The 56,277-nt window shown below is 72.1% G+C and carries 50 protein-coding genes (2 of these 50 cut by a window edge); 24 read left to right on the top strand and 26 right to left on the bottom strand.

Annotated features, from left to right (window positions below):
* The 3 genes from ACWCRA_RS09425 to ACWCRA_RS09435 form a co-directional block, all read left to right on the top strand.
* Positions 1–280, top strand: partial view of a response regulator transcription factor gene (locus ACWCRA_RS09425; protein ID WP_351549244.1) — the 3' portion only. It extends 458 nt beyond the left edge of the window; 280 of the gene's 738 nt are visible here — the last part of the coding sequence; its start codon lies off the left edge, out of view; the stop codon is at positions 278–280.
* Complete coding sequence (locus tag ACWCRA_RS09430; protein WP_351549241.1) at positions 277–1,365, top strand: HAMP domain-containing sensor histidine kinase; 1,089 nt, start codon at positions 277–279, stop codon at positions 1,363–1,365. The genes ACWCRA_RS09425 and ACWCRA_RS09430 overlap by 4 nt, the downstream gene beginning before the upstream one ends.
* Positions 1,366–1,644: 279 nt before the next feature.
* Positions 1,645–5,514 (top strand): multifunctional oxoglutarate decarboxylase/oxoglutarate dehydrogenase thiamine pyrophosphate-binding subunit/dihydrolipoyllysine-residue succinyltransferase subunit, encoded by a 3,870-nt coding sequence (locus tag ACWCRA_RS09435; protein WP_451067180.1) that lies wholly within the window; start codon positions 1,645–1,647, stop codon positions 5,512–5,514.
* 284 nt (positions 5,515–5,798) lie between these two features.
* On the opposite strand, the gene ACWCRA_RS09440 is transcribed toward ACWCRA_RS09435, so the two are convergent.
* The 4 genes from ACWCRA_RS09440 to ACWCRA_RS09455 all read right to left on the bottom strand — a co-directional run bounded on the left by ACWCRA_RS09440 (position 5,799) and on the right by ACWCRA_RS09455 (position 12,590).
* On the bottom strand, positions 5,799–9,068 hold the full coding sequence (locus ACWCRA_RS09440; RefSeq protein WP_451067181.1) for an SAV_2336 N-terminal domain-related protein: 3,270 nt from the start codon (positions 9,066–9,068) through the stop codon (positions 5,799–5,801).
* A gap of 4 nt (positions 9,069–9,072) precedes the next feature.
* Positions 9,073–10,083 carry an AAA family ATPase gene (locus tag ACWCRA_RS09445; RefSeq protein WP_351549234.1) on the bottom strand — a complete coding sequence of 337 codons (1,011 nt, stop codon included), beginning with the start codon at positions 10,081–10,083 and terminating at the stop codon, positions 9,073–9,075.
* Positions 10,084–10,251: 168 nt separating this feature from the next.
* A complete protein-coding gene (locus ACWCRA_RS09450; protein ID WP_451067182.1) occupies positions 10,252–12,240 on the bottom strand; it encodes a VMAP-C domain-containing protein in 1,989 nt (662 codons plus the stop codon).
* On the bottom strand, positions 12,237–12,590 hold the full coding sequence (locus tag ACWCRA_RS09455; RefSeq protein WP_351549228.1) for a CU044_2847 family protein: 354 nt from the start codon (positions 12,588–12,590) through the stop codon (positions 12,237–12,239). Before ACWCRA_RS09455 ends, ACWCRA_RS09450 begins: the two co-directional genes overlap by 4 nt.
* Before the next feature lie 187 nt (positions 12,591–12,777).
* Between ACWCRA_RS09455 and ACWCRA_RS09460 the strand changes: the two genes are divergently transcribed.
* Entirely contained in the window at positions 12,778–12,963 is a 186-nt protein-coding gene (locus ACWCRA_RS09460; RefSeq protein WP_351549225.1) for a DUF6104 family protein, read from the top strand.
* 389 nt (positions 12,964–13,352) lie between these two features.
* On the opposite strand, the gene ACWCRA_RS09465 is transcribed toward ACWCRA_RS09460, so the two are convergent.
* Complete coding sequence (locus ACWCRA_RS09465) at positions 13,353–14,156, bottom strand: hypothetical protein (RefSeq protein ID WP_351549223.1); 804 nt, start codon at positions 14,154–14,156, stop codon at positions 13,353–13,355.
* Between the two features lie 164 nt (positions 14,157–14,320).
* Here ACWCRA_RS09465 and ACWCRA_RS09470 point away from each other — a divergent pair, with 164 nt between their 5' ends.
* Positions 14,321–15,304 carry a DUF4097 family beta strand repeat-containing protein gene (locus tag ACWCRA_RS09470; RefSeq protein WP_451067183.1) on the top strand — a complete coding sequence of 328 codons (984 nt, stop codon included), beginning with the start codon at positions 14,321–14,323 and terminating at the stop codon, positions 15,302–15,304.
* A 2-nt stretch (positions 15,305–15,306) separates the two neighbouring features.
* Positions 15,307–16,257, top strand: coding sequence for a helix-turn-helix transcriptional regulator (locus ACWCRA_RS09475; protein WP_451067184.1), 951 nt, complete (start codon positions 15,307–15,309; stop codon positions 16,255–16,257).
* 75 nt (positions 16,258–16,332) lie between these two features.
* Here the strand turns inward: ACWCRA_RS09475 and ACWCRA_RS09480 are convergent, their stop codons facing one another.
* The 4 genes from ACWCRA_RS09480 to ACWCRA_RS09495 form a co-directional block, all read right to left on the bottom strand.
* Complete coding sequence (locus ACWCRA_RS09480; RefSeq protein ID WP_351549215.1) at positions 16,333–16,887, bottom strand: Clp protease N-terminal domain-containing protein; 555 nt, start codon at positions 16,885–16,887, stop codon at positions 16,333–16,335.
* Positions 16,887–17,096: a helix-turn-helix domain-containing protein gene (locus ACWCRA_RS09485; RefSeq protein WP_351549212.1), complete on the bottom strand. Its 210-nt coding sequence runs from the start codon at positions 17,094–17,096 to the stop codon at positions 16,887–16,889. The genes ACWCRA_RS09480 and ACWCRA_RS09485 overlap by 1 nt, the downstream gene beginning before the upstream one ends.
* 61 nt (positions 17,097–17,157) lie before the next feature.
* Positions 17,158–18,120, bottom strand: a complete 963-nt coding sequence (locus tag ACWCRA_RS09490) for a zinc-binding dehydrogenase (protein WP_451067185.1) — start codon at positions 18,118–18,120, stop codon at positions 17,158–17,160.
* A 323-nt stretch (positions 18,121–18,443) separates the two neighbouring features.
* Positions 18,444–19,673 carry an NAD(P)-dependent malic enzyme gene (locus tag ACWCRA_RS09495; RefSeq protein ID WP_351549208.1) on the bottom strand — a complete coding sequence of 410 codons (1,230 nt, stop codon included), beginning with the start codon at positions 19,671–19,673 and terminating at the stop codon, positions 18,444–18,446.
* Between the two features lie 529 nt (positions 19,674–20,202).
* Between ACWCRA_RS09495 and ACWCRA_RS09500 the strand changes: the two genes are divergently transcribed.
* The 3 genes from ACWCRA_RS09500 to ACWCRA_RS09510 all read left to right on the top strand — a co-directional run bounded on the left by ACWCRA_RS09500 (position 20,203) and on the right by ACWCRA_RS09510 (position 22,980).
* Complete coding sequence (locus tag ACWCRA_RS09500) at positions 20,203–21,201, top strand: ABC transporter substrate-binding protein (RefSeq protein ID WP_351549207.1); 999 nt, start codon at positions 20,203–20,205, stop codon at positions 21,199–21,201.
* A 70-nt stretch (positions 21,202–21,271) separates the two neighbouring features.
* Positions 21,272–22,216 carry an amino acid ABC transporter permease gene (locus tag ACWCRA_RS09505; protein WP_351549204.1) on the top strand — a complete coding sequence of 315 codons (945 nt, stop codon included), beginning with the start codon at positions 21,272–21,274 and terminating at the stop codon, positions 22,214–22,216.
* Positions 22,213–22,980: an amino acid ABC transporter ATP-binding protein gene (locus ACWCRA_RS09510; RefSeq protein WP_351549201.1), complete on the top strand. Its 768-nt coding sequence runs from the start codon at positions 22,213–22,215 to the stop codon at positions 22,978–22,980. The genes ACWCRA_RS09505 and ACWCRA_RS09510 overlap by 4 nt, the downstream gene beginning before the upstream one ends.
* A 76-nt stretch (positions 22,981–23,056) precedes the next feature.
* Here the strand turns inward: ACWCRA_RS09510 and ACWCRA_RS09515 are convergent, their stop codons facing one another.
* Positions 23,057–23,746 (bottom strand): class I SAM-dependent methyltransferase, encoded by a 690-nt coding sequence (locus ACWCRA_RS09515; protein WP_351554975.1) that lies wholly within the window; start codon positions 23,744–23,746, stop codon positions 23,057–23,059.
* 223 nt (positions 23,747–23,969) lie between these two features.
* On the opposite strand from ACWCRA_RS09515, the gene ACWCRA_RS09520 reads away from it, so the two are divergent.
* Complete coding sequence (locus ACWCRA_RS09520) at positions 23,970–24,599, top strand: CGNR zinc finger domain-containing protein (protein WP_451067186.1); 630 nt, start codon at positions 23,970–23,972, stop codon at positions 24,597–24,599.
* Here ACWCRA_RS09520 and sodX read toward each other — a convergent pair.
* Positions 24,503–24,922: a nickel-type superoxide dismutase maturation protease gene (gene sodX, locus ACWCRA_RS09525; protein WP_451067187.1), complete on the bottom strand. Its 420-nt coding sequence runs from the start codon at positions 24,920–24,922 to the stop codon at positions 24,503–24,505. The two genes, ACWCRA_RS09520 and sodX, sit on opposite strands and share 97 nt — an antisense overlap.
* 151 nt (positions 24,923–25,073) lie before the next feature.
* Between sodX and sodN the strand changes: the two genes are divergently transcribed.
* The 3 genes from sodN (at position 25,074) to ACWCRA_RS09540 (ending at position 27,962) form a co-directional block, all read left to right on the top strand.
* Positions 25,074–25,469 carry a superoxide dismutase, Ni gene (gene sodN / locus ACWCRA_RS09530; protein WP_351554966.1) on the top strand — a complete coding sequence of 132 codons (396 nt, stop codon included), beginning with the start codon at positions 25,074–25,076 and terminating at the stop codon, positions 25,467–25,469.
* Between the two features lie 136 nt (positions 25,470–25,605).
* Entirely contained in the window at positions 25,606–26,784 is a 1,179-nt protein-coding gene (locus tag ACWCRA_RS09535; protein WP_351554963.1) for a DUF1266 domain-containing protein, read from the top strand.
* Positions 26,781–27,962, top strand: a complete 1,182-nt coding sequence (locus ACWCRA_RS09540; RefSeq protein WP_451067188.1) for a DUF1266 domain-containing protein — start codon at positions 26,781–26,783, stop codon at positions 27,960–27,962. Before ACWCRA_RS09535 ends, ACWCRA_RS09540 begins: the two co-directional genes overlap by 4 nt.
* A 112-nt stretch (positions 27,963–28,074) precedes the next feature.
* Here the strand turns inward: ACWCRA_RS09540 and ACWCRA_RS09545 are convergent, their stop codons facing one another.
* Entirely contained in the window at positions 28,075–30,117 is a 2,043-nt protein-coding gene (locus tag ACWCRA_RS09545) for a glycosyltransferase (protein WP_451067189.1), read from the bottom strand.
* Between the two features lie 488 nt (positions 30,118–30,605).
* Between ACWCRA_RS09545 and ACWCRA_RS09550 the strand changes: the two genes are divergently transcribed.
* Together ACWCRA_RS09550 and ACWCRA_RS09555 are read left to right on the top strand one after the other, a co-directional pair.
* Positions 30,606–31,214 (top strand): NUDIX hydrolase, encoded by a 609-nt coding sequence (locus ACWCRA_RS09550; protein ID WP_351554954.1) that lies wholly within the window; start codon positions 30,606–30,608, stop codon positions 31,212–31,214.
* 293 nt (positions 31,215–31,507) lie between these two features.
* Positions 31,508–33,823 carry a peptidoglycan recognition protein family protein gene (locus ACWCRA_RS09555; RefSeq protein WP_451067190.1) on the top strand — a complete coding sequence of 772 codons (2,316 nt, stop codon included), beginning with the start codon at positions 31,508–31,510 and terminating at the stop codon, positions 33,821–33,823.
* Between the two features lie 94 nt (positions 33,824–33,917).
* Here ACWCRA_RS09555 and ACWCRA_RS09560 read toward each other — a convergent pair whose 3' ends face one another.
* Positions 33,918–34,877 carry a LysR family transcriptional regulator gene (locus ACWCRA_RS09560; protein WP_451067191.1) on the bottom strand — a complete coding sequence of 320 codons (960 nt, stop codon included), beginning with the start codon at positions 34,875–34,877 and terminating at the stop codon, positions 33,918–33,920.
* A 177-nt stretch (positions 34,878–35,054) separates the two neighbouring features.
* On the opposite strand from ACWCRA_RS09560, the gene snpA reads away from it, so the two are divergent.
* Positions 35,055–35,705, top strand: a complete 651-nt coding sequence (snpA, locus tag ACWCRA_RS09565; protein ID WP_451067192.1) for a snapalysin — start codon at positions 35,055–35,057, stop codon at positions 35,703–35,705.
* 96 nt (positions 35,706–35,801) lie between these two features.
* Here the strand turns inward: snpA and ACWCRA_RS09570 are convergent, their stop codons facing one another.
* From ACWCRA_RS09570 to ACWCRA_RS09585, 4 genes are all read right to left on the bottom strand, one after another.
* Positions 35,802–36,245, bottom strand: coding sequence for a DUF6304 family protein (locus ACWCRA_RS09570; RefSeq protein WP_351554942.1), 444 nt, complete (start codon positions 36,243–36,245; stop codon positions 35,802–35,804).
* A gap of 49 nt (positions 36,246–36,294) precedes the next feature.
* Positions 36,295–36,510, bottom strand: coding sequence for a hypothetical protein (locus ACWCRA_RS09575; RefSeq protein ID WP_351554939.1), 216 nt, complete (start codon positions 36,508–36,510; stop codon positions 36,295–36,297).
* 213 nt (positions 36,511–36,723) lie between these two features.
* On the bottom strand, positions 36,724–37,755 hold the full coding sequence (locus ACWCRA_RS09580; RefSeq protein WP_351554996.1) for a family 2 encapsulin nanocompartment cargo protein polyprenyl transferase: 1,032 nt from the start codon (positions 37,753–37,755) through the stop codon (positions 36,724–36,726).
* A 145-nt stretch (positions 37,756–37,900) separates the two neighbouring features.
* Positions 37,901–39,322, bottom strand: coding sequence for a family 2B encapsulin nanocompartment shell protein (locus tag ACWCRA_RS09585; protein ID WP_351554936.1), 1,422 nt, complete (start codon positions 39,320–39,322; stop codon positions 37,901–37,903).
* A 292-nt stretch (positions 39,323–39,614) separates the two neighbouring features.
* On the opposite strand from ACWCRA_RS09585, the gene ACWCRA_RS09590 reads away from it, so the two are divergent.
* Both ACWCRA_RS09590 and ACWCRA_RS09595 read left to right on the top strand, forming a co-directional pair.
* Positions 39,615–40,205: an N-acetylmuramoyl-L-alanine amidase gene (locus ACWCRA_RS09590; protein ID WP_351554933.1), complete on the top strand. Its 591-nt coding sequence runs from the start codon at positions 39,615–39,617 to the stop codon at positions 40,203–40,205.
* A gap of 103 nt (positions 40,206–40,308) precedes the next feature.
* The gene (locus ACWCRA_RS09595; protein WP_451067193.1) at positions 40,309–41,256 is read left to right on the top strand and encodes a 1-aminocyclopropane-1-carboxylate deaminase/D-cysteine desulfhydrase; all 948 of its coding nucleotides are present in this window, start codon (positions 40,309–40,311) and stop codon (positions 41,254–41,256) included.
* Here the strand turns inward: ACWCRA_RS09595 and ACWCRA_RS09600 are convergent.
* Entirely contained in the window at positions 41,226–42,833 is a 1,608-nt protein-coding gene (locus ACWCRA_RS09600) for a Na+/H+ antiporter (protein ID WP_351554928.1), read from the bottom strand. The genes ACWCRA_RS09595 and ACWCRA_RS09600 overlap by 31 nt on opposite strands.
* A gap of 116 nt (positions 42,834–42,949) precedes the next feature.
* Here ACWCRA_RS09600 and ACWCRA_RS09605 point away from each other — a divergent pair, with 116 nt between their 5' ends.
* The 3 genes from ACWCRA_RS09605 (at position 42,950) to ACWCRA_RS09615 (ending at position 44,933) form a co-directional block, all read left to right on the top strand.
* The gene (locus ACWCRA_RS09605; protein WP_351554926.1) at positions 42,950–43,210 is read left to right on the top strand and encodes a UBP-type zinc finger domain-containing protein; all 261 of its coding nucleotides are present in this window, start codon (positions 42,950–42,952) and stop codon (positions 43,208–43,210) included.
* 305 nt (positions 43,211–43,515) lie between these two features.
* The gene (locus ACWCRA_RS09610; protein WP_351554923.1) at positions 43,516–43,929 is read left to right on the top strand and encodes an ATP-binding protein; all 414 of its coding nucleotides are present in this window, start codon (positions 43,516–43,518) and stop codon (positions 43,927–43,929) included.
* On the top strand, positions 43,818–44,933 hold the full coding sequence (locus ACWCRA_RS09615; RefSeq protein WP_451067229.1) for an RNA polymerase sigma factor SigF: 1,116 nt from the start codon (positions 43,818–43,820) through the stop codon (positions 44,931–44,933). The genes ACWCRA_RS09610 and ACWCRA_RS09615 overlap by 112 nt, the downstream gene beginning before the upstream one ends.
* Positions 44,934–44,964: 31 nt before the next feature.
* Here ACWCRA_RS09615 and ACWCRA_RS09620 read toward each other — a convergent pair whose 3' ends face one another.
* Entirely contained in the window at positions 44,965–45,381 is a 417-nt protein-coding gene (locus ACWCRA_RS09620; RefSeq protein ID WP_351554920.1) for a hypothetical protein, read from the bottom strand.
* 70 nt (positions 45,382–45,451) lie between these two features.
* Between ACWCRA_RS09620 and ACWCRA_RS09625 the strand changes: the two genes are divergently transcribed.
* Both ACWCRA_RS09625 and ACWCRA_RS09630 read left to right on the top strand, forming a co-directional pair.
* Complete coding sequence (locus ACWCRA_RS09625) at positions 45,452–46,420, top strand: diacylglycerol/lipid kinase family protein (RefSeq protein ID WP_351554917.1); 969 nt, start codon at positions 45,452–45,454, stop codon at positions 46,418–46,420.
* 318 nt (positions 46,421–46,738) lie between these two features.
* On the top strand, positions 46,739–46,996 hold the full coding sequence (locus ACWCRA_RS09630; protein ID WP_003953983.1) for a WhiB family transcriptional regulator: 258 nt from the start codon (positions 46,739–46,741) through the stop codon (positions 46,994–46,996).
* A gap of 159 nt (positions 46,997–47,155) precedes the next feature.
* Here the strand turns inward: ACWCRA_RS09630 and ACWCRA_RS09635 are convergent, their stop codons facing one another.
* Together ACWCRA_RS09635 and ACWCRA_RS09640 are read right to left on the bottom strand one after the other, a co-directional pair.
* Entirely contained in the window at positions 47,156–48,637 is a 1,482-nt protein-coding gene (locus tag ACWCRA_RS09635) for a histidine kinase N-terminal domain-containing protein (RefSeq protein ID WP_351554990.1), read from the bottom strand.
* Between the two features lie 311 nt (positions 48,638–48,948).
* On the bottom strand, positions 48,949–49,563 hold the full coding sequence (locus ACWCRA_RS09640; RefSeq protein WP_351554915.1) for a TetR/AcrR family transcriptional regulator: 615 nt from the start codon (positions 49,561–49,563) through the stop codon (positions 48,949–48,951).
* Between the two features lie 79 nt (positions 49,564–49,642).
* Between ACWCRA_RS09640 and ACWCRA_RS09645 the strand changes: the two genes are divergently transcribed.
* On the top strand, positions 49,643–50,422 hold the full coding sequence (locus ACWCRA_RS09645; protein WP_351554912.1) for an SDR family oxidoreductase: 780 nt from the start codon (positions 49,643–49,645) through the stop codon (positions 50,420–50,422).
* A 13-nt stretch (positions 50,423–50,435) separates the two neighbouring features.
* Here the strand turns inward: ACWCRA_RS09645 and ACWCRA_RS09650 are convergent, their stop codons facing one another.
* From ACWCRA_RS09650 to ACWCRA_RS09670, 5 genes are all read right to left on the bottom strand, one after another.
* Positions 50,436–51,506: an SIS domain-containing protein gene (locus ACWCRA_RS09650; protein WP_451067194.1), complete on the bottom strand. Its 1,071-nt coding sequence runs from the start codon at positions 51,504–51,506 to the stop codon at positions 50,436–50,438.
* A gap of 84 nt (positions 51,507–51,590) precedes the next feature.
* Complete coding sequence (locus ACWCRA_RS09655) at positions 51,591–53,117, bottom strand: glycoside hydrolase family 3 protein (protein WP_351554906.1); 1,527 nt, start codon at positions 53,115–53,117, stop codon at positions 51,591–51,593.
* A 9-nt stretch (positions 53,118–53,126) separates the two neighbouring features.
* Positions 53,127–53,909 carry a carbohydrate ABC transporter permease gene (locus ACWCRA_RS09660; RefSeq protein WP_451067230.1) on the bottom strand — a complete coding sequence of 261 codons (783 nt, stop codon included), beginning with the start codon at positions 53,907–53,909 and terminating at the stop codon, positions 53,127–53,129.
* 131 nt (positions 53,910–54,040) lie between these two features.
* A complete protein-coding gene (locus tag ACWCRA_RS09665) occupies positions 54,041–55,057 on the bottom strand; it encodes a carbohydrate ABC transporter permease (protein ID WP_351554903.1) in 1,017 nt (338 codons plus the stop codon).
* Between the two features lie 111 nt (positions 55,058–55,168).
* Positions 55,169–56,277, bottom strand: the 3' portion of a protein-coding gene (locus tag ACWCRA_RS09670; RefSeq protein ID WP_351554900.1) for a sugar ABC transporter substrate-binding protein. Its footprint extends 190 nt past the window's final position; only the last 1,109 of its 1,299 coding nucleotides appear in the window; its start codon lies beyond the right edge, outside the window; it ends in the stop codon at positions 55,169–55,171.

Here is a 56,277-nt window from a genome sequence, read left to right on the forward strand (position 1 = left end):
GGGCGAGCTGGAGATCGACCACGCCCAGCGCCGGGTCAGGGTCCGGGGCGAGGACGTGCATCTGACCCCGACCGAGTTCGATCTGCTGGTCTGCCTGGCCAACACCCCGCGCGCGGTCCTCTCCCGGGAGCAGCTGCTCGCGGAGGTCTGGGACTGGGCGGACGCCTCCGGCACCCGGACCGTGGACAGCCACATCAAGGCCCTGCGCCGCAAGATCGGCGCCGAGCGCATCCGTACCGTCCACGGCGTCGGCTACGCGCTGGAGACGCCGGCGCCATGAGGCGGTGCCAGGAGCAGCAGCCCCGCAGGTCGGTCTCCATCTCGATCAAGACCAAGCTCGGCACCCTGGTCGTCGTCTCGGTCTTCATCACCACCGGCCTGCTGCTCGTCGCCCTGCGCACCTCCACCGAGCTGCGTTTCATCACGGTCTTCTCGGTGATCGCCACCCTGTTGATCACCCAGTTCGTGGCGCACGGCCTGACGGCGCCGCTGGACGAGATGAACCGGGTGGCCAAGGGGATATCGCACGGGGACTTCACCCGGCGGGTGCGGGGCGCGGACCGCCGGGACGAGCTGGGGGACCTGGCGTCCACCATCAATCTGATGGCGGACGACCTGGAGGCGGTCGACCGGCACCGCAAGGAGCTGGTCGCCAATGTCTCGCACGAGCTGCGCACCCCGATCGCCGCGCTCCGGGCCGTCCTGGAGAACGTGGTGGACGGGGTGTCCGCCGCCGACCCGGAGACCATGCGGACCGCGCTGAGGCAGACGGAGAGACTGGGCCGGCTCGTGGAGACCCTGCTCGACCTCTCCCGGCTGGACAACGGGGTCGTACCGCTGCGGGCCCGCCGCTTCGAGGTGTGGCCGTATCTCTCCGGGGTGCTGAAGGAGGCGAACCTGGCGGCGGCCCAGCGGGGGCTGGCCTCCGGGTCGGGCCATCACACCCGTACGGATGTCCATCTGCACCTGGACGTCTCACCGCCCGAGCTGACCGCCCACGCGGACGCCGAGCGGCTGCACCAGGTGGTGGCGAATCTCATCGACAACGCGGTGAAGCACTCCCCGCCGCACGGCCGGGTGACCGTGCGGGCCCGGCGCGGCCCGCTTCCGGAATCGCTGCGGCTGGAAGTGGAGGACGAGGGTCCGGGCATTCCGGAGCCGGAGCGCCACCAGGTCTTCGAGCGGTTCAACCGGGGCGCCGTCAGCTCGCCGCACGGCAAGGGCAGCGACGGCGGCACGGGGCTCGGCCTGGCCATCGCCCGCTGGGCCGTGGATCTCCACGGCGGACAGATAGGGGTGGCCGAATCGGCGCGGGGCTGTCGCATCCAGGTCACCCTGCCGGGGATTCCGGGACAGCGGGGTTGACGTAGGGTTCGAACCGGAAGCAACCCTTCTGTGTCCACCGGGCGAGGCCGGGCCCCCAGCAGGGGCCTCGGGGCCGGACCGCAGATCGCCGCGCGGGTCTCTCTTACCAGCGGCGAGGGCAAACCGTGCTTATTTCCCGCCATACCCAGCCCCGAAACCCGTCTTTCGGTGTGACTTGCGCGACTGTGGCCCGCCCGGCCTGCACCTCTCGGCCGGGGAGGCGTAGCCTTGATTCCCGCTGTCCATCACCTTGTGAAGCGGAAGAGGGCGGTTGCCGCCGTGTCGTCTCAGTCCCCCAGTAACTCCAGTACTCCGACCGACCAAAGCGCGCAGGGCATCGATCCTGCCGCTGCCTTCGGCCCCAATGAGTGGCTCGTCGACGAGATCTACCAGCAGTACCTCCAGGATCCGAATTCGGTCGACCGAGCCTGGTGGGACTTCTTCGCCGACTACAAGCCCGGTGCCAAGAACACCGCCGCCACCGGGGCGGAACCCGCCGAGGGCACCCCCGCGGCGGCTCCCGTGACGCCGCAGGCCACAGCGCCCGCGACGCCCGCCCCCCGGGCGGCCGGCAATGGCGCGGGCCCCGCCGCGCCTCCTGCCGCTCCGGCCGCGGCTGCCCCGGCCGCTCCGGCCAAGGCCGCGCCCGCGCCGCAGGCCGCCGCTCCGGCGAAGCCCGCCGCGAAGGCGGCCCCCGCCCCGGCTGCCGCGCCCGCCGCGCCCGCGCCCAAGCCCGCCGCGAAGGCGGCCCCCGCCGCCGCCCCGGCCAAGGCGAGCGGCGAGGGCCCCGAGCTGGTGACCCTGCGCGGCCCCTCCGCCGCCGTGGCGAAGAACATGAACGCCTCGCTGGAGGTGCCCACGGCGACGTCCGTGCGCGCGGTCCCGGTGAAGCTGCTCTTCGACAACCGCATCGTCATCAACAACCACCTGAAGCGCGCCCGGGGCGGGAAGGTCTCCTTCACCCACCTCATCGGCTACGCCATGGTGCAGGCCCTCAAGGCCATGCCGGCGATGAACTACTCCTTCGCGGAGAAGGACGGCAAGCCGACCCTGGTCAAGCCGGAGCACGTCAACTTCGGCCTCGCCATCGACCTGGTGAAGCCCAACGGCGACCGCCAGCTCGTCGTCGCGGCGATCAAGAAGGCCGAGACGCTCAACTTCTTCGAGTTCTGGCAGGCGTACGAGGACATCGTCCGCCGCGCCCGCGGCAACAAGCTGACGATGGACGACTTCACCGGCGTCACCGTCTCGCTGACCAACCCCGGCGGCCTCGGCACGGTCCACTCCGTGCCCCGGCTGATGCCCGGCCAGTCGGTGATCATGGGCGTCGGCTCCATGGACTACCCCGCCGAGTTCCAGGGCACCTCCCAGGACACCCTGAACAAGCTGGGCATCGCCAAGGTCATGACGCTGACCTCGACCTACGACCACCGGGTCATCCAGGGCGCCGCCTCCGGCGAGTTCCTGCGGGTCGTGGCGAACTTCCTCCTCGGCGAGGAGGGCTTCTACGACGACATCTTCGAGGCGCTGCGGATTCCCTACGAGCCGGTCCGCTGGCTCAAGGACATCGACGCCTCGCACGACGACGACGTCACCAAGGCCGCCCGGGTCTTCGAGCTGATCCACTCCTACCGGGTGCGCGGCCATGTCATGGCCGACACGGACCCGCTGGAGTACCGCCAGCGCAAGCACCCCGACCTGGACATCACCGAGCACGGGCTCACCCTGTGGGATCTGGAGCGCGAGTTCGCCGTCGGCGGTTTCGCCGGCAAGTCGCTGATGAAGCTCCGCGATGTGCTCGGTGTGCTGCGCGACTCGTACTGCCGGACCACCGGTATCGAGTTCATGCACATCCAGGACCCCAAGCAGCGCAAGTGGATTCAGGACCGGGTGGAGCGCCCGCACTCGAAGCCCGAGCGCGAGGAGCAGCTGCGGATTCTGCGCAGGCTCAACGCCGCCGAGGCGTTCGAGACCTTCCTCCAGACGAAGTACGTCGGCCAGAAGCGGTTCTCGCTGGAGGGCGGCGAGTCCGTCATCCCGCTGCTCGACGCGGTCATCGACTCCGCCGCCGAGTCGCGCCTGGACGAGGTCGTCATCGGCATGGCCCACCGCGGCCGGCTCAATGTCCTGGCGAACATCGTCGGCAAGTCGTACGCGCAGATCTTCCGCGAGTTCGAGGGCAACCTCGACCCGAAGTCGATGCACGGCTCCGGCGATGTGAAGTACCACCTGGGCGCCGAGGGCACCTTCACCGGGCTCGACGGCGAGCAGATCAAGGTCTCGCTGGTCGCCAACCCCTCCCACCTGGAGGCGGTCGACCCGGTCCTGGAGGGTGTCTCCCGCGCCAAGCAGGACGTCATCAACAAGGGCGGTACGGACTTCACCGTCCTGCCGGTCGCCCTCCACGGCGACGCGGCCTTCGCCGGCCAGGGTGTCGTCGCCGAGACGCTGAACATGTCGCAGCTCCGGGGCTACCGCACCGGCGGCACCGTGCATGTCGTGATCAACAACCAGGTCGGCTTCACCGCCGCCCCGGAGTCGTCGCGCTCCTCCATGTACGCCACCGATGTGGCCCGCATGATCGAGGCGCCGATCTTCCATGTGAACGGTGACGACCCGGAGGCCTGCGTCCGGGTGGCGCGGCTCGCCTTCGAGTTCCGCCAGACGTTCAACAAGGACGTGGTGATCGACCTCATCTGCTACCGCCGCCGCGGTCACAACGAGGGCGACAACCCGCAGTTCACCAACCCGCAGATGGTCGCGCTGATCGACAAGAAGCGCTCGGTGCGCAAGCTGTACACCGAGTCGCTGATCGGCCGCGGCGACATCACCCTGGAAGAGGCGGAGCAGGCGCTCCAGGACTTCCAGGGGCAGCTGGAGAAGGTCTTCGCGGAGGTCCGCGAGGCCACCAGCCACCCGGCCCCCGCGCTGGTCCCGGACCCGCAGGCGGAGTTCCCGGTGGCGGTGACCACCGCGATCTCCCAGGAGATCGTGAAGCGGATCGCCGAGTCCCAGGTGAACATCCCGGACCATGTCACGGTGCACCCGCGGCTGATGCCGCAGATGCAGCGGCGCGCCGCCTCCGTGGAGGACGGCACCATCGACTGGGGCATGGGCGAGACGCTGGCCATCGGCTCCCTGCTGATGGAGGGCACTCCGGTCCGGCTCTCCGGCCAGGACACCCGGCGCGGCACCTTCGGCCAGCGCCACGCGGTCCTGGTCGACCAGGAGACCAACGAGGACTACACCCCGCTGCTCTACCTCACCGAGGAGCAGGCCCGCTACAACGTGTACGACTCGCTGCTCAGCGAGTACGCGGCGATGGGCTTCGAGTACGGCTACTCGCTGGCCCGGCCGGACGCGCTGGTCATGTGGGAGGCGCAGTTCGGTGACTTCGTGAACGGCGCGCAGACCGTGGTGGACGAGTTCATCTCGTCGGCCGAGCAGAAGTGGGGGCAGACCTCCGGGGTGACCCTGCTGCTGCCGCACGGGTACGAGGGCCAGGGCCCGGACCACAGCTCGGCGCGGCCCGAGCGGTTCCTCCAGATGTGCGCGCAGAACAACATGACGGTCGCGATGCCGACGCTGCCGTCGAACTACTTCCACCTGCTGCGCTGGCAGGTCCACAACCCGCACCACAAGCCGCTGATCGTCTTCACCCCGAAGTCGATGCTCCGGCTGAAGGCGGCGGCGTCGAAGGTGGACGAGTTCCTCACCGGCGGGTTCCGTCCGGTGATCGGTGACGAGTCGGTGGACCCGGCGGCCGTGCGGAAGGTCGTCTTCACCTCCGGCAAGGTCTACTACGACCTGGACGCCGAGCGGAAGAAGCGCGGTGTCACGGACACGGCGATCATCCGGCTGGAACGGCTGTACCCGCTGCCGGGGGCGGAGCTCCAGGCGGAGATCGCCAAGTTCCCGAACGCGGCGAAGTATCTGTGGGCGCAGGAGGAGCCGGCGAACCAGGGGGCGTGGCCGTTCATCGCGCTGAACCTGATCGACCATCTCGACCTGGCGGTCGGCGCGGATATTCCGCACGGGGAGAGGTTGCGGCGGATTTCGCGGCCGCATGGGTCGTCGCCGGCGGTGGGGTCGGCGAAGCGGCACCAGGCGGAGCAGCAGCAGCTCGTCGAAGAGGTCTTCGACGCCTGACCCGCTCCCCCTCGAAGGGCCGGCACCTGGTGGTGCCGGCCCTTCGTCCACCCCCGCCCCAACCAGGAGCCCCGAGGCACGAAATCCAGCGCCTCCGGCGATGGAGCCGCACCACCCCGGCCCTCCCGGCAACCTGCGCAACCCAAGCCCCTCCGGGGGCACCTCCCAGAGGCAGCTCTGGGGGAGATTGAGGAGCGGGGGTTCGGGGGCCGGCCCCCGACCGAGGCCCGCGGGATGCGGGGCCCTGTGGCACAGGGTCCGTCCTCGGCACATCACCCCAGAGGTCAGGACGAGGACTCCAGACGAGTGATCTCCTGGTGGATCAGGTCCGCCAGGGCCGGGTGGGCGGCGGGGTCCAGCAGGGCGAGCGTCGCACGGTGTTCCTCCAGGGCCCGCTCCGGCCCCGCCACCCCCTCCAGCCTCCCCGCCCTCACCCACTGCGCCGTCACCACCGCCTCCACCCACCCCGCGCGCCGCGCATACCCCACCCCCATCCGCAGCCGCGCGCCCGACCCGGTCCGCAGGCCCAGCAGCGCCGCCGCCAGCGCCCGGTACCACCAGGCGTACGCCGCCAGCTCCGGGTCGGCGGCTCCCCGCGCCGCCGCTCCCAGCAGCCAGTCGGCCTCCTGGAGGTCGGACGTCGTCTCCTCCGCGCGGAACCGCTCGATATGCGCCTGCCCGAGCAGCGCCCGGCGCAGGGGCAGCTCGGGATCGCCCGCCGCCGTCTCCGTGATCGCGGCACGCAGCAGCCGTACCGCCGTGCGGACATCGGCCGGCGCGTCCTTGTCCACCCCGCGCTCGGTGAGCTGACGCCCGAGCGCGGTGAGCACCGCCGCGCGCCCCGGGTCGGACCGGGGCAGCAGCGGCAGCGCCTCCGTCCAGGCGGCGATCGCCGAGTCCCGGTGGGTCCAGCTCCCGGTGGCCGCGTACCGCTGCTCCAGCAGCCCCGCCATCCGCAGCAGGATGTGCGCCCGGGTCTCCTCGTCCCGGTCGGCGGTGCGCCGGGCCTGGTCCAGGGCCTGGAGGATGCGCAGCCGGGTGTCGTCGTCGGGGTGCTCGTGCTGGAACTCGATGGCGTCGGCGTAGTCGAGCCAGGCGCCGCACAGCTCGCCCCGGTCGACGTCGTCCCAGTCGATCCCGTCGATCCCGGCGTGCAGATCGTCCCCGGCGCGTTCCGCGTACGCCCGGGAGGCGGCCGGGTCCTTCTCGCGGGGCTCGACGGGCCCCTCGCCCCGGTGGTGGCGGGCCAGCTCCAGCAGGAGCCCGCCGCGCAGCAGCAGCGCGGACTCGTGCCGCTCCCCGGCCCGCGTCCCGGGGGGCTCGTCGCCTGCGCCCTCGTCCAGGAGGAGCTGGACGGCGCCGACGGCGGTCTCCATCGCCCGGGTGAACCAGTCCCCGGGCGCGGCCGGCCCGCGCAGCGCGTGGGGCGCGCCGAGGACGGCGAGCCTGCGCAGCACCCGGACGCGGGTGGCGGCCGCGGTCACCCGCAGCGCGCCGGACGCGCCCGAAGCGGCGGCGGTGAGTTCGGCGAGACTGGTGTCGGCCGCCGACAGCAGCACGGCGGCGACGGGCCCGGGTTCGTCGCCCGCCTGCACCCACGCCCACTCGGGCACGAGCTTCGCGCTGAGCCGCCCGGCGGCGACATCCTCCGCCATCGCCTCCAGCACCCGCGCCAGGGTGAGCTGGGCCCGGGGCGGGCCGCCGGAGATCGCGTTCTGCGCGGCGTCCAGGGCCTCGGGCAGATCCTCCGGCAGCGGGCGCACCAGCCAGCGCCGGAGCAGGGCGTCGGCGAGTTCGTCGTAGAGGGAGGCCCGCCGGGTGGTGCGCCGCTCGGCCTGGGCGGCGAAGCCGAGGAGTCCGATCGCGGTGTCCAGGTCGCGCACGGTGCCGTGTTCGCCGAAGTGCGCCAGACAGACGCGGGCGCGGGCGGCGAGACCGGCCGGGCCCTCCGGCGGCAGCGGGCCCGGCATCGCGGTGGGCCGGGGGGTGCCGAGGCGGCGCAGTACCTGCGCGGAGACCTGGGCGAAGGGCCAGAGCCTGCGGCTCCCGGGGCTGCCGGGCACGGAGGGCCGGGGGTCGACCGAGCCGGCGAGGAAGGCGGCGGCGATGGCGGGGAAGTTCCGCGCGGTGCGGCCGTAGCGGGACTCGACGTACTCGGAGCAGTGCTTGAGCACCTGGGCGGCGCTGCCCGCGCCGAGCCGGCCGAGCAGTTCCTCCCGTACCCCGTCGAGGAAGGCGTAGGCGGGGCCGGGGTCGTCGCCCGGGTCGCCGGGGGCGGTGTCCTCGCGCCGGAGCAGTCCGCTGAGGAGCACCTCGGCGAGGACGTCGGGGCCGCTGCGGGTCAGCATGGCGCGCTGGACGAGCTGCATCACGGGCAGTGTCAGCGGTACGGCGGAGAGATGGACGGCGAGCTGGGCGGCGGCCGGTGAGGCGGTGCGGCGGAAGAGCCGGACCCGTTCGGCGGGGGTGAGCGGTGCCCCGTCGTGCCGGCGGGGCGGGGCGGCCGGGTGGCGGCGCAGGACGACGGCGCCCGCCGCGTTCAGGCTCTGGCCGGTGGCGCCGGCGATCAGCCGGGTCCAGGACTCGAAGGAGCCGGGGCGCAGGGCGAGCACCGGCACGGGCACTCCCCGGGTGATGGCCGCGCCCCGCTGCGGGGTGAACTCCAGCCGCCCGGCGGGCCCCTCGCGGCGCCGGAGCAGCCCGGGGCGCGCGGGCAGATGGGTGCGGTCCCACATCCGCTGGGGCAGCGGCTGGACGACGGCGACGGGCGCGGTCGACGCCCAGGTGTGGAGGAGCCGCTGCATCCGGCCGCTGCGCCACATCGGGCCCGCGCAGTCGCTGAGGACGAGGGTGAGCTGCCGTCCGGTGGGGTCGCCGAGCTGGGCGGGGACGGGACGGCCGGGGCGGACGCGGTGGACGGCGATCTCGCGGAAGGCCCCGGAGCGCTCGCAGACCTGGCGCAGCTCCTCCAGGGCTCCGTCCCAAACCGCGTTGGAGCTGGACTCGTCCATGACGAGGGCGAGCCGGGCCTCGCGGCGGCGGGCGCCGGTGAGGACGGGGACGACGATCCCGGTGTCGGCGGCGTGGTCGGCGGTGGCGGTCTCGTCGAGTTCGCGGCGGACGGGGCGCATGGGCGGGTGGTAGCGCTGGAGGGGGCGGAGCGAGCGCTCCAGGGCGGGGGCGTCGGGCAGGGCGGCGGGCACGGGCACGGGGACGCGGCGCAGTCCGCCGCCGGGGAGCAGCCCGCCGGGGCCGGCCGAGCGGGCGGGTGCGTAGAGCCCGATCCGGGCGCGGGGGGCGGGCAGGGCGGGGTGGGCGGGGGCGAGCGGGGGTTCGGGTCCGGTGGCGAGGGCGGGTTCGGTGTCGGCGGGCGGGCCGTCGGCCGGGTCCGGGGGCGGTGGGCCGGGCGGCGGGGCCGGGGGTGCGTACCGCGCGAGCCAGAGGGCGTCGGCCAGCTCCTCGGCGGTGGGGTCGAGTTCGGCCTCGCGCAGCCGCCGGACGAGGGCGGTCAGGGGTGCGGCCGGGGCCCGCTGAGGCGGGGGCGGGGGCGGCACCGGGTCACCGCTGCCGGGTGTCGAGGGGACGCATCAGCAGTCCGGCGATCTCCTCGCGGCGGGCCGGGTCCCTGCGCACGGTGTGCTGGGTGAGGTAGATGGCGTTGAGGAGCTGATCGGTGGGGCGGAGTTCGCCGTCGCCGTCCTCGCTGGTGAACCGGCCGATCAGATCGAGGTTCCCTTCGTCGGCGCCCGCGCCGAAGTGGGCCTGGACCATCGCGGCGAGCCGTTCGTCGCGCGGCGGGTCGAGGTGGAGGTGGATGCAGCGGCGGAGCAGCGGGGCGGGGAAGTCGCGTTCGCCGTTGCTGGTCATCACCACGAAGGGGAAGGCGTGGCAGCGCACCCGGCCGCCGCGCACCGGCACCCGGCGGCCGTCGTGGGTGAGGACGCGGACCTCGGCGTGGCCGGGCCGGTCGGCGGTGCGCTCCAGTTCGGGGAGGGCGAACTCGCCCTCCTCGACGACGTTCAGCAGATCGTTGGGGAGGTCGATGTCGCTCTTGTCGAGTTCGTCGATGAGCAGGACCCGGGGCCGCTCGGTGGGCAGCAGCGCGGTGCCCAGCGGCCCGAGTCTGATGTACCGGCCGATGTCGTCGGGCTCGCGCTGCTCGCGCTCGGCGAGCTGGGCGTCCTGGAGGCGGCCGATGGCGTCGTAGGTGTAGAGGCCGTCCTTCAGCTCGGTGCGGCTGACGACGGGCCACTGGAGGACCCGGCCGAGGCCGAGTTCGTACGCGACGGAGTGGGCGAGGGTGGACTTGCCGGAGCCGGGTTCGCCGGTGACGAGGAGGGGGCGCCGCAGGTAGAGGGCGGCGTTGATGAGTTCGAGGGCTCGGGCGTCCTGGGCGGGCGGGGCGCCGACGCGGGCGCCGAGTCTGCGGGTGGAGGAGGCGTCGATGGGGGGCGCGGGGTCGGGCAGCGGCTCCCCGGAGAAGACGCGCCAGGGCGGGGGCGGCGGGAGGGTGCGGATGCGGTCGGGGTCCGGCGCTCCGGCGCCCCGGTAGATCAGCCAGTCGTCCATCGCTCGCTCCTCAGTGACGGCCGGGTGGACCGGTGGCGGGCAACGCCGGATATGTACCCACGGCTCCGGGCTCCCAATGGCCCGGGCGGCGGTCTCTCGTCCGCCGCCCGGTGCGCGGGGGCGGCGGTCCGGCGGGATTCCCGGAGATCCGCATCCGGAATGGCCGCCTCATGGGGAGTCCACCGGTCCGCCGGTGTCGGTGGGGAGCGGGCGGCCCGGGTCGTCGTAGAGCAGGGCCACGCCCTCCGCCCAGTGGCCCCCGTTGTGCGATCCGCTGATGTCGTCCCTGACCCGGCGGAGGCGGTCGGGGAGTTCCAGGACATCGGCCGCCTGTTCGAGGAAGCGGGCGGCGCCGTCGTGGAGCCGCTCGCAGAAGTCGGTGCAGCCGTGGTCGGGGTGGCCGTCGGTGTGCCAGAGGACCACCCCGTGCCCGGCGTCCAGGGCGAGGCCGATGGCCCGGCGGCCGACGCCCCGGCTCGCGGGGCGGCAGAGCACCGGCACCGCCGACGCCCCGGTGTCCTCGAAGTGGCGGGCCCGGGGGACCTGCGACAACGGGGGCGTGCGCAGCGCGGTGAGCGCCCCCGCGCGCTCCATCGCCCGCCATCGGCGGACCCGTACGGGATCGGGTGCGCCGCGACGGGCGATATCGCGGAGGACCACCATCCGGCGTACACCCACATACGCCGCGTGGTGCAGCCGCGCCATCTCGGTGAGCTGCCAGCGGTGGACGGCCGTGTCGAAGTGGTCGACGGGAAGGGCGACCTCCAGCGGGGCGGGCGCGCCGGGGGCGTCGACGGAGGAGAAGACCTCGGCGAGCGGTCCGCGCAGCCGCCGGACGAGCCGGTCGGGCGGGGTGCCGTCGCCGGTCTGCTCCTCGTGGAGGGGTTCGTTGAGGTCGTGGCCGTCGTCGACGCGGATGCGCCAGTAGAAGCGGGGGGCGGCCGTGTGGATCACGGGTTCCAGCTCGACGATGACGACGGCGGAGCCGTCGGCGGGCCGGGGGTAGCGGACGACGGCCCGCCCGCCGGGACCGCCGCCCGGCACCGCGGGCGGGACCAGCCCGGGCGGCAGGGTGGCCTGGGTGACCACGGTGTGCACGATCGGCGGCACCTCCCGGAGCCGGCGGGCCACCCAGCCCGCGAGGGCGGCGGGTTCGCCGCCGCGGGTCCGCTCGTACTCCACGACGAGCTGGAGGTAGTGCAGGGCCGCGATGGCGGCGACCGGCTGCCCCGCCTCGTAGAGCAGTCCATGGCCGTCGCGCCAGGCGTGGGGGAGCAGCTGGCCGGGGGGTGCGGCGATCCCGCCGCGGGCCTTGCGGGCCAGCTCGGCGACGGGCCGGATGCCCTCGGGCGGCGGCACCGAGGCCAGCAGGGCGAGCGCCGCCCGCCGGTCCCGGGGGCTCCACTGGTCGCCGCCGGTGTGCACGCCCGCGCCGGGCAACTGGTGCTGGCGCTCGGTCCAGTGGTGCCCTCCGACGGTCGGGGTACGGCCGTGCCAGCCGTCGTGGGCGGCCATCAGCACCTGGTAGGCGGGGCCGAAGCGGCGCAGGGCGGTGCAGGCGACGGCCGTCCCGCCGTCGCGCCCGGTGCGCCGGGACTTGAGGACGCCGATGACGGCACCGGTGTGGGCGTCGAGCACCGGAGACCCGGAGCCGCCCTTGGGGAACTCGGCCTCCGGCCGGAAGCGGAGGCCGTAGTCGTCGTCGAAGCCGTTGATCCGGGCGGCGGCCTGCCAGCGGACCGCGCGCCGGTCCTCGTCGGGGCGGTAGCCCTGGACGATGCCGCGCCCGCCGGGGTGGTCGGTCCGGTCGGTCAGCCAGACGCACTCGTGCGCGGCGCCGTCCGCGGCCACCCGGACCAGGGCGAGGTCCTGTTCCACCGGGATGCGCTGCTCGGGGCGGGGGTCGCCGTCGAGCAGCCAGTGGCCGAGCCGGGCTTCGAGGGGCGCGCCGCCGTTGACCTCGCTGCCGCTGACGGAGAAGACCCGGGTCCGGTCGGACCTCAGATGGGGCGCGAGGACATGGGCGCAGGTCAGCACCCAGCCGGGGGCGACGAAGAAGCCGGTGCCCCACAGCCCCGGCTCGTCGGGGCGGGCGGAGTGGAGGCGGACGGTGGCGGCGCGGGCGAGGGCCTCGATGACGGCGTCGGATTCGCTCACGGCGGGAACTCCGGTGCCGCGGGCGTGCCGGGGCGGCGCCAGACCAGGGTGACATGGACGGACGCCTTGGTCTCGCCCGCCGCGAGAACGGCGAGGACGGCGCCGGACTTCGCGGTCAGCTCGATCCCGAAGGAGACGCTCGCCTCGTCGGGCCCGGCGGCGGAGGCCGCGTCCAGGACGGCGGCGCCCACGCCCCGGATCAGCTCGTCGAGCTGCCGCACCCGGGCGGCGGCCCGCTCGGCGACGCCGACGTCCTCGTCGTCCTCGCCGTATCCCCCGCCGGCGGGGGTGAGCCGGGCGTGCACCACGGCACCCCCGGGGAGCTCGATCCGCTGGACGTGTCCGCTCACGGATTCCCCCGCCCTCGGGTGCCCGCCTCCGCTGTCGGCGGCGGGCTACCCAGTACGTACCCGCGACCGGGCCCGCTTCGAACGGCGACGGAGGCAATGGCGCGTTCCGGTCCGCCCGGTTGCCGGGCGGGAGGGGGGCGCGCCGTAGGCTGGGGAGGTAGTCCCCCATCCGTCCCGGGAGCATGTTGTGTACTTCACCGATCGCGGCATCGAGGAGCTGGAGAAGCGGCGTGGCGAGGAGGAGGTCTCCTTCGAGTGGCTCGCCGAGCAGCTCCGCACGTTCGTGGATCTGAATCCCGACTTCGAGGTGCCGGTGGAGCGGCTGGCGACGTGGTTGGCGCGTCTGGACGACGAGGACGACGAAGAGGACTGACCCTCCCCACCCGGCGCGTCCCGCGCCACAGGGAGCCCGGGCAAAACCCAGCCCGTCCGGGGGCACCTCCCAGAGGCGGCTCCGGGGGGGGCTTGAGGACGGCCCCCGCACCACAGGCAACCCGCACCCCGCGGGCCACGGTCGGGGGCCGGCCCCCGAACCCCCGCGCCTCAAACGCCGGCGAGGCTTGAGTTGCTCAGGTCACCGACGGGGCTGGGGTGACGCGGCTCAACCGCCGACGGGGATGGAGTGGTGCGGCTCAGCTCGCCGGTGAGGCTGGGCTTGACCAGCCCGTCCGGCGATTGAGGACGGACCCTGTGCCACAGGCAACCCGCACAATCTCAGCCCGTCCCGCCCCACAGGCCCCCGCAGGCACCACCCTCCCCACCCTACGAACCCCCCCAAACCCCCCCACGAAAAGCACCAACCCCATTGGCGACGAGCACCACCCCCGCAGCCACCCACCCCGGACTCCTCCGAACCACCCCGTAGACCCCGATCGGCACCCCCACGGCCAGCTGCACCGCCCCCAGCGTCCTGGCGCGGTCCTCCCGGTCCCGCAGCCAGTGGTCCAGCCCCTCCTCCACGGCCTGGAACTCCGCCCGCACGGCGTCGCGCCACCCCGCCCACTCCACGGTCTCCGCGCCGAGCGCCCGGGCGGTCGCCCGGAGTCTCCCGCCCGGTTCGCCGGGGAGGAGCCCGGGCGGCAGCCGCAGCCCCGCCCTGCTGAGCACCGCCACCAGACCCAGCAGCCGGGCGCGGGCGTCGGCCTCGCCGTCGGGCCGGGTGAGAGGGTCCAGGGACTGCACGTCCAGCACGGGGTCGAGCCCGAGACGCGCGGCGAAGGTGTGCATCGCCTCCGCCTCGCCGACCGGGGTACCGTCCGTGAGCCAGACGTACCCGACGGGCCGCCGGAATCCGGAGGCGAGGGTGAACCCGGCGCGGTCCGCGTCCCACCACAGGGCCAGCACCGGCCGGTTGGTGGCGACGGCGACGGCGGACGCCCATCCGCCGAGCACCCGGTCCACCGGCTCCGCGGCCTCCCGCCAGGGCCGTCCCTCGGGGACGAGAACACTCCAGTCGTCCCCCGCCGGGGCGAGCAGCTGCTGCTCACGCAGGAGGTGGGCCGCGGGCCGTACGGAGGAGGGCTCGGCCCGGCAGAGCAGCAGCGCGCCCACGGGTGTCGCGTTCATGAGCCTCACGCTAGGGCAGTTTGCCCCTGTATGGCGCCTTTTGGTCACTCCATCGCGGCCGGCCGGGCCCTTGACACCACCCACTCGCGATATATCGTATTGCCCATGAGACGCGATATGTTGCGTCCCGTGAATCCGTCGGGTCCGGCCGGAAGGGCTGCGTGATGACAGAGTCGACGTGGGAGGTCACCGAGCCCGGGAAGCTCACCTTCGACGAACCGGTAACGGCACTGCCGGCAGTGACGGCACTCCGAGTGCGGGTCGTCAGCGGCACGGTGAACGTGGTGGGCACGGACGAGGGCCCCGCCCGCCTGGAGGTCTCCCGCCTCCAGGGCCCCCCGCTGATCGTGACGCGGAAGGGCGGCGCGCTGGGCGTGACCCATGGCGAGCTGCCCTGGAAGGAGTGGACGAAGCTGCTCGACCGCGCGGAGTGGCGGCGCGAGGCGACCGTCACGCTGACGGTCCCCTCCTCGTGGGCCGTGGAGATCCACGCGGTGGGCGCCGGAGTGGTGGTCTCCGGTATCCGCGGCCGGACCTCCGTCCGCAGCGTCAGCGGTGACGCCACGCTGATGGGGCTGTCCGGCGAGGTCAGCGCCGAGACGGTGTCGGGGAACGTGGAGGCCCAGTCGGTGACCGGCGGGCTGCGCTGCCATTCGGTGTCGGGGGATCTCACCGTGATGGAGGGCGGGGTGGGCTCGCGGGTGCGGGCCGAGTCGCTCACCGGGGACATGCTGATCGATCTCGCCGCCGACGGCGCGCCGGGCGCCCCCGCGGACATCAGGCTGACCACGGTCTCCGGCGAGGTCGCCGTCCGGCTGCCGCACCCGGCGGACGCCCGGGTGGAGGCGAACACGGCCAGCGGCTCGCTGTCGAACGCCTTCGACAGCCTGAAGGTCAGCGGCACCTGGGGTTCCAAGCGGCTCACCGGGCGGCTGGGCGCGGGCACGGGCACCCTGCGGGCCACGACCGTCTCCGGCTCGATCGCCCTGCTGCGCAGGCCCCCGGCCGAGGACCCCGGCACCCCGGGACCCTCCGACGACGCCCCGGGCCCCGCCCCGGCGCCGGACGGCGACTCCCCCGACACACCCGGCACAGCCGGACCGGCCGGTCCGGCCGACCCCGCCGGCCCTTCCGGAAAGGTGCTCTGACCATGCCTCCCGTATTCGCGCACGGCCGGCTGCGGCTGTATCTGCTGAAGCTTCTGGACGAGGCCCCCCGCCATGGGTACGAGGTCATCCGGCTGCTGGAGGAGCGCTTCCACGGTCTGTACGCGCCCTCCGCCGGCACGGTCTACCCCCGGCTGGCCAAGCTGGAGGCCGAGGGCCTGGTCACCCATGCCACCGAGGGGGGCCGCAAGGTCTACTCGATCACCGAAGCGGGCCGGGCGGAGCTGGCCGGGCGCGGCGGCGAGCTGGCCGATCTGGAGCTGGAGATCCGCGAGTCGGTCTCCGAACTGGCGGCGGAGATCCGCGACGACGTGCGCGGCGCGGCGGGCAAGCTGCGCAGCGAGATGCGGGCCGCGGCGGACCGGACCCGGACCTCCCCGGGCGCGGAGAAGGCGGAGAAGGAGGAGTGGCGCAAGGTCACCCACGAGTGGCAGGAGCAGGCCCGCCGCGCCAGGGAGGACGCCCAGCAGGCGCGCCGCCAGGCCAGGGAGGCGCAGGAGAAGGCGCGGCACGAGATGCAGCGGATCGCCAAGCAGGTGCAGGACCAGGTGCAGGGGCACTTCACCCGGGGCGACTGGCCGACCGGGCTCCGCGAGGGGCTCTCCGATCTGACGGAGCGGCTCTCCGGTCTGACGAGGACACCGCCGCCGCCCGCTCGGGACGCCCCCGCCGCCCCCGGGGCGGGCCCGGCACCCGGAGCGGCCGGAACAACCCCCGCGCACGGTTGGCCCGGTGAGGAGCCGCCGCCCACCGGCGACCCGGCCCGCGATCTGGACCGGCTGCTGGACCGCTTCCGCGACGACATCCGCGACGCGGCCCGTGACCACGGCGTCACCGAGGCCCGGCTCGACGAAGCGCGCCGCCGGCTGGCCACGGCGGCCGAGGACATCCTCGGGGCGCTGCTCAAGCCCGAGGGCCGACCCGAGGGCCGATAGCGGCCCGGACGTGCGCGCGCACCGGCCACCGGGGCCGGCCCGCGCGCACGGCGGCGCGGGGCCCGGGCCGTCTCGCTACCGCTCCCCGCCCCCTTCCCCGTACAGCGCGCGCCGTACGGCCTCATGGGTGGCGCCGTGGTCGGCGAGCGTCTCCGCGACCACACCGGGCCGGGCGGTGAGGGCCAGCAGCAGATGTTCGCCGCCGACGCGGCGGTCGCCCCGGCCGGTGGCCATCCGCAGGGAGCACGTCAGGACGTCCTTGGCCTCGGGGGTGAAGGGGCTGTTCCACCAGCGCCTGGCGCGCTTCGGCGGCCGGAGCGCGCCGGGGCCGTGGGCCCGCTCCACCCGGGAGACGATCTCGCCGATGTCGATACCGAGGCCGGCCAGCGCCTCCGTGTCGGAGCGGGAGAGACCCGCCCGCCCCCTGGCCTCCGCGAGCGCGCGCTCCAGGGAGGAGCGCCGGTCCAGGACACCGAGGGCGGAGAAGGCGAAGGACACCCGGGTTCCCGGCTGTTCGAGCATCGCCAGCAGCAGATGCTCCTCGGTGACCTCGCCCGCACCGGTCCTTTCGGAGACCGCAACCGACCCCTTGACCGCGTCCCGGGCGTCCTGGGTGAACCGTTCGAACATCACTGCCTCCCGTACTTCTTGTGCACGGCCTGCCGGCTGACTCCCAGTTCGGCCGCGATCTCCTGCCACGACCAGCCCTGACCACGGGCACTGCGCACCTGGACCGCTTCGAGCCGTTCGAGAAGCCGGCGCAGGGCGGCGACAGCGCGCAGCCCGACCCTCGGGTCGCGGTCACCCGCCCGCGCGGCGAGATCCGTTGCCTCAGTCATGGGTGTCAACTTACATTGACACCCATGACTCGTCAACCAGAGTTGACATCCGGCGGGAGGCTCAGGGCGTCAGCACCACCTTCCCGAACAGCCCCCCGCCCGCCATCCGCTCGAACCCGTCCCGGGCCCGCTCCAGCGGCAGCACCTCGTCGATCACCGGCCGCACCCCGGTCGCCGCGCAGAACGAGAGCAGATCGGCCAGCTCGTCCCGGGAGCCCATGGTCGAGCCCACCACCTTCAGCTCCAGGAAGAAGATCCGGGTCAGCTCCGCGTGCGAGGGCCGGTCGCCGCTGGTCGCGCCGGAGATCACCAGGGTGCCGCCGGGCCGCAGCGACTTGACCGAGTGCGACCAGGTCGCCGCGCCGACGGTCTCGATCACCGCGTCCACCCGGCGGGGCAGCCGCTCCCCCGGCGCGTACACACCCTCGGCGCCGAGCCCGAGCGCCCGCTCCCGCTTGGCCTCGTCGCGGCTGGTGGCGTACATCCGCAGTCCGGCCGCCTTCCCGAGCACGATCGCGGCGGTCGCCACTCCCCCGCCGGCGCCCTGCACCAGCACGGTGTCACCGGGGCGCACCCCGGCGTTGGTGAAGAGCATCCGGTACGCGGTGAGCCAGGCCGTGGGCAGACAGGCGGCCTCCTCGAAGGACAGCTCCGCCGGCTTGGGCAGCACATTCCAGGACGGTACGGAGACCTGCTCGGCGAAGGTGCCCTGGTAGCGCTCGGTGAGGATGGAGCGCGGCTCGTCCGGGCCGACCCCGTGCCCGGTCTGGCCGATCACGGAGTGCACCACCACCTCGTTGCCGTCCGGGTCGGTGCCCGAGGCGTCACAGCCGAGGATCATCGGCAGCCGCTCCGCGGGGAGGCCGACACCCCGCAGGGACCAGAGGTCGTGGTGGTTGAGGGAGGCGGCCCGGACGGTGACGGTGGTCCAGCCGGGGCGGTCCGGCGGGGCCGGGCGCTCGCCCAGCTCCAGGCCGTCGAGGGGGGCGTCGGGGTCGATGCGTGCGGCGTAGGCGGCGAACATGTCCCGCACCCTAGATCCGGACCGCCGGTGACGGAACGGCGCCGGGGTGTGACACACACCGCGCCCCCGGTACGGACTCCGGGCCCGGCCCCCGCACCGCGCCCCCGGCAGTGGCCCCCGGACCCGCCACGCCGTACCCCGCACCCGGAAGCGGCTCCCGGACCCGCAACCCCGCACCCCGCACCCGGAAGCGGCTCCCGGACCCGCAACCCCGCACCCGGGCAAGGCCCCGGAAGGACTCCGGCAAGGCCCCCGCGCGCCCCACGCAGCGCGGGCCCGCCCCCAAGGGCGGGCCCGCAACCTGTCCACGGCAGGACGACGCGTCAGCGCCGGGCGACACCCTCCGCACGGGCCGCCGCCGCGACGGCCGCCGTCACGGCCGGGGCCACCCGCTCGTCGAAGGGCGAGGGGATGACATAGTCCGCCGCCAGCTCGTCGCCGACCACATCGGCCAGCGCGTTCGCCGCCGCGATCTTCATCCCCTCGGTGATCCGGGAGGCCCGCACCTGGAGCGCGCCCGCGAAGATCCCCGGGAACGCCAGGACGTTGTTGATCTGGTTCGGGAAGTCGCTGCGGCCCGTGGCCACCACCGCCGCGTACTTGTGCGCGATGTCCGGGTGGACCTCGGGGGTCGGGTTGGCCATGGCGAAGACCAGCGCGCCCGGGGCCATGGAGGCGACGGCCTCCTCCGGCACGGTGCCTCCGGAGACCCCGATGAACACATCCGCGCCGGCCAGCGCGGACTCCAGCGAGCCGGAGAGACCGGCCCGGTTGGTCAGCTCCGCCACCTCGCGCTTGACCGGGGTCAGATCGTCGCGGTCACGGCTGACGATGCCCTTCCGGTCACTGAGCGCCACATCGCCGAGCCCCGCCTCCAGCAGGAACTTCGCGATCGCGACCCCGGCCGCGCCCGCGCCCGAGATCACCGCGCGCAGATCGCCGAGGCCCCGGCCGGTCAGCCGCGCGGCGTTGCGCAGGGCCGCCAGCGTCACCACGGCCGTGCCGTGCTGGTCGTCGTGGAAGACCGGGATGTCCAGCCGCTCCTGGAGCCTGCGCTCGATCTCGAAGCAGCGCGGCGCGGAGATGTCCTCCAGATTCACCCCACCGAAGGAGGGGGCGAGCCGCACCACCGTCTCGACGATCTCGTCCGTGTCGGTGGTGGCGAGCGCGATCGGCACCGCGTCCACGCCGCCGAACTGCTTGAAGAGGATGGCCTTCCCCTCCATCACCGGAAGCGATGCCTCCGGTCCGATGTCGCCCAGTCCGAGCACCGCGGTCCCGTCGGTGACGACGGCGACGACCTGCGACTTCCAGGTGTAGTCGTGGACCAGTTCCGGCTGCTCGGCGATCGCGCTGCACACCCGGGCGACACCGGGTGTGTACGCGAGGGACAGGTCGTCCTTGTTGCGCACCGGCACAGTCGCCTGGACGGCCATCTTGCCGCCCCGGTGGAGCGCGAAGGCCGGATCGAAGGGCTCCGCCGGAGCGCTCTCCGTGCCTCCGTCGGTCTCGCCGTCCTGGTCGCTGCGCGAATTGACGATCTCCGCTGCCATTGGTTGACCCCTTAGGTCTTCATCAGTTGAGGGTTGCCACTCCTGGTTGAGGAGGGGTGGGCGGGCACCGTGTCCATGCCCCGCTCCGACGGCCTGCCGCCCGCGGGGAGGTGCTGTGAACACGCGGGCACGCCGCACACGCGCCCTGAGCCCCGGATGAGGGGTGTAAGGGTCCTTCTTACCCGACGGGGCCCGCCGGAGACGAGTCGATATCCCGATACGGACATAACTCATCTCTGATTTCAGGACACGTCGGCTACGTGCCCTTTATCTGCTCCGTGAGCCTCCGCCGACCGGAGAACTTCCGGCCAGAAGGACGTACTCCCGCGAATGGTCCGGCGCTGCCTGACCGGTTCACGGTGGTCGGGGGTGTCCCGTTACCCGATTTTGACATGCACGGCCCCCTGATTGGGCTGGTCCGAATGGCAAGATGCCGAAAACACACCAGGTCGTGTCACTCGACGACGAGGACACGATCGGGATACGACCACGAAATGGCAGCTCTCTGACACGCCGGAGGACCCTCGACATGACCGCACGCATCACGCGCCCGAAGACCGCCAAGAAGACCCGGAAGACCCTCAACTCCCGGTTCGCCGCGGTCGGCGCCATCGCGGTCGCCGGCACCATGCTGCTGACCGGCTGTGGCGACCAGACGGAGTCGAAGGGAGGCGGGAGCGCCAAGGAGAGCGCCGGCGGCTCCGCCTCCGCGGGGGACGGCAACAAGCTCAACGCCATGCTGCCCCAGGCGATACGCGACAAGGGCGTCATCAAGGTGGGATCGGACATCGCCTACCCGCCGGTGGAGTTCAAGGACGACTCGGGCAAGACGGTCGGCATCGACCCGGACCTGGCCGCGGCGCTCGGCAAGGAGCTGGGGGTGACGTTCGAGTTCGAGAACGGCACCTTCGACACCCTCGTCACCGGTCTGCGCTCCAAGCGGTACGACCTGGCCATGTCGGCCATGACGGACACCAAGGACCGGCAGAACGGCGTGGACGCCGACACCGGCAAGAAGGTCGGCGAGGGCGTCGACTTCGTCGACTACCTCACCGCGGGCGTCTCGATCTACACCAAGAAGGGCGATGACCAGGGCATCAAGACCTGGGCGGACCTGTGCGGCAAGAAGCTCGTCGTGCAGCGCGGCACGGTCTCCGAGGACCTCGCCAACGCCGAGAACAAGAAGTGCGGCGACAAGGGCAAGATCAAGATCGAGAAGTTCGACAACGACCTGGAGGCCCAGACCCGGCTGCGGGCAGGCGGCGGCGACGCCGGCTCCTCCGACTTCCCGGTGGCCGCGTACGCGGTGGAGACCTCCGGCGGCGGCAAGGACTTCCAGACCGTCGGCGAGCAGGTCGAGGCGGCTCCGTACGGCATTGCGGTCGCCAAGGACAACACCCAGCTGCGGGACGCGGTCAAGGCCGCGCTGGACGTGATCATCAAGAACGGCGAGTACAAGAAGGTCCTGGAGAAGTGGGGCGTCGCCGACGGCGCGGTGACCGAGGCCAGGATCAACGGCGGTTCCTGACCCGGCTGGGGCCGGTGCCGCGGGCACCGGCCCCAGGTCAGCAACTGATTCGCCACGGAAAGGCTTCCCTGTGACTGCCGACATCAAGAAGACGGGTCCAAAGGACGCGCCACCCCCGCCGCCCGCGGCCGGCCCGGAGGCCATCAAGGCCGTCCCGGTCCGCCACTACGGCCGGTACGTCAGCGCCCTCGTCGCCATCGCGCTCTTCGCGGTGATCATCTACGCCTTCGCCCAGGGCAACATCAACTGGGGCGCGATACCGGACTACTTCTTCGACGACCGCATCGTCGAGGGGGTCTGGAAGACCATCGTCCTGACCGTGCTGTCGATGACGATCGGCATCGTCGGAGGCATCCTCCTCGCGGTGATGCGGCTGTCGAAGAACCCGGTGACCTCGTCGATCGCCTGGTTCTACATATGGTTCTTCCGCGGCACCCCGGTCCTGGTCCAGCTCTTCGTCTGGTTCAACCTGGGCCTGGTCTTCGAGTACATCAACCTCGGCTTCTACCGGGACGAGTGGGCGGACTTCATGACTCCGTTCCTCACCGCGCTGCTGGGGCTCGGCCTCAACGAGGCCGCCTACATGGCGGAGATCTGCCGGGCCGGCCTGCTCTCCGTGGACGAGGGCCAGACGGAGGCCTCGCACGCGCTGGGCATGAGCCACAGCAAGACCCTGCGCCGGATCGTGATCCCGCAGGCGATGCGGGTGATCGTGCCGCCCACGGGCAACGAGGTCATCAATATGCTCAAGACGACCTCACTGGTGGCGGCGGTGCAGTACACCGAACTCTTCCGCCAGGCACAGAACATCGGGCAGACCTCCGGAGCACCGGTCGAGATGTTCTTCCTGGCCGCCGCCTGGTACCTGGTCCTGACCTCGGTCCTGAGCGTCGGCCAGTACTACCTGGAGCGCTACTACGCCCGGGGCTCCAGCCGCACCCTGCCGGCGACCCCGTTCCAGAGAATCCGGTCGAGCGTGTTCTCCGTGCGCCGGCCGAAGGGAGTCTCCGCATGAGCGCCAACGCGATGGTCAAGGCGGAGGGCGTGCACAAGTCCTTCGGCCCGGTCGAGGTCCTCAAGGGCATCGATCTGGAGGTCGCCCCGCGCGAGGTCTTCTGTCTGATCGGCCCCTCGGGCTCCGGCAAGTCGACCTTCCTGCGCTGCATCAACCATCTGGAGAAGATCAACGCCGGACGGCTGTACGTCGACGGGGAGCTGGTCGGCTACCAGCAGAAGGGCGACCGGCTGTACGAGCTGAAGGACAGCGAGGTCGCGCTGAAGCGGCGCGACATCGGCATGGTCTTCCAGCGCTTCAACCTCTTCCCGCACATGACGGCGGTGGAGAACATCATGGAGGCGCCCGTCCAGGTCAAGGGCGAGTCCCGGGCCACGGCACGGGCCCGCGCGCTCCAGCTCCTGGACCGGGTGGGGCTCGGCGACAAGGCGGCCAACTACCCCTCGCAGCTCTCCGGCGGCCAGCAGCAGCGGGTGGCCATCGCCCGCGCCCTGGCGATGGACCCCAAGCTGATGCTCTTCGACGAGCCGACATCCGCGCTCGACCCGGAGCTGGTGGGCGATGTGCTGGATGTGATGCGCCAGCTCGCCGAGGACGGCATGACGATGGTCGTGGTCACCCATGAGATGGGCTTCGCCCGCGAGGTCGGCGACGCCCTGGTGTTCATGGACGACGGCGTGGTGGTCGAGTCGGGCCACCCCCGCGATGTGCTGACCAGCCCTCAGCACGACCGGACGAAGTCGTTCCTGTCCAAGGTGCTCTGACAGGGAGCGGGAGAGGGGCGGTACGGACCCGGTCCGTACCGCCCCTCTCCCGTGCCGGGCGCCCGGGCTGCCCGGGCTACTTCAGCGCGAGCAGCAGGCTGTCGGAGGGCGAGGCCCAGACCGCGCGGGCCTCGCCGAACCCGGCCGCGCGCAGGGTCTCGGCGTGCCACTGGAGGGAGGGGGTCTCGCCGTCCGCGTGCTCGCCGAAGATCTCGAAGCGGCGGGCGGTGGGCCCGGCCAGGGCCGGGTCCCGGCGGGCGAGGGCCCACCACTCGGCCCAGTCGACCGCGCCGGCCGCCCTGGCCCGGTCCATCCCGGTGTGCCGGTGGGCGCGCTCGGCGGCGTTGATCCGCGGGGTGGAGCGGTCGACCATGCGGTCGGCGTTCATCAGGACGCCGCCGTCGCGGACGAGCCCGGCGAGCCGCCCGTAGAGCGCGGCGAGGGGGCCGAGGCGCAGCCAGTGCAGGGCCGTCGCCGTGAGCACGGCGTCATAGCCGTCGTGCGGGAGGGCCTCGGTCCAGTCGGGGGCGGTGAGGTCGGCGGTGACGAGGGTGACGCGGTCGTCACCGGCGAAGTGGCCGCGGGCGATGGCCAGCAGGGCGGGGTCGAGATCGACGCCCGTGCTGGTGGCGTCCGGGAACCGCCGGAGCAGCCGGTCCGTGATACTTCCTGTACCGCACGCGAGGTCCAGTACCCGGGGTGCGGGGCCGACGGTGGCCTCCACCATGTCCAGCATCACCCGGAACCGCTCCTCGCGGTCGGGCATGTACCACTCCTGCTGACGGTCCCAGCTCCGCTGCCAGGCCCGCCAGTCGGTGCCCCCCGTCCCGGCTCCCGTCCCCGCTCCCGCCCCGGCCCCCGCTTCCGTCCCCGCTCCTGGCCCTGCTTCCGTCCGCGACACCGGAACCCTCCCATGTGTAATACCCTGAATACAGGATCATCCATTACTTTTACTCACTGACCATAGACCGCCCTGGTAAGGACTACAAGTGGAACTGGCCTCTTACTCGGACTTCGCCGTACGCCTGGTCAACACCGAGGAGCCGGCGCGCGGCAAGGACTCCCTCACCTCCGTCGAGGCCGTGCGGGAGCTGTTCGGCGCCTCCCGCCAGGCCGCCCGGCGCGCCACCGACTCCGATGTGACCCGCTTTCGCTCGGTCCGGGGCAGACTGCGGGCGGTCTTCGCCGCAGCCGACGCCGGGGAGGAGACCCACGCCGTCGACCTGCTCAACTCCCTGCTGCTGGAGTTCCCCGTCAGCCCGCAGATCTCCGGCCATGACTTCCGGGACGACGACGGCCGCCCGAAGTGGCACATGCACCTGGCCGACCACCCGTCGAACGCCACCGCCGGATACGCGGCCATCGCCGCGATGGGCCTGGCGATCCATCTGACGGAGCACGGTGTCGACCGGCTGGGCCTGTGCGAGGCGGCGCCCTGCCGCAACGCCTATCTCGACACCTCGACCAACCGCTCCCGCCGCTACTGCTCCGACCGCTGCGCCACCCGGGCCAATGTGGCGGCCTACCGCGCCCGCAAACGCCTGGAGACCGAGCGCGAGCAGAGCACCGGCCGCACGGCCGAGAACGCCCAGGAGACCAGCGCGAGCACCGAGCGCTGATCCGGGTCGCGCGGCCGGTACCGGCCGCGCACCCGCCCGAGGAGCAACTCGGGGGGCACGGCCCCGAAGACCCGGCTGTCCCCCTCGGCCCCCGGGTTGTCCCCGAGCACCCACCAGCCGCCACCGCGCCGCTCCGCCAGCCGTTTGACGATGAGCAGATCCTGCTGGAGCGGATGGCGCAGCACCGCGACATCGCCGGGCCTCACCTGAGCGCCGTAGTGCACCAGCAGCCGGTCGCCCTGCCGCAGCGTCGGGTACATCGACGGCCCGGTCACCTCGGCCACTCCGAACGGCGCCGTCGGCTCCCGTCCCTGCTCGGTCATCCGCCACCTCCGGCTCCCAGAGTACGGTCGGCCGGGGGTCGTACAAGGACCCCGGACTTTCGACCTAAGCACTAGGGGGCACTCGCGAAAACGGGGCTCTCACGGAGTAATGTCCCCCCTTGAGAAGACGATCACGAGGAAGGACTGCCCCATGCTCTCCCGCCTGTTTGCCCCGAAGGTGAAGGTCAGTGCCCACTGCGACCTTCCGTGCGGTGTCTACGACCCGGCCCAGGCCCGGATCGAGGCCGAGTCGGTGAAGGCCGTCCAGGAGAAGTTCCAGGCCAATGACGACCCGCACTTCCGGGCCCGCGCCACGGTCATCAAGGAGCAGCGCGCCGAGCTGGCCAAGCACCACGTCTCGGTGCTGTGGAGCGACTACTTCAAGCCGCCGCACTTCGAGAAGTACCCCGAGCTGCACCAGCTGGTGAACGACACCCTGAAGGCGCTGTCCGCCGCCAAGGCGTCCACCGACCCGGCGACGGGCCAGAAGGCGCTGGACTACATCTCCCAGATCGACAAGATCTTCTGGGAGACCAAGAAGGCCTGACCCACCCGGCCGCGCGCCCGGTGACCGCACCCGGTCCATGGATTCCTCCTCGCGGGGGAACCGGTGGGCCGGGTGCGGACGTATATCCCCGCACCTGGCGCGTCTCCGCCCCGGTCCCGTTTCATAGGATCGGTCCGTGACAACGGGGACGGGGACGGGGACGGGTGCGGACACCGGCTGGGTGCCGCCGACGGAGGTCGAGCGGAGACTGCGCGAGGCGCACGCCCGAGGCAGCCGGGACGAGCTGATCGACGCGCTCTCCCGGAGCAGGCTCTATGTGCTCACCGCGCGGCTGCACGCCGACACCCCGGGCTTCACCCCGCCGCCGGTGCCGGCGCGGGAGCCCTCGGGCCGCCGGATGTGCCTACCGGTGCTGACCGCGGGCATGCTGCCGCCCTGGCACCCCGAGTGGGTGTTCCGGCAGACCAGTCTGGCCGAGCTGGCCCGCACCTGGCCGGACAACCGGTGGCGGCTCGGTGTCAACCACGGCACCCCGGGCGCCATCGCGGTCGACGCCCGCCCGCGCAGGCGCCGGGAGTGGCTCGCCGCCCGTGTCCGCTCCGGCGGCCCGGCGAGAATCGGACTGCTCACCCACGGCGGCGGACCGCTGCACGGACCGCTCGCCCACGGCCTGGCGGTCGGCGCCCATCTCGCCGTGCTCAACGGGCTGGTCTGGAACCAGCTCGGCACGGTGTACGAGGAGTACGCGCTGGACATCGCCCGGCTGGAGCACCCCTGGCGGATCGGCAACCGGGCCGGGTACGAGCAGGTCCTCAGCTCCCTGATGGCGACCCGGCTCATCGGCCGCACCCATGAGTCCGCGCTGCGTCTGCGGCGCTCCCTCGCGGCCCGGCTCGGCCGCACCCCGTCGTCCGCCGAGTGGCGCGAGGCCGCCGCCCTGGACCGGGCCCGGCGCGGGGTGTCCGACGCGGACGCCGCGGAGTCGGAGGAGGCACTCGGCCGGATCGAGAAGTACGAGGAGCTGCTCCGGGCCGAGGGGGTGCTGGCACCCGGCGCCCGGGTCGACAGCCTGGCCGCCTTCGACCACGGCCGGGCGGTCAATGTCGTACGGCTGGCCCTGGGCGCGCGCTACTGCGATCCGGCCCAGGCCGAGCAGTCGGTGCTGCGGATCGGGGCGCTGGCCCGTCAGGCGTACGGGTCCTGGGAGGAGTTCGCCCTCGGCTACGCGCTGGCCCGGCTGATCCACTTCGACGACGAGGACGCGTCGGGGACGGTCCGCCGGGAGACCCTCGCCCAGCACCGCGTCCTCACCCGGGACCCCGCCGGCCCCTACCGGAACATCCCGTGGTCATGAAGCGGCGCCGGCGCGCCCCCGAGCCCCCGGCCCACGGGCCCCCCTGGACACCGCCGTCCGAGACGGAGCGGGCGCTGTACGAGGCGGGGGCGCGGGGCGGCCCGGAGGCCCAGCTGCGGGTGCTGGCGGGCGCCGAGCTGTACATCGCCGTCCCGAGGGCGGAGGCGGACGCGGAGCCGGACCGGATCGTCTGGCGGGCGCACCGCGACGAGGCGGGCCGCGACTGCCGGCCGGTGCTGACGCGCGGAGTGCTGCCGCCGTGGCACCCCGACTGGGTCTTCCACGGGGTGACCCTGAAGTGGATCGCCGAGTTCGGCTGGCGGGACCCCCGGCAGCTCCTGTCGGTCAACACCGGCACCCCCGGCCGGCTCCTCTTCCCCGCGGCGCCGCACGACCGGGCGCTGTGGCTGCGGTACTTCGCGGAGCACGACCGCCCCGACGGGGAGCGGCTGATCGCCCTGCGGCACGGGGCGCTGCACGGGCCGCTCGCCTACGGCCTGGCCTGCGGGGCGCATCTGGCGATCGGGAACGGTGTGCCGTGGAACGAGGTCGGCACGGTCTACCACGACTACGTCCAGCAGCTGGCGTCGCTCCGCGACGGCTGGGGCATCACCGGCCGCGCGGAGTGGCAGGAGCAGCTGAGCCTGCTGCTGGACGCCCGCAACAGCCCGCCGGAGCACGATTTCGCGCTGCGGGTGCGGGAGCGGCTGCGGGCCGGTCTCGGCGAGCCGCCCCCGGCCGACCTGTGGCGGGAGACCGCCGCCGGGCACGCCCAGGACGTGGGGGCCGAGCCCCGGGCGGTGAAGGGCGTCGAGGAGCTGGTGCGGCGGATCGTGCGGTACGAGGCCCGGTTCCGGGCCGACGGTCTGCTGCCGCCGGACGGCCGGGTCACCACCACGGTCGCCCACGACTACGGGCGGGCGGTGAATCTGGCGCGCTGGGGACTGGCCGCCCGGTTCTGCCATCCGCACGAGGCCGAGCAGGCGATCGTGTACGCGGGGGCGCTGGGCAAGTCGGCCTACCACTCGTGGGAGGAGTTCTCCGCCGGGTACGCGCTGGGCCGGGCGCTCCGCTTCGACGGGGAGGAGTACGGCCGCGTCTACGAGGAGAACGTGACCGCCCACCGGCTGCTGACGGAGAACGAGGGCAGCCCCTGGCGGAACATCCCCTGGCGCTGAGCGGGCGCGGCGCGCGGACAGCGGGAAGCCCGGCCGGGCGGTCCCGGCCGGGCTCTCGGTCCGGCTCCTCCCCCTCGGTCCGCCCGGGGGAGGGAAACGTCACTGCGGACGGTCAGGTGGTGCGCAGCCCCAGCCGGCGGCGCAGTCCGGTGACCGGGTCGACGAACGCGACCCGCACGGTGAAGACCTGCCGCTTGTCCAGCGGCTTGGCGTAGGCGGGCAGGCCCAGCCGGCGGAAGCGGGAGGTGGGGACCCCCGCGGTGGCGGGCACCCAGACCGTGGCCGTGAGATCCGGCGCGCTGAGCGCCAGCGACAGCTCCCAGGTGCCGGTGGGCAGCACCCGCCCGGTGAACGCCTTGGCGAGGTCGACCCGCAGCTCGAAGGGGCCGGGCGAGCCGAACTCCCCGCGCTGGAAGCCGCGCAGGTCGATGGTGCGGTCCTTGTCGGTGGCCCGGACGACCAGGTCGTCGGAGCTGATTCCGGCGTTGAGCCGCCCGGTGATCGCCAGCACCCCTGAGGTGCCGGTGGCCCAGACGGCCTGCTCGATCTTCACATGCGACTGGAGGCGGTGCTTGCGCTGGCCGACGTCCAGGGTGAAGTTGTCGTACGGCTTGGTGAAGTACGGGGTGACGACCTGCGAGGTGCCGTCGGCGGTGCGGTTCAGCCGGGGGCCGGGCGAGGAGTCGATGGACCCGGCGCGCTTGTTGCCGGCCCGGCCCTCCTTGAGGATGCCCTGGCTGCGGACCCGCAGATGGAGGTCCCAGAGCCCCGGGGGCAGCTCCTTGCCGTCCGCCGCGGTGAGGGTGTCGATCCGGACGGAGAAGCCGGCGTTCCCGTAGTCGTGGAGCCCGTCGGTGTCCTCGGGGGCGGGGCCGCTCCCGGCCGGGAAGCTGTACTCCACCCCGCTGTCGCGCTCCCGCAGCACGGCCTCGATGGCGGTGTCCACGGTGTCGACGGTGTCGATGTAGGCGTGGCCGGAGAGGCCGAGCTGTGAGCCGTCCAGCTCGGCGGTGGCCAGATGGTGCCGGACGGACAGCTCGCGGGTGATGTCGTAGCAGTGGTCCGGGACGGCCCGGGAGGCGTCCCGGAAGTAGGGGTAGGCGCCGTAGGCGCGGCCCTTCTCGACGACCGTCCCGCCGGCCGCCCTGTCCCGCTTGCGGGCGCCCTCGAAGCGGTGCAGCTCGCGCAGCTCCTCCAGCATGCCGTGGCGGGCGAAGTACAGCCGGAGCCGGTGCATCGCGGGGTAGCGGGCCACCAGTTCGTCGCTGAGGTTGGCGCTGATCAGCCGCTGGATGTCGGCGAGGGCCGAGTCGCGTATCTCCGGCTCGGTCTCGCGGAGCAGATGGCGCAGCGCGGACTTGATGTCGACGTCGAAGTGGCGGCGGAGCAGGATGTCCCGCTTGGTGCTGTCCTTGACCTCGCGGGCGAGCAGCTCGAACATCGCGCTCAGGTACTTGATGCGCGGGTGGGTGCCGCGGGTGGTGCGGGTGACGTTGTTGCCGTCCTCGCGCTCGACCCAGTAGTAGCAGTCGTAGTCGGCGACCACGGATATCGCGGCGGCGTGGAGATACGCCATCGAGACGAAGGGCTGGTCCTCGCCGGTGCGCATATCGGTGCGGAACCGGAGGCCGAGGCGCTCGATCAGCTCGCGGCGGAAGAGCTTCAGCGGGTTGAGCGTCCAGTAGACCCGGGAGGTGAAGACATCGGTCTTGGGCTGGTTGCGCTGGAACATCGACTTGGGCGCGCCCCGGCCGCCGACGCCGACCATCTTGCCGAGCACCACGTCGGAGCCGTTGGTGTCGGCCATGGAGACCATGCGCTCCAGGGCCTCGTCGCCGAGGTAGTCATCGGCGTCGAGGAAGAAGATGAAGCGGCCGCGGGCCAGCTCGATGCCCGCGTTGCGGGGGGCCGAGGGGCCACCGGAGTTCTTCTGGTGCACCACCGTGACCACGGTGGGGAACTCCGCCGCCAGCCGGTCCAGCTCCTCGCCGGTGCCGTCCGTTGAGCCGTCGTCGACCACGATCAGCTCGATGCGGTCCCGGCCGATCGTCTGGTCGACCACGGAGCGCACACACCGGGTCAGATAGGGCATCGCGTTGTAGGCGCCCACGATGACGGAGACATCGGGAACGGCCGCATCCGGCACACGGTTCACAAAAATCTACCTTCTGGTAACGGAGGAGACACTGCCGCGGGCACCGCCGCACACACGACGCCCCACCACGCACCGGCGGCTGGGCCGCGCCGATGACTCCGTGGTACGCGGTGGCCGTGCCGACAGCGGGGGACCGCGCGGGCGACCAGGATGAATGTCATCTTAGCAGTGCATATTCCCGGTAATTTGCTATTCACTTCAGCGAATAGCCCTCGGCGGAGGGCTCCGGGCGCCCGGAGCGGACCGCCGGCGCCGGGGGCGAAACGGCCTTTCGGCTGCTCGGAAGCGGGCGGGGCGGCGCTCCCGCGCCGCGCGCCGGCCCCCCTCCAGGGTCGGGCGGGGCGGCCGGGGGTGCCGGTTATCACGTGATCGGGCGGAAGGGCACACGTTGCTCCATCCGGGTGACGGACAAGTGGGAAGGCCCGGCCGCCGACGAGGACAGTGGTGCCGACAGATCACATGGACGCATTTTTGCGAGGAGTTGGGCCATGCGCTGGACCGTCCACGGGGAACGCCAGATCTACGACAACCCCTGGGTCAACCTCTGGCTCGCCGATGTACAGCAGCCCGACGGGGTCCGGCTGGAGCACCATGTGGTGCGGATGCGGCATCTGGCGGTCGCCGCCGTGGTGGACGACCGGCGCCGGGTCCTCATGATGTGGCGGCACCGCTTCATCACCGACACCTGGGGCTGGGAGCTGCCGATGGGGCTGATCGAGCCCGGGGAGACCCCGGCCCAGACGGCGGCCCGGGAGGTCGAGGAGGAGACCGGCTACCGGGTGGACCGGGTCCGGCCCCTGGTGTACGCGCAGCCGGCGAACGGCATCACCGACTCCGAGCACCATGTCTTCCGGGCCGACGGCGCGGTCTGGTCCGGGCCGCCGACGGAGCTGAACGAGTCGGACCGGATCGAGTGGGTCCCGCTCCACGAGGTGCGGGCCCTGATCGACAGCCGCCAGGTGGTGAGCGGCGGAAGCCTGGTCGGGCTGCTGTATCTGCTGCTCGACGAGGCGACCCGCCCCGCGAACGGCCCCGCGGCCGGTTCCGCGCACAGCCCCGCGAAGGACCCCGCCCCGGACGCGGGGGCCCGCCCCTGACCCGGCCCCGCCCCTCCCCGGTGGCCGGGGGACACGGCCCCTGACGGCCGGAGGACACCGCCCCCGACGGCCGGACGCCCGGTGTCCACAGGAGTCCCACGGCACCGGGCGGCTATCACCGGGAGATGGGACCGCCCCCGTCATCGGCTTCCGGCCAACACCGGACGGATTCGACGTGAATCTGACGCAACTTCAGCCGATCACGGCGGAAACACCTGCCCACTGAAACGATCTCTCCTACCTCTCGGGTAGCTTGCGGCGCAGCAGTGCGACGGAAGGATGTCCGAACCGAAATGAAGACGCGTCGTTGGGTGGGGGCGGCCTCTGTTGTGGCCGCGACAGTGGCCGGAGTCCTGGTCGTCCAGGGTGCGACCGGTCAGCCCGTCGAGGGCAGGACGGTGGACAGCGCGAAGCCGGGCCCCGTCAAGAGCGCGCAGCGGACCGCGCCGCTCAAGGTGAGCGGCGGCTCCGCCGTGCTCGGCAAGCAGGACGCCAAGAGGTTCAGCATGCTCGGGGTGACCTGGGCCGATCCGTCCGCCCGGGTCACGGGCACGGTGGAGGTACGCACTCGCGGGGCCGGCACCGGCACCTGGTCGTCCTGGCTGGAGCTGGACAGCAGCACCGTCGCACCGGGCGACGAGAGCGGTGCGCGCGGCGGCACCGAGCCCGCCTGGGTCGGCCCGTCCGACGGTGTGGAGGTCCGGGTCCAGGGCAGGTCCACCGGGCTGCCCCGGGGCCTTCAGCTCCATATGATCGACCCCGGCAGCGGCAAGGTCTCGGCCATGGAGCCCGCGGCCTTCGCCGCGGACGCCACGCCGGTGCCCGCCGCCACGGAGACCGGTGGGGCTCCGGCGCCGGAGCCGCCCGCGCAGTCGCCCCCGGCCTCCGGCCCGGCGCCGACGGAGACGGCCACTCCCACGACGGCCACTCCCACGACGGCCCCGGCCACCACCCCGGCGCCGTCGTCACCGCCCGTATCGGTCTCCCCGAAGCCCCCGGAGTCGGTCGAGCCGTCCACGGTGGGGCCCTCGCCCTCCACCTCCGCGCCGACGCCCACTCCCACCCCGAGCGCTCCGGCGTCCACCGCTCCCAAGCCGCCGATCACGGACCGGGCGGGCTGGGGCGCGGACGAGTCCATCAGCCCCGAGGCCCCGGGCTACCTCCCCGGCGGGAGGATCAAGGCCGCGGTGGTGCACCACACCACCGGCTCCAACAGCTACACCTGCGCCGAGGCACCCGCGCTGGTGCGCGGCATCTACGCGTACCACGTCACCGGTCTGAAGTGGAAGGACATCGGCTACAACTTCCTGGTCGACAAGTGCGGAGTGGTGTACGAGGGCCGCAAGGGCGGCGTGGACCAGCCCGTGATGGGCGCCCACAACTACGGCTTCAACTCCGAGACCACCGGCATCTCCGTCCTGGGCAGCCATGACCTCGTGGCGCCCTCCCGGGCGGCGCTGACCTCCGTGGCACGGGTCGCCGCCTGGAAGCTCGGCCAGTACGGGGTGTCGCCGACCGGAACCGCCACGATGATCCCGGGCGCCGACGGGAAGAACCTCAGGAACGAGACCTGGAAGAAGGGGGTGCCCCTCGACCGGCCCGCCATCTTCGCCCACCGGGACAGCGATGTCACCGTCTGCCCCGGGGACTTCCTCTACAGCCAGATGCCGGCCATCCGCGAGATGGCGGGCGGAAAGGTCGACGGTCTCGCCGTCACGTCGGTGGCGGGCGCGGGCCTGGCCGGCTCGACGTACTACACCAAGGGCACCGTCACGGTGAACTGGTCGGCCACCACCCCGGCCGCCCTGGTCTCCGGCTATGAGCTGCTCGTGGACGGCAGGGTCGCGGCCACCACCGCGGGCACCGCCACCTCCGCCCGCGCCACCCTCGCCCCCGGCAGCCACAAGGTGCAGATCCGCGGTCTCCACCAGTCCGGCAACAGGAGCGGGCTCAGCTCCCCGGTCACCGTCGTCGCCGAGACCACCGCGCCGGCTTTCCCCACCAAGCCCGGTCTGACCCTGCGCAAGGCCACGGTGGACACCCGGGCCGTGCCGCTCACCCTGGGCTGGAAGGCGGGCGACAACAGCGCGCTGAAGGAGGTCAGGCTCACCGCCCCGGTGGCCAGGACCTACGGCCCCACCGTCACCGGCGCCTCGCACACGGCCGCATCGGGTGTGGCGACGAAGTGGTCGCTCACCGCGCACGACCAGGCCGGCAACACCGGCTCCGCCTCGGTCAGCGGTACGCCGGTGATCCTCCAGGAGTCGTCGGCGACCAAGTCCGGCGCCTGGTCGACCAAGTCGTCCACCAGCTACCTCGGCGGCAAGTCGTACTCCAGCAGCTCCAAGAACGCCGCGCTGACCTGGACCTTCACCGGCCGCTCGGCCGCCCTGGTGGTCTCGCGCGCCACGACCTCAGGACAGGCGCACATCTACGTCGACGGCAAGAAGACCGACACCGTCGACCTGAAGTCGGCCTCGACGAAGTACCGCGACGCGCTGTGGACCAAGTCCTGGTCCACGAGCGCCAAGCACACGGTCAAGATCGTGGTCGTCGGCACCAAGGGGAGGCCCGCCATCACCACCGACGGGCTCGTCTATCTGAAGTGACCGGGCCCTCGGCCCGCACCCGGCCCCCGCGCCCCGTCCAGGGCGCGGGGGCCGGGTGCGGTCGGGCCGGGCGGCCCCGCCGGACGGCTCGCGGTCAGGCCGCCGGGGTGGTCAACAGGGGGCTCTTGTGGCGGAGGAGCCACTGGCGGTAGGCCGCCGCCCCCGACGCCACCTCCCGATACGCCGCCACCAGGTCCGCGTACACCCCCTCGTGGTCGTCCCCCGTCCCGCCGGACGAACACCACAGCAACCGCACCGCCAGCGGGTCCCCCCTCAGCGGCCGGATCGCCATGTCCTCCCGGGGTCCCGACGTCGGCTGGCAGGGCGCCACCGCCTCTCCCACCGCCACCAGCGACGCCGCCGTGTGGTAATCCCCGTGCAGCACCGAGGGGTTCAGCCCGGCCGCCGCCAGCACCCGGCGGAGCCCGTCCCACTCCCCGTCCACCGTCGGGTCGACGATCCACCGGTCGTCCGCCAGGTCCGCCAGCTCCACCACCGCCGCCGAGGCCGCCGGGTGACCGGACGCCAGCGAGACGAACTGCGGCTCGCGCTCGACCAGAACGCGTACATCGAGCCCTCCTGGCATCAGCAGCGGGCACCCCTCCACCTCGTGGACGAAGACCACATCGAGCTGGCCGGCCGCGGCCATCCGCAGCAGCGCGTTGGCGGAGACATCCATGTGCAGCGAGATGTCGGTGCCCGGCAGCCGCTGCCGCAGCCGCCCCAGCCAGCCGGGCAAGGCGCGGCTCGCGGTGGAGCCGATCCGCAGCCGGGGCCCGTCCGAACAGGCCGCCGCCGCCTTGGCCTCGACCACGAGCGCGGTCATCTCCGCGAGCAGCGGCCGGGCCCGGGTGAGTACGGCGCGGCCCACCGGCGTCGGCCGGCAGCCGGAGCGCTCCCGCCAGAAGAGCGCGCTGCCGAGCGCGTTCTCGATCCGCCTGAGCTGGGTCGTCAGCGACGGCTGACTGACCCCCAGCTGCCGGGCCGCCTTGTGCAGGCTGCCGCTGTCCGCAATGGCGCACAGGGCGCGGAGATGCCTCACATCCAGCTCCATGCCCCGAGGGTATGACCGCCTCCAGCCGCCACACCAGACACACAGTTCGGGCCAGAGCGGACGGACATGGACATGACGATTCACTGGTGTTATCGCGAGTTGGCATCATCCGCGAACCGCTTCCCTGCCCGAAACTCGCCGTACCGAATCCGTTCACCGGACGAGTAGGAGCCCCCCATGCGTCACCCCAGAGCCGCCTTCTCCGCCGCCCTCGGCGTCGCCCTCGCCGCCGCCCTCGGCGCCGTCCCCGCGTCGGCCGCCACAGCGTCCCCCGCCGCGGCGGCCGTTCCCTCGTATGTCGCGTACGAGGGGTCCGCCGAGGACGTGAAGGCGACGAAGGCCTTCTTCGAGGCGGTCGTGAAGTCCGTCGCCGAGAAGCGCGCCGCCAACCCGGGAGCCCGGGTCGTGACCGTCACCTACAGCGCCGCCAACGCCCCGAGCTTCCGCTCCCAGATAGCCCGCAGCACCCAGGTCTGGAACAGCTCGGTCGCCAATGTGCGGCTCCAGGAGGGCGGCAACCCGAGCTTCCGCTACTACGAGGGCAATGACGCCCGGGGCTCGTACGCGAGCACCGACGGCCACGGCCGCGGCTACATCTTCCTCGACTACCGGCAGAACCAGCAGTACAACTCCAACCGGGTCACCTCGCACGAGACCGGCCATGTGCTCGGTCTGCCCGACAACTACCGCGGCCCGTGCAGCGAACTGATGTCCGGCGGCGGCCCCGGCACCTCCTGCCAGAACGACACGCCGAACGCGAACGAGCGCGCCCGGGTGAACGCCCTGTGGGCCAACGGCCTCGCGTCGGCGATGAAGAGCGTCTCCTGACGGCCGGAGCGAACCGATGAGACGAGGGGCGTCCCGCCGGTGACCCGGTGGGGCGCCCCTCGGCGGGCCGGCGGGGAGAGGGTGCGGACGGGTCGGTCAGACGTCCGCCGAGGTGAGGGTCGCCAGCTCGGCCCCGTGCGGCAGCTGTTTCTGGATGCGGTCGAGCGCGTTGTCGAAGTCGCCCCCGGCCACTCCTGATTCATAGGCCGCCCCGCCGTAGTGGAGCGTGAGATTGAGATCCGCCCGATCGAGTGACCCCTCGGGCCTCAGTTCGCCGAGCGTCAGCAGACAGCTGAGCGTGGCCCGTTCCACCGTGCCGTCGTCCGCGTGGACGGGCAGCGGTATGTCCCACTCCAGTACGCAGGAGGAGAGCACGCCCTCCGATCCCGCTGCCTCCAGGGCGGCGAACGCCGCACCCTCGTACTCAACACCCCTGATGCGCGTGCGCAGTTGCCGTCCGTGCGCCGCGATCGTGACCGCTTCCGCGCCACGTCGGTCGCGGTACCAGCCCGCCCAGACTTCAGTCGACTCCGATGACATGGCGCGGACTGTAGCGGCACGGGACACCCCGCCGAACAGCAGGGATGGCTCAGACCGTGCGGGTGCCGGCGCCGGGGCGCTCCGCCGGGTGCCCGGAGGGGCCCTCGGCGCAGTCGGGGTTGCGGCAGGGACCCGGGCCCCAGGAGGGGACAAAGGCCCCCAGAGTCTTGCGTCGCTCGATGACGGTACCGACGGGCTGTCCGCACGACGGGCACCGGAGCCCGGTCTGCGGGCCGCGGACGGTCCGGCGTCCTTCGCTGCCCATGCGTCCAGGGTACGGCGGCCCGGCGGCCCGCGCCCGGCGGCCGGCCCGCCCGGCGGTACCGCCGCCGGCCCTTCGCCGAGCGGAGTGGTTTCCGCCGGATTCCCGGCACCCCGGCACCCCGGCACCCCGGCATTCGGCGGAAACCACTCCATCCATAGTGCTCCATCCGCAGTGGTTCGATGGGCAGTGAGGGCCGGCCGGGCGGACCGCGCCTCAGCGGGTGCGGCGGGTGACGAACTCCGCAAGCGCCAGCAGCTCCCCCGCCGCGTCCGGGTCCGGCACCGCCCGGGACAGCTCCAGCACCGCCCGCGACATCCGGTCCGCCGCCTGGAGCTGGGCCCAGTCCCGGCCCCCGGCCCGCTCCACCGCGTCGGCGGCGCAGCGCACGGCCGCCCCGGTCATGGGCCCCTGGTACAGCTCGGCCAGCTCCGCGCCGGCCGGGGTGCCCGAGCCGAGGGCCGCCACCACCGGCAGGGACTTCTTGTGCGCGGCGAGATCGGCCCCCGCGGGCTTCCCGGTCCGTCCGGGGTCCCCCCAGATGCCGATCAGATCGTCGATCAGCTGGAAGGCGAGCCCGGCCTCCCGCCCGAAGGCGTCCAGCGCCCGGGCCGCCTCCTGCCCGGCCCCCGCGTAGAGCGCGCCGAGGGCGCAGGCGCAGCCCAGCAGCGCCCCGGTCTTGGCGGTCGCCATGGCCAGACACTCGTCGAGGGAGACATCGTGCGGCCCCCGGTCCTCGAAGGCGCAGTCCGACTGCTGCCCGGCGCACAGCTCGATCACACAGTCCGCGAGCCGGGCGGAGGCGGCGGCCGAGGCGGGGTGGCCGTCCTCGGCGAGCAGCCGCATCGCCAGGGCGTGGAGCGCGTCCCCGGTGATGATGGCGTCGGCGGTGCCGAAAACCGTCCAGGCGGTGGGGCGGTGGCGGCGGGTGGGGTCCTCGTCCATGACGTCGTCGTGGAGCAGGGTGAAGTTGTGCACCAGCTCCACGGCGACGGCGGCCCGCACGGCGCGGCCCGGGTCGCCGCCGAGGGCCCTGGTCGCGGCCAGCACCAGCGCCGGACGGATGGACTTGCCGGCGGCTCCGGCGGCCGGGGCGCCATGGGCGTGCTCCCAGCCGAAGTGGTACGCCGCGACCCGGCCGAGCGGGCCGGGCAGTGACGCCACACTGGCGCGCAGCAGCGGGTCGACGGTTTCGCGGGCGTGTTCCAGGAGAGCGAGGGCCTCACGGCCCTCCAGGGCCTCCGACATGGTCACCTGGCTTCTGTCCTTTCCGGGTGGGGTCGTCCGGTGGCGCGGCCGGGGGCGGCGGGCGCCGAGAGACACCCCCGGCCGCGCGTGAGGTGGCCCGCTCCGGCGAGCGGGCCCGGAGCAGCACCTCACCGGTGCCGGCGGCTCAGCTCCAGCGGCTCACCTCGACGTTCTCCAGCACTCCGAGCGCGTCGGGGACCAGCACGGCGGCCGAGTAGTAGGCCGTGACCAGGTAGGAGATGATCGCCTGCTCGTCGATGCCCATGAACCGGACGGAGAGGCTCGGCTCGATCTCGTCCGGGATGCCGGCCTGCTGGAGTCCGACCACGCCCTGGTCGGACTCGCCGGTGCGCATGCAGATGATGGAGGTGGTGCGGGCCTCGGTGACCGGGATCTTGTTGCACGGGAAGATCGGCACTCCGCGCCAGGCCGGCACATGGCTGCCGCCGACATCCACGCTCTCGGGGACGAGCCCGCGCCGGTTGCACTCGCGCCCGAAGGCGGCGATGGCGCGCGGGTGGGCGAGGAAGAGCCGGGAGCCGCGCCGGCGGGAGAGGAGTTCGTCCATGTCGTCGGGGGTGGGAGCGCCGTCGTGCGGCTGGAGGCGCTGGGAGTAGTCGCAGTTGGCGAGGAGCCCGAACTCGCGGTTGTTGACCAGCTCGTCCTCCTGGCGCTCCCGCAGCGCCTCGACGGTGAGCCGCAGCTGCTGCTCGGTCTGGTTCATCGGCTGGTTGTAGAGGTCGGCGACCCTGCTGTGGACCTTCAGCACGGTCTGGGCGACGCTCAGCTCGTACTCCCGGGGAGCGGCCTCGTAGTCGACGAAGGTGTGGGGGACGAACACCTCGCCGACATGGCCGGCGGAGAGGTCGATGGCGGCCTCGCCGTACTTGTTGGTCCGCTGCCGCGGCTGGGCCGCCACCTCGGCCAGATGGGTGCGCAGGGACGCGGCGCGCACCGCGAGGTTCAGCACGTCGTCCCGGGTCAGGACGAGGACCGTGCAGGCGGTGGCGGCGCGGGCGGTGTACTGCCAGGTGGCGTCGGCCGCCAGCAGCGAGCGCTCGCCCAGATAGGCGCCGTCGGCGAGGACGTTGACCACGGCCTCGTCGCCGTAGGGCCCCTCGCCGAGCTGTTCGACCTTGCCGTGGGCGAGCAGCAGGACGCGGTCCTCGGCCGTGCCGGCCTCGGCGAGCAGCTGGCCCGCCGCGTACTCCCGCTGTTCGCAGCGCCCGGCCAGCTCGGTGAGGACGGATTCGTCGCCGAAGTCGCGCAGGGCGGGCAGTTCCCCCAGCTCCGCGGGGACGACCGAAACCCGGCCGCCGGTCTGGACGAAGGTGACGCGCCCGTCGCCGACCGCGTAGGTCAGCCGGCGGTTCACCCGGTAGGTGCCGCCCTGGACCTGGACCCATGGGAGCATCCGCAGCAGCCACCGGGAGGTGATCTCCTGCATCTGCGGGACGGACTTGGTGGTGGTCGCGAGATTCCGCGCGGCAGCGGTGCCGAGGCTCTGCTGCTGTGGCTGCTGCTGCCCGGCGCCCTCGCCGGCAGTGCCAACCGAACCGACCGACATAGAAGTGTCCTCTCGATCATACGTTTGTGCTGTAGGCCATCTGTTCGCCGTCGGCCCACAGGCAGAAGCCTTTCAGCACGGAGAGTCCTGGCACCATTACACAAACGGATGGGACTACTTTCATTCCGGAGTGGGCATAGGGGGCGCGATTACGGGAAACGGCCGACGAGTTGACCGGATCGGATCGCACGCCGTCCGAACGCATGGCCCTGAAGCGGCTATTGGAGTAAAAGCAGTAAATGCACAGTACGGACCGTTCCGTACACACTCCTCGCACTTCAGGGAGCCGGTTTTGTCCTCACCCATGTCCGCGAACCGCTTTCTCGACGTCCTGCGCGACGAGGGGCTGGAGGTCGTCGAGGTCGGCGACTGGCGCACACACAACCGCAACAGCAAGGGACCCTGGGGCCCGGTTCACGGCGTGATGCTCCATCACACCGTGACCAAGGGCACCGCGAACAGCGTCGCGCTCTGCCGCGACGGCCGCAGCGATCTGCCCGGACCGCTCTGCCACGGAGTCATCGCCAAGGACGGCACCGTCCATCTCGTCGGCTACGGCCGCGCCAACCACGCGGGCCTCGGTGACGACGAGGTGCTGCGCGCGGTCATCGCCGAGAAGGGACTTCCCGTCGACAACGAGGCCAACACCGACGGCAACCGCTACTTCTACGGATTCGAGTGCATCAATCTCGGCAACGGCGCGGACCCCTGGCCGGACGCCCAGCTGGAGGCGATCGAGAAGGCTTCCGCCGCGATCTGCCGGCACCACGGCTGGACCTCGCGCTCGGTGATCGGCCACAAGGAGTGGCAGCCGGGCAAGATCGACCCGCTGGGCTTCACCATGAACTCCATGCGGGAGCGCATCCACGAGCGCCTGAAGTAGACCGGCGGGCCCCGCCGCCCGGCCCCCTCCCGACCCGCCCACCGGCCCCCTCCCGACCCGCCCTCCCGGTATCGCCGCAGGTGGCGCGGGTGACAATGAGGGCATGTCCGCCGAAGCGCTCGACCTCACCGCCGCCCTGCGGCCCCGGCTGCCCTCCCCGGTCCAGCCGGTCGAGGACGAGCGCTTCGCGCGCCGGGGGATACGGCTGCTGCTCAAGCGCGACGATCTGATCCACCCGGATCTCCCGGGCAACAAATGGCGGAAACTCGCGCCCAATCTGCGCGCCGCCGCCGGCCGGCCGCTGCTGACCTTCGGCGGCGCCTACTCCAACCATCTGCGGGCCACGGCCGCGGCCGGCCGGCTGCTCGGCTGCGCCACGACCGGTGTGGTCCGGGGCGACGAGCTGGCCGGCCGCCCGCTCAACCCCTCCCTGGCGCGGTGCGCCGAGGACGGGATGCGGCTGGTCTTCGTGGACCGCTCGACCTACCGGCGCAAGGACGACCCGGCGGTGCTCGCCCGCATCGTGCGCGCGAGCGTGCCGGACGGCTCCGACGTCCAGGTGATCCCCGAGGGCGGCAGCAACGCCCCGGCCGCGCGCGGCTGCGCCGGCCTCGGGCGCGAGCTGGGCCGGAGCGCCGATGTGGTCGCGGTCCCCTGCGGCACCGCGGGGACCCTCGCGGGGCTCGCGGCGGGCCTCCCGCCGGGGGTGCGGGCGCTCGGCTTCCCGGTGCTGCGGGGAGGCTTCCTCGGCGCCGAGACGGAGCGCCTCCAGCGGGAGGCGTTCGGCGGGCGGACCGGCGACTGGTCGCTCGACGAGCGTTTTCATTTCGGTGGATACGCCCGTACATCACCAGAACTCACCCACTTCGCAGAAGAGTTCGAAAAGAGCCATGGAGTGGCTCTTGAGCGTGTATATGTAGCCAAAATGCTCTATGGACTGACCGCTCTCGCCGCCGAGGGCGCCTTCGCCCCCGGGACCACCCTCGCGGCCGTCGTCACGGGCTCGCCGACGGCCCCCGCTCAGTCCGCGCCGCTCTCCTCCTCCCGGTAGGCGGCGGCCTCCTCCAGGTCCAGCCTCCGCAGCAGCGTGCGCAGCATCTCGTCGTCGATCCGCCGGGCGTCCCGCAGCCGGACGAAGACCGAGCGCTCGGCCTCGATCATCTCCCCGGCGAGCCGCCGGTAGGTGCCGTCCGCCGATTCCCCGGTGATCTCGTTGACCGCCCCGAGCCGCTCCCAGACGGCGTTGCGGCGGCGCTCCATGACCGTGCGCAGCCGGTCCTGGAGGGGCTCGGGCAGCGCGTTGGCCTCGTCGGTGAGGAGTTCGGCCAGCCGGCGCTCGGCGGCCTCGGAGGCCTCGTTCTGGGCCTGGGCCTCGGCGAGCGTCTCGGCCCGGGTGTCCCGCCGGGGCAGCTTCAGCGCCCGGATCAGCGCGGGCAGGGTCAGCCCCTGCACCACCAGCGTCCCGATCACGGTGGTGAAGGTGAGGAAGAGAATCAGGTTCCGGGCCGGGAAGGGGTCGCCGGACGAGGTGGTCAGCGGAATGGAGAAGGCGATGGCCAGCGAGACCACCCCGCGCATCCCGGCCCACCCCACGATCACCGGAGCCCGCCAGTCCACGCCCGGCTCCCGGGCCCTGATCCGCTTCGAGAGCCGGCGCGGCAGAAAGGTGGCCGGGAAGACCCAGACGTACCGCACCGCCACCACACAGGCGAAGACCCCGACGGCGTACCCCAGGGACTCGCCGACGCCGTAGGCGCCGAGCCCTTCGAGCACATACGGCAGCTGGAGGCCGATGAGCGCGAAGACGGCGGACTCCAGGATGAAGGCGACCATCTTCCACACGGCCTCCTCCTGGAGCCGGGTGGCGAAGTCGACCTGCCAGCGCCGGTGGCCGAGGTAGAGGCCGACGACGACCACGGCGAGCACACCGGAGGCATGGAACTGCTCGGCCGCCGCGTAGGCGACGAAGGGGATCAGCAGCGAGAGGGTGTTCTGGAGCAGCGCCTCCTTCAGATGGGTGCGGAGCCAGTGGATGGGGACCATCAGCAGCAGCCCGACACCGATCCCGCCGAGCGCCGCGAGGGCGAACTCGGCGATCCCCTCGCTCCAGCTCGCGCCCTCCCCGATCGCGGCGGCGACCGCGACCCGGAACGCGGTGATCGCGGTCGCGTCGTTCACCAGGGACTCCCCCTGGAGGATGGTGGTGATCCGGCTCGGCAGCCCCAGCTTCCGGGCGATCGCGGTCGCCGCGACGGCGTCCGGCGGCGCCACGACCGCGCCGAACACCAGCGCGGCGGTCAGCGGCAACTGGGGCACGAGCTGATGGGTGAGCCAGCCGACGGCGACCGTCGCGAAGAGCACGTACCCGACCGAGAGCAGCGCGACGGGCCGGGCGTTGGCCCGCAGATCGAGGTACGAGCTGTCCAGCGCGGCGAGGTGCAGCAGCGGCGGCAGCACCAGCGGCAGCACGATGTGCGGATCGAGCGTGTAGTCGGGCACACCGGGGATGTACGCGGCGACCAGCCCCGCGGTGACCAGGAGCAGCGGGGCGGGTACGGGGGTGCGGCGGGCCGCGCCGGCGATCACGGCGCTGACCGCGATCAGCGCCACCAGGGGCAGTGCGTCCATGCGGTGTACCTCCACCACGGATCGTTGCGGGGTCGCGCGTCACCCCCGGTCAGCACCGGTCACCGGGAGGTGACACCAACGGGAAGGTACGCCCCGCGCGCCGTAATCTGGCCATCATGAGCGAGTGTCCGCACGTAGCAGAGCTGCCCCGGCCGGAGCCGGCTCCCCAGCACGAGACCTGTCCGCACTGCCTGGCCGCCGGCACCCATCCGGTGCAGCTCCGGCTCTGCCTGGTCTGCGGCCATGTGGGGTGCTGCGACTCCTCGCCCCTGCGCCACGCCAGCGCGCACTACGACGAGACCGGGCACCCGGTGATGCGGAGTTACGAGCCGGGGGAGAGCTGGCGGTGGTGCTTCCAGGACAGCGCGCTCGTCTGAGGCGCGGCCGGAGCGCCCCGCGGGGCGCGCGACCGGCCCGGGAGGCGGTTCGGCCGTCCGGCGGGTGGGTACGTCAACCATCCACCACTTCGCCGCAATTGACCCCGCAGACCCCTACCCACTGTATGTGGTTATACGCTTACCATCAGTGACAGCGGCCGTGGGGTGGGGGCTCCGGCGACAGCGCACCATGGATCGCGATAGCGTCGCCGAGCCAGTACCGGCTACGTACGGACTGCGTAGCGACGGCTTCGGGATCTTTCTCCCGAGGCCCGGAAAGAGCATGTGTCACCTTGGAGGTGAGGGTGTCCCAGATCGCAGGCGAGCCCGGGACCCAGGACTTCGTGGAAGTCCGGCTGCCCGCTGCGGGTGCCTATCTGTCGGTGTTGCGGACGGCCACGGCCGGACTCGCGGCACGCTTGGACTTCACCCTTGACGAGATCGAGGATCTGCGGATCGCGGTCGACGAGGCGTGCGCGATCCTGCTCCAGCAGGCGGTTCCCGGCTCCGTCCTCAGCTGTGTCTTCCGGCTCATCGACGACTCGCTGGAGGTCACGGTCTCCGCGCCGACCACCGACGGCCGGGCGCCGGAGCGCGAGACCTTCGCCTGGACGGTCCTGTCCGCGCTGGCGGGCAAGGTGGAGTCCACGGTCGCCGAGGACCGCACGGTCTCCATCAGCCTGTACAAACAGCGCGGCGCGGGACCCGGGCCGGCGTGAACGAGGACGGTCCGGTGCGCAACGAGGACGGTCCGGTGCGGGACGAGCCTCCCTCGGTGCACGGCTTCCCGGAGCAGCACGCCCGGCCGGGCCCGGTGGACAAACCCGCGGAGCCGACGGCCGCGGCGGAGCAGACGCGGGCTGGGGGTACGCCCCCCGGCTCCGCCGCGGGCGCCCCCGCCCAGGCGGAGCCCTCGGGGAAGGCGGGCAGCATGAGCGAGGACGTACACGAGCAGCAGCAGCACCATCCGCAGGACCGCAGCGGGGCACGGGCCCTCTTCGTCGAGCTGCGCGAGCTGCCCGACGGCTCGCCCGAACACGCCGAGCTGCGGAACCGGCTGGTACGGATGCATCTGCCGCTGGTCGAGCATCTGGCGCGCCGGTTCCGCAACCGGGGCGAGCCGCTGGACGACCTCACCCAGGTCGCGACCATCGGGCTGATCAAGTCGGTGGACCGGTTCGACCCGGAGCGCGGTGTCGAGTTCTCGACCTATGCCACCCCGACCGTGGTGGGCGAGATCAAGCGTCACTTCCGGGACAAGGGCTGGGCGGTGCGGGTGCCGCGCCGGCTCCAGGAGCTGCGGCTCTCGCTGACGACGGCGACGGCCGAGCTGTCCCAGCAGCACGGCCGCTCCCCCACGGTGCACGAGCTGGCCGAGCGGCTGGGCATCTCCGAGGAGGAGGTGCTGGAGGGCCTGGAGTCGGCGAACGCGTACTCGACGCTCTCGCTGGACGTCCCCGACACCGACGACGAGTCGCCGGCGGTCGCCGACACCCTGGGCGCCGAGGACGAGGCGCTGGAGGGGGTCGAGTACCGGGAGTCGCTCAAGCCGCTGCTGGAGGATCTGCCGCCGCGCGAGAAGCGGATTCTGCTGCTGCGGTTCTTCGGCAATATGACGCAGTCGCAGATCGCGCAGGAGGTCGGCATCTCCCAGATGCACGTCTCCCGGCTGCTCGCCCGCACCCTGGCGCAGCTTCGGGAGAAGCTGCTGGTGGAGGAGTAGACGCCGGCGGGAGCGCGGCGGGCCCGGCCGGTCAGGCGCCCGGGGTGTCCGGGCTCCCGATACCGAGCGCCCGGGTCGTCGCCGGGTTGACGATCAGCGCCAGTCCGGCCACGGCGACGGCCGCGATCAGGATGCCCAGCGGGATCAGCGCCCCCTCGGTGCGCAGCAGCGTCCAGGCCGGGATCAGCGCCATGAGGTGTGTGATCAGCGCGGGGCCCCGGCTCCAGGAGCGCCGCAGCAGCAGCCCGCGCGCGGCGGCCAGCGGGATCGCGCCGAGTGCGATGAGCGTCACTCCGCCCATCTCTGCCTGGGTCGGGCTGTCGGGGCTGCCGAGCACTCCCATGACGAGCAGATAGACGCCGTACACGGCCAGGGCCAGGCCCTCCAGTGCCGAGACCGCCGCCGCGGCGGTCAGACGGGCGGGGCGCGGGGTCGGGTCTTCACTCACCCCGCAAGGGTAGCCGCCGCCGCGCACCCGGGGCTGGGCCGGTCATCGCGGGGTGGGTACGCTGCATCGCATGCGCGCACTTCTCGTGGTCAACCCGGCAGCAACCACCACCAGTGCACGTACCCGTGATGTGCTGATCCACGCCCTCGCCAGCGAGATGAAGCTGGAGGCCGTCACCACCGAGTACCGGGGCCACGGCCGGGACCTCGCCCGGCAGGCGGCGGAGGCCGGCGACATCGACCTCGTCGTCGCCCTCGGCGGCGACGGCACCGTCAACGAGGTCGTCAACGGTCTGCTCCACCACGGCCCCGACCCGGCCCGGCTGCCCCGGCTCGCCGTGGTCCCCGGCGGATCGACCAATGTCTTCGCCCGCGCGCTCGGACTGCCGAACGACGCCGTGGAGGCGACCGGCGCGATCCTGGACGCCCTCAGCGAGCGGAGCGAGCGCACGGTGGGCCTCGGGCTCGCCTCCGGCACCCGGGGCACGGACGACGAGGGCGTGCCGTCCCGCTGGTTCACCTTCTGCGCGGGTGTCGGATTCGACGCCAGTGTGATCGGCCGGGTCGAGCAGCAGCGGGAGCGCGGAAAGCGCTCGACCCACGCGCTCTACGTACGTCAGGTGCTGCGGCAGTTCCTGGACGACCCGCACCGCCGGCAGGGGAAGATCACCCTGGAGCGCCCCGGCGCGGAGCCGGTGACCGATCTGGTGGTCTCCATAGTCGCGAACACCTCGCCGTGGACCTTTCTGGGCAATCGCCCGATGTACGCGTCGCCCAAGGCCTCCTTCGACACGGGGCTCGATGTGCTCGGCCTCTCGAAACTGTCGACTCCCGCGGTGGCCCGGTACGGCACCCAGCTGCTCACCTCCAGCCCCAGCCGGGGACCGCACGGCAAGCACGCGATTACTCTCCATGACCTCTCCGAGTTCACCTTGAATTCAAAGGTTCCGCTGCCTTTTCAGATGGACGGCGACCACCTCGGACTGCGCACGAGCGTGACGTTCACAGGCGTACGCCATGCACTGCGTGTGATTGTGTGAGTGGAAGGCCCAAACGGCCTTTATCTCGAACGTACGGACTGGGCTCCACCCCATAGAATGACGGCTGTGACCTAGTCGACACCGAGGAATCAAAAAAAACTTCCCGGAAGGGGTTGTATCCGTCGCCGAGGTTTGCGAGTCTCTTCATGGCGATCGGGACGGCCCGCTGCATCATCGGCCCGCAGGTCGCCGGAACCCCTCCCCAAACCCTGGACCACGTCGACGTGAAGTCGATCGGCCCTTCCCTTGTGGGGGGATTCGTGAAAGCGTTCACATTCACAAGCAACCTGCATGTCACACCAAGGAGAGGTAGCAGCCATGGACTGGCGTCACAACGCCGTTTGCCGCGAGGAAGACCCCGAGCTCTTCTTCCCCATCGGCAACACTGGTCCTGCGCTGCTGCAGATCGAGGAAGCCAAGGCCGTCTGCCGTCGCTGCCCCGTCATGGAGCAGTGCCTGCAGTGGGCGCTTGAGTCCGGCCAGGACTCCGGCGTCTGGGGTGGCCTCAGCGAGGACGAGCGCCGCGCGATGAAGCGCCGTGCCGCTCGCAACCGGGCGCGTAACGCCAGCGCCTGACCGCCACCGCACCGAGCCTGAGCCTCCGGCGGCGCGTACAGCGAGTACGCACTCACCGCCCACGAGTCGCAGCGCGCAGCAGTAACCCACAGCATTCGAGCCCCGGACCGAATTTCCATCGGTCCGGGGCTCGCTGCTGTGCGCCGGCCGGGCCGGGAATTACTTCCGGTCGCGCACCGGAATATCGAGGACGACCCGGGTCCCCCGCTCCGGCGCGGGCGCGGGAAGCATGTCGAATGAGCCGCCCAACTCCCCTTCCACCAGGGTCCGTACGATCTGGAGCCCGAGATTTCCGGCGCGCTGGGCGTCAAAGCCCTCGGGAAGTCCGCGGCCGTCGTCCTGGACCGTGATGAGGAGCCGGGCGGGACCCTGATGGCCGCTGCGGTCCCCGCGTACCGCCGATACCTCCACCGAGCCGCGCTCACCCGCCGGAAAGGCGTGTTCCAGAGCGTTCTGGAGCACTTCGGTGAGAACCATCGACAACGGGGTGGCGACCTCGGCGTCGAGAATGCCGAAGCGGCCGGTGCGGCGGCAGTCGACCTTGCCCGGGGAGATCTCCGCCACCATCGCGATGACCCGGTCGGCGATCTCGTCGAACTCGACCCGCTCGTCGAGATTCTGCGAGAGCGTCTCATGGACGATGGCGATCGAGCCGACGCGCCGCACGGCCTCGTTGAGGGCCTCCCGGCCGCGCACCGAGTCCATCCGGCGGGCCTGGAGCCGCAGCAGGGCCGCGACCGTCTGGAGGTTGTTCTTCACCCGGTGGTGGATCTCCCGGATGGTGGCGTCCTTGGTGATCAACTCACGCTCGCGGCGACGGAGTTCGGTGACGTCGCGCAGCAGGACGAGGGAGCCGATGCGGGTGCCCTTGGGCTTCAGCGGGATGGCGCGCAGCTGGATCACCCCGCCGTTGCCCTCGACCTCCGCCTCGCGCGGCGCGTAGCCGCTGGCGAGTTTGACCATGGCCTCGTCGACCGGGCCCCGGGCGGGGGCGAGATCGGCGGTGACCTGGCCGAGGTGGTGGCCGACGAGGTCGGACGCGAGGCCGAGCCGGTGGTAGGCGGAGAGCGCGTTGGGGCTGGCGTACTGGACGATGCCGTCGGCGTCGAGACGGATGAGCCCGTCGCCGACGCGCGGGGAGGCGTCCATGTCGACCTGCTGGCCCGGGAAGGGGAAGGAGCCGGCGGCGATCATCTGGGCGAGGTCGGAGGCGGACTGGAGATAGGTCAGCTCCAGCCGGGAGGGGGTCCGCACGGTCAGCAGATTCGTGTTGCGCGCGATGACGCCGAGAACCCGGCCCTCACGGCGCACCGGGATGGACTCGACCCGCACGGGGACCTCCTCGCGCCACTCGGGGTCGCCCTCGCGGACGATCCGGCCCTCGTCCAGGGCGGCGTCCAGCAGCGGGCGCCGGCCGCGCGGCACGAGATGGCCGACCATGTCGTCCTGGTAGGAGGTGGGTCCGGTGTTGGGCCGCATCTGGGCCACGGAGACATAGCGGGCCCCGTCGCGGGTGGGGACCCACAGCACCAGATCGGCGAAGGAGAGATCGGAGAGCAGTTGCCACTCCGAGACCAGCAGATGGAGCCACTCCAGGTCGGAGTCGCTCAGGGCGGTGTGCTGGCGTACGAGGTCGTTCATGGAGGGCACGTGTGCGAGCGTACCCGCGAGGTGAACCGGAGGCGTCGGGCGGCCGTGCCATGGGGCGGGGGACGGAGTCCGGGGAGCGGTGGCCGGAACCAATCCCGGCCGATCCATGGACATCCGTGAATGGTCTAGTCCACAATGAAGAAGTAGCCAGAACTTCCGCTCTCCCCGCACAGGAGGGTGGAACGAGGCCCCGGCGCTCTCTGCCCTGACTGCGCCCGGTCCTCCCCCACGGCCGCGCGGGACCGCACACCCGCCGGCCGGAGCAACTCCGGGCTGCGGTGCCGGACGGGTTGAGGGTCCCGTCAGGCGCCGCGGCCCGCGGGTTCTTCCGGCCAGGCGCGCATCGCCAGTTCCGCGACCCGCGCCAGCTCCTCCTCCGTCGCCCCGTCGCGGGCCTGGTGCGCCATGCCCTGGAGGACGGCTCCGCTGAACCGGGCCAGCGCCCCGGCATCGGTCCCCCCGGGCAGCACCCCGGCCGCCACATCGGCATCGATCCCGCGCTCGAAATCGGCGAACTGGGCGGCGCGCTGCTCCCGCAGCGCCGTCTCCACGTCGGGGGCCGTGCAGTTGACCGCCGCGCTGACCATCAGACAGCCCCGGGGGTGGCCGGGGTCCGTGAACAGGCCCGCGGCCTCGCGCAGCACCCGGGCGACCGCCGCCCGGGCGGTCGGCTCCTCGGCCAGGGCCCGGGTCGCGTAGGAGCCGTAGCCGGCCGCGTAGACCTCCACGACCTCGGCGAAGAGGGCTCTCTTGTCGCCGAAGGCGGCGTAGAGGCTGGGGGCCCCGATCCCCATCACCCGGGTGAGATCGGCGATCGAGGTCGTCTCGTATCCGTGCTCCCAGAAGGTCAGCATCGCCTGGTGGAGCGCCGTGTCGCGGTCGAAGGACCGGGGCCGGCCGCGCTGTTTCGTCGCCATGACCTCATTCTATAGCGGCCATTAAAGAATCTGGTACGGTCCTTTCTGTAGCGACCGCTAGAGAAGAGGGGGCGCGGCGATGAGCACGCGCGGAACAACGTCCGACGGACGGCTTTCGGGGAAGACGGCGCTGGTCACCGGGGGCAGCCGGGGCATCGGACGGGGCATAGCCGAGCGGCTGGGGCGGGACGGGGCACGGGTCGCCGTGCACTACGGCGGCAACGAGGCCGCCGCGAAGGAGACCGTGGCCGCCATCGAGGCGGCGGGCGGCTCGGCCTTCGCGCTGGGCCAGGAGCTGGGGATCGAGGGGGACGCGGCGGCGCTCTGGGCCGAGTACGACCGGCTCACCGGGTCGGCGGGCGTCGACATCGTGATCAACAACGCGGGGATCGCCAAGCCGGACCCCTTCACGGAGATCTCCGAGCAGACCTACGACCGGTACTTCGCCGTCAACACCAAGGCGCCGTTCTTCGTGGTCAGGGAGGGGCTGTCCCGGCTGCGGGACGGGGGCCGGGTCATCAACATCTCCTCCGGCCTGGCCCGGGTGGGGCAGATGCCGGAGATGATCGCCTATGCGATGACCAAGGCCGCCCTGGACGCCTTCAGCCTGAATCTCTCCAAGGTGCTCGGCCCGCGCGGCATCACCGTCAACTCGCTGGCCCCCGGGGTCATCGACACCGATATGAACGCCTGGCTCCACGACAGCGACGAGATCTGGGCGGGCGAGGCGGCGCGGGCGGCACTCGGCCGGGTGGGCACCGCCGGGGACATCGCGGACGCGGTCGCCTTCCTCGCGTCCGACGACGGCCGCTGGGTCACCGGCGCCTGGCTGGATGTCTCCGGCGGGACCATGCCGTAGACGGCGGACGGCCTCAGTGGGTCTCGGTCACCTTGGCCAGGGCCCTCGGGGCGTCCGGGTCCTGGCCCCGGGCGATGGCCACCTCATGGGCCAGCAGTTGCAGCGGCAGGATCTCCAGGACCGGCTGGAGCTCCTCCGGGACCCCCGCGGTCGGCAGCACGAAGCCCGCCGACGCCGCCTCGGCGGGTGCGGCGGGGCCGACCACCACCAGATCCGCCCCCCGGCCGCGCAGCCGGTCCAGGACCGGCTGGAGGGCCTCGCCGCCCCGGCCGTCGGGGACGACCGCGATCACCGGTGAGATGTTGTCCACCATCGCCAGCGGTCCGTGCAGCAGATCGGCGCCGGAGTACGACAGGGCCGGGATGTAGCTCGTCTCCATGAGCTTCAGCGCCGCCTCCTTGGCCGTGGGATAGCCGTACCCCCGTGAGGTGATCACCATCCGCTCGGCGAACCGGTAGCGCGACGCCAGCCGGCGCACCTCGTCCTGCCGGTCCAGAACCCGGCCCGCCAGCTCCGGCAGCGCCCCGGCCGCCGAGCCGTCCTCACCGCGCAGCCCCTCCACGAGGAGGTAGAGCGCCAGCAGCGACGCCGTGTAGGTCTTGGTCGCCGGGAGCGCCTTCTCGGCGCCGGCCAGGATGTCGATGTGGAACTCGGCGACCGCCGCCAGCGGGGAGTCCGGGTTGTTGGTGACCGCGAGGGTGACGGCGCCCGCCCCGCGCGCCGCCCGGGTGGAGGCGACCAGGTCCGGTGAGCCGCCCGACTGGCTGACGACCACCACCAGCACATCCCGCAGATCGGGGCGGGCGCCGTAGGCCGTCGTGGTGGACATGGAGGTCAGTCCGCACGGCAGGCCGAGCCGGATCTCCAGCAGATACTTCGCGTACAGCGCCGCGTTGTCGGAGGAGCCGCGCGCGGTCAGCAGGACGAAGCGCGGCCGGCGCTCCGCGATCAGACCGGCCACCTCATGGATGCGCGGCGCACCCCGGTCCAGGATGCGCCGCAGCACCACGGGCTGTTCCAGCATCTCGCCGGCCATGATCCGGCCCGGGCGCTCGCTCTCTTCGGCCGAGTGCGTGGCGGACATCGTGGGTGCCTCCAACTGGCCTGCCATGTGCCGGGGGGCGGGGCCTCTCGGCACCCGCCCCCCAGTACGTCCGGTCCGCGCCGGTCAGGCTCCGGCGCCCTGGCCGGTGATGACCTCCGCGGCGGCCCGCCCGCAGACACGGGCGGCACCGTGGGTCGCGATGTGGAGCGCGCCCTTGGGCTGCGCCCGGTTCACACCCATCTCGACCACGACCGTCCCCGGCCGGGCCTCGATCAGCGCGTCCAGCGCCGCCGCCATCCACGCGTGCCGGTGCACATCACGTACCACTGCGACGATCCTACGGTCTGCGGCGCTGCCCAGCACCTTGCTCACCAGGGCCGATACCTCGCCCTCCGGCTCGCCGTAGGTGTCGGCCACGGTCCCCGGCAGCAGTTTCGCCAGCTCCGGCGCGACACCCCACGGGGTCTCGTCGCCGACGGCGATATTGGCCTCCGGGGCGAACGAGGCGACATACGGGGTGCCGGTGACCGGGGTGTACGGGAGTTCACCCGCGGTGACCCGGATCGCGCGGCGCGCGGCGACCAGACCGACATCGGAGCCCTGTCCCGGGCCCTGCTCGGCCACGGCGGCCCTGGCACGGCGGGTCCAGTCGGCGAGGGCGCGCACCCGCGCCGCCGCGTCGGCCAGCCGCTCCTCGGGGAGGTCCCCGCCGCGGACCGCGGTGACCAGCGCGTCGCGCAGGCTGAGCACGGTCTGCTCGTCGGCGAGCCCGCCACCGACGCAGATCGCGTCGATACCGGCGGCGATGGCGAGGACGGAGCCGCGCTCGATGCCGTAGGTCGAGGCGATGGCCTGCATCTCGATGCCATCGGTGATGATCAGACCGCCGAAGCCCAGCTCCTCGCGGAGCAGACCGTTGAGGATCTGCGGGCTCAGCGTCGCCGGGCGGTCCCGGTCGAGCGCGGGGAGCAGGATGTGCGCGCTCATCACCGCTTTCGGCCCGGCCGCGACGGCCTCGCGGAAGGGCAGCAGATCACGGGCGTGCAGGGTGTCGAGCCCCACATCGATCCGCGGCATGGCGTGGTGCGAGTCCACATTGGTGTCGCCGTGCCCGGGGAAGTGCTTGATGCAGGCCGCGACGCCGGCGGACTGCATGCCCTCGACGTACGCGATGGTGTGCCGGGCGACGAGCCGGGCGTCCGCGCCGAACGACCGCACGCCGATGACCGGGTTGTCCGGGTTGGCGTTGACGTCGGCGGAGGGCGCCCAGTTGAGGTCGACCCCGCACTCGGCGAGCCGGCGGCCCAGCTCACGGGCGACCTCGCGGGTGAGAACGGTGTCGTCCACCGTGCCCAGCGCGTAGTTGCCCGGGAAGGACGAGCCGTCGCGCACCTCCAGACGGGTGACGTCGCCGCCCTCCTCGTCGATGGCGACCAGGACATCGTCCCGCTCGGCCCGCAGCTGCGCGTTGAGCGCGGTCAGCTGCTCGGGGGTGACGATGTTCCGGCCGAAGAGCCCGACGGCGGAGAGTCCTTCGCCGATCTGCCGCAGCAGCCAGTCGGGGGCGGTGGTACCGACGAAACCCGGCTGGAGGACGGTCAGGGCGTCACGGGTGAGGGTGTCCGAGGACCCACGTACGACGGTGGTCATAGCGGTCGGTTATCCCTTCACTGCGCCGGAGGTGAGACCCGTGGCCATCTTCTTCTGGATGAACATGAAGAAGATGACGACCGGGATCGCGATCATGGTCGACGCCGCCATCAGCGCGCCGTAGTCGACGCCCCGGGAGGTGGTGAAGTTCGTCAGCCAGACGTTCAGCGTGAACTTGTCGTTGTCCTGGAGGACGATGTACGCGAGCAGGTACTCGTTCCAGGCGTTGATCAGCGAGTAGATGGACGCGGCGGCGAGGCCGGGCGCGAGGAGCGGGAAGATGATCCGCCAGAAGGCGCCCATCTGGGTGCACCCGTCCACCATCGCGGACTCCTCCAGCTCCTTCGGGATGTTGATCACGAAGCCGCGGATCATCCAGGTCGCGAAGGGGAGCGTGGAGACGAGGTAGATGACGATGACGCCCCAGTACTCGTTCAGCGCGCCGAAGTCGTTGAGCTGGAGGTAGATCGGGATCAGCATCGCGGTCGGCGGCAGCAGCTGCACCAGGATGAGCACGACCATGAAGACCCGGCGCCCGTAGAAACGGAAGCGGCCGATCGCGTAGGCGGCGACGGTGGCCATGACCATGGCGCCGACCACGGCGGTGAGGCTGACGATCAGGCTGGACTTGATCGCGGTGCCGAAGTTCTCGTAGCTGACGGCGCGGGAGAAGTTGTCGAAGGTGATCGACGACGGCCAGAGCGTCTGGTCGTAGCTGCGGATCTCCCGGTTGGGCCGCAGGGAGCTGACGACGAGCCAGTACACCGGGAAGATCATGACCAGGAAGGTCAGGACCCCGACGGCGTTGTAGACGTGGCGGCTCTTCTTCTTACGGTCCTTCGCCTTCTGCTTCTTGCCGGCGGCGGGGACGGACTTCACGGTGTTCACGGGCGTATCGGTCTTCGGCGCGGAGGCGGTGGCGCTCAATCGACCTCTCCGATCTTGAGCAGCTGACGCAGGTAGTACACGGCGACACCGGACAGCAGCAGCACGGTGATCAGGGAGATGGCCGCGCCCTGGCTGAAGGAGTTGGACTCGAAGGCCTTGTTGAAGGCGTAGAGGCCGATGACCTCGTACTCGGGCTCCGGCTTGCCGCCGCGCATCAGCCAGACTTGGCCGAGGACATTGAAGTCCCAGATCACCGACAGTGTGGCGACCATCTGGAAGACCGGCTTGATGACCGGGAAGGTCACATAGCGGAAGTTGCCGAACGCGTTGACGCCGTCGATCGCGGCGGCTTCCTCCAGCTCCTTGGGGACCTGGGTGAGGGCCGCGTACAGCGTGATCGAGACGAAGGGGATGGCGCCCCAGACGACGACCGCGCCGATGATGAGGAAGCCCTGCTTGTAGTCCAGCCACCAGTTGTGGCCCTGGAAGTCCAGACCCAGGTACTTGGTCAGGACCATGTTCATGACGCCGTAGTCGGAGTCGGAGAACCAGCGGAAGATCGAGGAGGCGACCATCACCGGGATCGACCAGGCGGCGATCAGGGCGGCGGTCAGCGACAGCCGCGCCCAGGTCGACATGCGCTGCATCATCAGCGCGACACCCAGACCGATGACCAGCGTGGTGACCACGCACACGACCATGAAGATCACGGTCAGAACGACCGAGTCCCAGAAGGCCGAGTCGCCGAAGATGTTGGTGAACTGCTCGAAGCCCACCCAGGGGGCCGGCTCACCCGTCCACAGCTCTTTGCGGCCCACGTCCTGGAAGGACATGATCGTCGTCTTGATCAGCGGCCAGATGAAGACCGCGAGAACCGCGACGACGGTGGGGAGGATCAGCAGATAGGGGAGAGCCGCACCCTTGCGCTTCGGCCGCTTCCCACCCCCCGACAACTTGGGTTCATGGACACCATCCGGCCGTCTGGCGGCCGTGGCCGTGTCGGAGCCTTGGGGGTCCGGTCCCCCGGGGGTCTTGAGCTCGGCGGCACTCATCGTGCGTGGCCTTCCGTTCGGACTGTTCGCCTGAGGGCGGAGGGACGGGCCGGCGCGTGAACGCCGGCCCGTCACCCCCGCGGGGAGATCAGAGGGTCAGGACCGCTGGGGTCAGGACGCCTCGTTGATCAGCTTGTTGATCTCCTCGTCGGCCTTCTTCGTGGCATCGGCGACCGACGTCCCCCGGATGATCTCGAGCAGCATCTGCTCCAGGATCTCCTTCTTCTCGATCGCGGCCCAGCCCGGGGCGATCGGAGTGAACCAGGCGTCCGGAACGGCGTTGGCGACCGCGGCGGTCTCCGGCTTCGCCTTCAGCGGCTCCAGCTGCTTGGTGTTGTTCGGAAGGATGTTCTTGGTGGTGAGGGCTTCCTGGTTCTTCTCGTTCGTGTAGATCGAGATCCACTCTTCGCCCAGGTCCTGCTGCTTGGACTTCGAGATGACACCGAGGTCCGAACCACCGATGAAGGACGGGAGCGCCTTGCCGTCGGGGCCCGGCATGCCGGCGACGTCGATCTTGCCCTTCAGCTCCTTGTTGCCACTGCCCTCGGAGTCGACGACGCTGCCGGCCTCCCAGCCGTTGCCGTAGAGAAGAGCGGTCTTCTCGTTGGCCATGACGTTGGCGTGGTCCTGCTCGTCCTTGGTCTTGTCAGCCTTGTTGTACTTCTTGACCAGGTTGACGTAGTGCTCGATGCCCTTCTGGGCCTCGGGGGTGGAGAGCTGGGACTCCCACTTCTTCGAGCCCTCGTCGTACTTGGCGATCTGGCCGCCGTACGCGGCGACGTAGGACATCGCGGCGTACCAGTACTTGCCCGGGAGGTAGAGCGGGGAGTAGGCCTTGTCCTTGCCGTACTTCGTCTGGAGCTTGTCCAGGGCCTTGGTCAGCTCGGCCTCGGTCGCGGGCAGCTTGTCGACGCCCGCGCCCTCCTTGAACATCTCCTTGTTGTAGATCGCGACGCGCGCACCGGCGTAGTAGGGCACACAGTAGAGCTTGCCCTCGTAGGTGCAGGTGTCCTTCAGACCCTTGATCCAGGTGTCCGAGTTCTGGTACTTGCTCTCGTCGATCTCGGCGAGGGCGTCGTTGAGGATGTACGTCATGGTCTCGGTGTTGCCGAGCTCGACCACATCCGGGAAGGAGTCACCGGAGAGAGCGGCGTCGAGCTTGCGGGTCTTGTCGGCCCACAGCTGGTACTGGACCTTGACGTTGACCTTCGGGTACTTCT

The organism is Streptomyces sp. NPDC001889 (genome assembly GCF_053594535.1).

Excerpts from the sequence above, each read along its gene's own strand:
- ACWCRA_RS09430 (WP_351549241.1), top strand. The coding sequence starts at position 277 with ATGAGGCGGTGCCAGGAGCAGCAGCCCCGCAGGTCGGTCTCCATCTCG.
- ACWCRA_RS09445 (WP_351549234.1), bottom strand. The coding sequence starts at position 10,083 with ATGGACGACTGGCTGATCTACCGGGGCGCCGGAGCGCCGGACCCCGAC.
- ACWCRA_RS09465 (WP_351549223.1), bottom strand. The coding sequence starts at position 14,156 with ATGAACGCGACACCCGTGGGCGCGCTGCTGCTCTGCCGGGCCGAGCCC.
- ACWCRA_RS09470 (WP_451067183.1), top strand. The coding sequence starts at position 14,321 with ATGACAGAGTCGACGTGGGAGGTCACCGAGCCCGGGAAGCTCACCTTC.
- ACWCRA_RS09475 (WP_451067184.1), top strand. The coding sequence starts at position 15,307 with ATGCCTCCCGTATTCGCGCACGGCCGGCTGCGGCTGTATCTGCTGAAG.
- ACWCRA_RS09480 (WP_351549215.1), bottom strand. The coding sequence starts at position 16,887 with ATGTTCGAACGGTTCACCCAGGACGCCCGGGACGCGGTCAAGGGGTCG.
- ACWCRA_RS09485 (WP_351549212.1), bottom strand. The coding sequence starts at position 17,096 with ATGACTGAGGCAACGGATCTCGCCGCGCGGGCGGGTGACCGCGACCCG.
- ACWCRA_RS09490 (WP_451067185.1), bottom strand. The coding sequence starts at position 18,120 with ATGTTCGCCGCCTACGCCGCACGCATCGACCCCGACGCCCCCCTCGAC.
- ACWCRA_RS09495 (WP_351549208.1), bottom strand. The coding sequence starts at position 19,673 with ATGGCAGCGGAGATCGTCAATTCGCGCAGCGACCAGGACGGCGAGACC.
- ACWCRA_RS09500 (WP_351549207.1), top strand. The coding sequence starts at position 20,203 with ATGACCGCACGCATCACGCGCCCGAAGACCGCCAAGAAGACCCGGAAG.
- ACWCRA_RS09510 (WP_351549201.1), top strand. The coding sequence starts at position 22,213 with ATGAGCGCCAACGCGATGGTCAAGGCGGAGGGCGTGCACAAGTCCTTC.
- ACWCRA_RS09515 (WP_351554975.1), bottom strand. The coding sequence starts at position 23,746 with ATGCCCGACCGCGAGGAGCGGTTCCGGGTGATGCTGGACATGGTGGAG.
- sodX (WP_451067187.1), bottom strand. The coding sequence starts at position 24,922 with ATGACCGAGCAGGGACGGGAGCCGACGGCGCCGTTCGGAGTGGCCGAG.
- sodN (WP_351554966.1), top strand. The coding sequence starts at position 25,074 with ATGCTCTCCCGCCTGTTTGCCCCGAAGGTGAAGGTCAGTGCCCACTGC.
- ACWCRA_RS09540 (WP_451067188.1), top strand. The coding sequence starts at position 26,781 with ATGAAGCGGCGCCGGCGCGCCCCCGAGCCCCCGGCCCACGGGCCCCCC.
- ACWCRA_RS09550 (WP_351554954.1), top strand. The coding sequence starts at position 30,606 with ATGCGCTGGACCGTCCACGGGGAACGCCAGATCTACGACAACCCCTGG.
- ACWCRA_RS09555 (WP_451067190.1), top strand. The coding sequence starts at position 31,508 with ATGAAGACGCGTCGTTGGGTGGGGGCGGCCTCTGTTGTGGCCGCGACA.
- ACWCRA_RS09560 (WP_451067191.1), bottom strand. The coding sequence starts at position 34,877 with ATGGAGCTGGATGTGAGGCATCTCCGCGCCCTGTGCGCCATTGCGGAC.
- snpA (WP_451067192.1), top strand. The coding sequence starts at position 35,055 with ATGCGTCACCCCAGAGCCGCCTTCTCCGCCGCCCTCGGCGTCGCCCTC.
- ACWCRA_RS09570 (WP_351554942.1), bottom strand. The coding sequence starts at position 36,245 with ATGTCATCGGAGTCGACTGAAGTCTGGGCGGGCTGGTACCGCGACCGA.
- ACWCRA_RS09575 (WP_351554939.1), bottom strand. The coding sequence starts at position 36,510 with ATGGGCAGCGAAGGACGCCGGACCGTCCGCGGCCCGCAGACCGGGCTC.
- ACWCRA_RS09580 (WP_351554996.1), bottom strand. The coding sequence starts at position 37,755 with ATGTCGGAGGCCCTGGAGGGCCGTGAGGCCCTCGCTCTCCTGGAACAC.
- ACWCRA_RS09585 (WP_351554936.1), bottom strand. The coding sequence starts at position 39,322 with ATGTCGGTCGGTTCGGTTGGCACTGCCGGCGAGGGCGCCGGGCAGCAG.
- ACWCRA_RS09595 (WP_451067193.1), top strand. The coding sequence starts at position 40,309 with ATGTCCGCCGAAGCGCTCGACCTCACCGCCGCCCTGCGGCCCCGGCTG.
- ACWCRA_RS09600 (WP_351554928.1), bottom strand. The coding sequence starts at position 42,833 with ATGGACGCACTGCCCCTGGTGGCGCTGATCGCGGTCAGCGCCGTGATC.
- ACWCRA_RS09605 (WP_351554926.1), top strand. The coding sequence starts at position 42,950 with ATGAGCGAGTGTCCGCACGTAGCAGAGCTGCCCCGGCCGGAGCCGGCT.
- ACWCRA_RS09625 (WP_351554917.1), top strand. The coding sequence starts at position 45,452 with ATGCGCGCACTTCTCGTGGTCAACCCGGCAGCAACCACCACCAGTGCA.
- ACWCRA_RS09630 (WP_003953983.1), top strand. The coding sequence starts at position 46,739 with ATGGACTGGCGTCACAACGCCGTTTGCCGCGAGGAAGACCCCGAGCTC.
- ACWCRA_RS09635 (WP_351554990.1), bottom strand. The coding sequence starts at position 48,637 with ATGAACGACCTCGTACGCCAGCACACCGCCCTGAGCGACTCCGACCTG.
- ACWCRA_RS09640 (WP_351554915.1), bottom strand. The coding sequence starts at position 49,563 with ATGGCGACGAAACAGCGCGGCCGGCCCCGGTCCTTCGACCGCGACACG.
- ACWCRA_RS09645 (WP_351554912.1), top strand. The coding sequence starts at position 49,643 with ATGAGCACGCGCGGAACAACGTCCGACGGACGGCTTTCGGGGAAGACG.
- ACWCRA_RS09650 (WP_451067194.1), bottom strand. The coding sequence starts at position 51,506 with ATGTCCGCCACGCACTCGGCCGAAGAGAGCGAGCGCCCGGGCCGGATC.
- ACWCRA_RS09655 (WP_351554906.1), bottom strand. The coding sequence starts at position 53,117 with ATGACCACCGTCGTACGTGGGTCCTCGGACACCCTCACCCGTGACGCC.
- ACWCRA_RS09665 (WP_351554903.1), bottom strand. The coding sequence starts at position 55,057 with ATGAGTGCCGCCGAGCTCAAGACCCCCGGGGGACCGGACCCCCAAGGC.